Below are 55974 nucleotides of genomic sequence, written 5' to 3' on the forward strand. Positions count from 1 at the left end.
AAACAATCGAATAAAGGTCATTAAGCGGATGGCGTACGGTTACCGGGACAGCGAATTCTTTTTCATGAAGATCAAGAGCGTCTTTCCCGGTAATCCGTGAAGAACCTTATTTTTGTCCGGGATTTGCGGTGCCTGTGCGGGCCTCTTCGTCGGAACGCCGCCCGAAGGCGTCAGTCAGATCACCACAAAAACATCAGGCCGCCGCGAAACGCTTGTCCAGATAATCAATGATCACCTTGGACTCATACATCCAGGTGGTCTGGCCATTATCTTCAATGCGCAGGCACGGCACCTTGATCTTGCCGCCTTGCTCGAGCAGGGTCTGGCGATCCTGTTCGTTGTTCTTCGCATCACGCAGTGCCACCGGCACATTCAGGCGGCGCAAGGTGCGGCGGGTCTTCACGCAGAACGGGCAGGCGTGGAATTGATACAGCGTCAGGCCCTTGGCAGCCGAGTTGACCTGTGCCTGAACTTCCGCCGGACGCTGCTTCTTGCCTGGGCGGGTGATGAAGTCGATGAAGATGATCAGTTGGCCAAGGCCGACACGAAGCGCTTTTACGAACACGTTGAAAGCCTCACGGTGCGAATGAAGAAGGGCGCGCAGCTTACCTGATTTTTTGCAGGCGAAAAAAAACCGGCGATGAATGCCGGTTTTCTTCGTGCCGCGAATTACTTGATGAGGCTGAGGAATTCGCTGCGAGTGGCGGCGTTTTCACGGAACTCTCCGAGCATCACCGAGGTGATCATCGTCGAATTCTGCTTTTCCACACCGCGCATCATCATGCACATGTGCTTGGCCTCGATCACCACCGCGACGCCCAAGGCACCGGTGACCTGCTGGACCGCGTCGGCGATCTGGCGGCTGAGGTTTTCCTGGATCTGCAGGCGACGGGCGTACATGTCGACGATCCGCGCCACTTTCGACAGGCCCAGGACCTTGCCGCTCGGGATGTAGGCGACGTGAGCCTTGCCGATGAACGGCAGCAGGTGGTGTTCGCACAACGAGTACAACTCGATGTCCTTGACCAGCACCATTTCACTGTTGTCGGAGCTGAACAGGGCACCGTTGGTGACCTCTTCCAGTGTCTGTTCATAGCCGCGGCAGAGGTACTGCATGGCTTTGGCGGCACGTTTTGGCGTGTCGAGCAGGCCTTCGCGGGAAACGTCCTCGCCGAGCTGGCCGAGGATCGCCGTGTAATTCTGTTCCAGGGACATGAAACTACCTGTGGGATTTTACGCAAAGGGCAAGGGTACGGTGACGGGCACGACGCTGCAAGCGTGACGCGTCAGCTTTACTCGTCGCGACCTTCCATCATGGTACGTTTGAGCATCACATAAACCGCGCCGGCACCACCGTGTTTGGCCTGGCACGAGGTGAAGCCGAGCACCTGTGGATGCTGGCGCAGCCAGGTGTTGACGTGGCTTTTGATCATCGGCCGCTTGCCGTCCAGTCGCACGGCCTTGCCATGGGTGACGCGCACGCAGCGGATTTCGAATCTGGTGGCTTCGGCCAGGAACGCCCAGAGGGTTTCCCGGGCCTTTTCCACGCTCATGCCGTGCAGATCGAGGCTGCCTTCGAACGGAATCTGCCCGACCTTGAGCTTGCGCATCTGGCTTTCCTGCACGCCATCGCGGGCCCACATCAGCTCGTCTTCAGGGCCGACGTCGATGACGAACTGATCGGACAGCCCGTCGACGGTGGTGGATTCGGTGCGTACGGTCGCCGCTTGACGCAGCTTGGCAATCTGCGCGCGGTCAGCCTTGGGTTTGCCGGTTTCGGCGCGATCGTGCTTGATCGGCTTGACGCCTTGGATCGCGCTTTTGAACAGGGAAAAATCGTCGTCTTGCATGTCAGCCTCCGCGAAGGGCGGCCAGTTTACCCAACTCGAAGCGAATCGGGCGCGACAAAAACGCGCGCGACGCCAGGCTCAGTCGTGTTTTTTCATCAGGTGCGGGGACATGGCCAGTTCCCGCGACTGCCGCGAGCGACGACGGCAACGGCGCCATAACCAGACACCGAGGTACAGCACGAACAGGCCGATCGCCAGGATCACGGCGGCACCGGTGCGGCTGGTGTTCAATTCACCCAAGGCGGGTGCGTGGCCGAGCAGGCTGGCGGCACCGGCCATGGCGAGCAATACGCCACACATCGCCAGCAACGCTGCGAACGTCGCGCCGATTCGAAATCGCCAGTTGCTTTGGCCTTTGGGCCGCAAGCGGCGAGCGTCAAAACCATCGGATAACTTCATTCCGACCTTCCTCAATGGGTATCGGCCCTTCGACCGGGAGTTGACCGGGATGTTCCTGAGGCTAAGACAATTACGGCAAATGGGAGGCTTTTGCGGATGAGCGGCGTTCCATGCCGCTCATTGAGCGTCGATCAGATCAGTTCACGGGTCAGCGCGAGGGTGGCGAAGTTGTCGCCCATGATCGCCATTTCCGTCTGATGAACGTGTGCGGCACTGAGCACGCCGCCCTTGTAAGGCAGGTCGCGGGTGGCGCAGGCGTCTTCCACCAGGGTGCAGCGAAAGCCCAGGTTCTTGGCGGCACGCACCGTGGTGCTGACGCTGGAGTGGCTCATGAAGCCGCAGACGATCAGGTCAAGGGCGCCGAGGTCTTCCAGGCGTTGTGCCAGTTCGGTGCCGTGAAACGCGCTTGGCAGCAATTTGCCGATGACGGTTTCATCGCTCTGTGGCTCCAGGCCCGGAATGAACTCACCACCTACGCCCTGGGGGTTGAACAACCCGCCGAGCGTACCGAGGTGGCGGACATGCACGATCGGCCGGCCGGCGGCGCGGGCAGCGGCAAGCAATTGCTTGATGTTCGCGACAGCTTCATCCATGCCGCTCAGGGCCAGGGGACCGCTGAGGTATTCTTTCTGGGCATCGATGATGACCAGCGTGGCATGGCTCAGATTGGCCGCTGCATAACCGCGGCCACTGAGTTGAAACATCGTTTTTGGAACAGACATTCTGGGGCTCCTTGGAGTGGGGCTTTTGCGCCATTGTCCTCTGGCTGAGCGGTTCTGTGAATGGCTACGATCACAGGTGCCGTCGTTGCTGGCCTGTAGCCTTGTCAATAGTCGCGTTTTGTTCAATAGCCTGGCGAAAAAATGGATAACTCCTACATTTGAATCGGTGGTTTCCCGCGTCGTCGTGACGTCGTTTGACTGGTAGAATCCCCCGTCGATTTTTCTGGAGTTTGCCGTCGTGATCACTTCCCGCCTTCGCACCCTGCGTGACCATATCCGTTGGGCCGTCAGCCGCTTCCATGGGGAGGATCTGTTTTTCGGCCACGGTACCGACAATGCCTGGGACGAAGCCCGGCAATTGGTGTTGGGCGCGCTGCACCTGCCGTGGGAAATCGCCGATAGCTACCTCGACTGCAATCTGGAAGAAGACGAAGTGGTTCACCTGCAGCTTTTGCTCAAGCGCCGCATCGAAGATCGGGTGCCGACCGCTTACCTGCTGGGTGAGGCCTGGTTCTGCGGCATGTCGTTCATCGTCGATGAGCGCGTGCTGATCCCGCGTTCACCCATTGGCGAGCTGATTGAAAATCGTTTTACCCCGTGGCTGGCCAACGAGCCGGCGCGAATTCTCGACCTGTGCACCGGCTCCGGCTGCATCGGCATCGCTTGCGCCTACGAGTTCCAGCATGCCGAAGTGGTGCTGGCCGACCTGTCGTTCGAAGCGCTGGAAGTGGCCAACCAGAACATCGAGCGCCATGGCGTCGATGAGCGTGTGTACACGGTGCAGGGCGACGGCTTCGAAGGCTTGCCGGGTCAGCGTTTCGACCTGATCGTGTCGAACCCGCCCTACGTCGACGCAGAAGATTTCGCCGACATGCCGGACGAATACCAGCACGAACCGGAGCTGGGCCTGGCCTGCGGTGATGACGGTTTGAACCTGGTGCGACGCATGCTCGCCGAGGCGGCGGATCATCTGACCGAGAAGGGCTTGCTGATTGTCGAAGTGGGCAACAGCCAGGTGCACGTCGAGGCGCTGTACCCGGAAGTGGACTTCGCCTGGCTGGAGTTCGAGCGTGGCGGCCATGGTGTGTTCATGCTCAGCGCGCAGCAGTGCCGGGAGCATCAGGCGTTGTTCGTTTCCCGCATTTAAAAAGCAAAAGATCGCAGCCTGCGGCAGCTCCTACATGGAATGCGTATTCCTGTAGGAGCTGCCGCAGGCTGCGATCTTTTGATTCAACGGTGCGTAGCAATCCAGATCAGCAGCCCCGCCTGAAACACCGCAAACGCCACCAGGCAGGTGATGGTGAATCGCAGCCCGGCGTCTTCGCGTTTGTACTTGCTGACTTTCTCTTCGTGTTTCTTGAGTTTGACTTCCTGCTCGGCCAGGTTCTGCTCGGCTTGCTGGAGCATCTGCGCCGCCTCGAGAATTTCCACGACCTGCAGTTTTTCGCTGTTCCACTCGCCAGAGAGGTCGCCGACCTTGACCGCCTTGACGCTGCCTTTCAAATGCTGGGCATCGGCATACACCACGTCGAACCCATGCACGCGCAAAAAATGATCGCGACGCAAGCGGGTGTCTTCGTTCAGTGCATCCTTGTTGTTCAGGTCAAAGCCGTCGACGGTGTAGGTCGGCCAGCGCTTCTTTGCCCAGTTGATGCCCTGGGCCGCCATGTAGCGGCCAATGCCACGGTTCAGCGGTTCAATCTGCAATCCGCTTTCCGGTCCGAAATGCACGCGTTTTTCGGCGTGATCGACCCACACGTCCAGATGATTCTGCTCCTTGCGTACGCGCTGGCCGGGCAGGGTGATGCTCATGCGCATAAGGCTGTGCGCCTTGTCGTTGCGCTCGGCATAGCCTAATTCGACAAAGCGCAATGGGCGCCCGCCAGTGTTGCGGTCAGTCTGCAGCGGCGCCAGACGGAGCATCTTGTGGTGCTCGACGTGGACGTCCGCCCAGGGTAGCTCGACCGCTGGCGGTGCGTCTTTTTCAGCGCTGGTGTCGGGTGAAGTCTGGGTGTCAGTCATAACGGCGAGATCCTGTCCAAGCTCAGCTTGTCGCCAACCAATGTGTTGGCGACAAAGGCTTATCGGCCGTTTTTTTCAAGACTGGAGGTTAACTGGCGCGAAGTCCGTCAATAAAACCGAGGATTCGCGTGCCCAGTTCCGCCGCCAGGGGTAACTGCGGGTCTTTATAGGAGGCCATCTGGCGTTTGACGTCGTTGGGCACGATGCGCATGACGTGGTTCATGCCCTCGATCAGCGCCAGTTCGGCGTCCGGTTTGGCTGCCTTGAGCAGCCTTGCGTCATTGACGCCGACCTGGATGTCGTTGCTGCCCTGGATGATCAGTGCTGGCATCTTCAGCTTGGCAAATGCCGTGGCCGGGTCCTGGCGGAACAGGGAAATCAGGTAAGGCTGCACGCTCGGGCGGAAAATCGCCTGCAAGGGTGGCGGCACATTGTCGTCGGGTTTCCCGGCCTTGAGGCTGTCGAGCAATTCATTGCTGCGCAGCATCAACGGTGGTGGCAGGCGATTGCCCAGTTGCTCGCGAATGACCTGATCCACTGGCCTTGCGCTGCCCGAGACAGAAATCACCGCGTCGGCATCGATGTCCGGCGCAGCGAGGCTGGCGATCAAGGCGCCTTCGCTGTGACCCAGCACGATCAACTGGCCGAAACGCGGATCGGTCTTGAGCTTGCGGCCCCAGGCCTGAGCGTCGGCCACATAGGCGTCCACCGTCAGATTGCGTTCATCCGGGGTTGCCGCCAGGCTTGCGGCCACGCCGCGCTTGTCGTAGCGCACGCTGGCGATGTTGTGTTTGGCCAGCACCCAGGCCAGACGCTTGAGGCTGTCATTGCGCCCGCCGTCGGTGTTGTTTCCGTCACGGTCCGTAGGGCCGGAACCGGAAATGATCAGCACAACCGGCACTCGATTGTCGGATTTTGGCAGTAACAGCGAGCCGAAAAGCTCGCCGGTGCCGGTATCCAGGGTGATCGGTCGTTGCAGGACAGTCGCCTGGGCGAAGCCGGAAATCATTGTAAGGCTCAAGGCTAGAACTCGCAGCATCATCGCGCCATCATCCAGAAGATGCCGGTTGGACTCACAGGCACCCATAAGGTTCGAGGATGAACTACTTGGGTAGCCTGCGTATACTGGCGCGCATTACGTATTCAGGTTCATTTCACGGAGCGTCCTGCATGTCCGGCAATACCTACGGCAAGCTGTTCACTGTCACCACCGCGGGCGAAAGCCATGGCCCGGCGTTGGTCGCCATTGTCGATGGCTGCCCGCCGGGGCTGGAGATATCCCTTGAGGATCTGCAGCGTGACCTGGACCGCCGCAAGCCCGGCACCAGCCGCCACACGACCCAGCGCCAGGAAGCCGACGAAGTCGAAATCCTCTCCGGCGTGTTCGAAGGCCGCACCACCGGTTGCGCCATCGGCCTGTTGATCCGCAACACCGACCAGAAGTCCAAGGACTACTCGGCGATCAAGGATCTGTTCCGCCCGGCCCATGCCGACTACACCTACCACCACAAGTACGGCGAGCGTGATTATCGCGGCGGCGGCCGCAGTTCGGCCCGCGAAACCGCGATGCGCGTCGCGGCCGGTGCGATTGCGAAAAAATACCTGGCCAGCCAGGGCATCGTCATTCGCGGCTACATGAGCCAGCTGGGGCCGATTGAAATCCCGTTCAAGACCTGGGAATCGGTCGAGCAGAACGCCTTCTTCAGCCCGGACCCGGACAAGGTGCCGGAACTGGAAGCCTACATGGACCAGTTGCGCCGGGACCAGGACTCGGTCGGCGCGAAGATTACAGTGGTCGCCGAAGGCGTGATGCCGGGCCTGGGCGAGCCGATCTTCGACCGTCTCGACGCCGAACTGGCCCATGCGCTGATGAGCATCAACGCGGTCAAGGGCGTGGAAATCGGCGCCGGTTTCGCCAGTGTCGCCCAGCGTGGCACCGAGCACCGCGATGAAATGACCCCGGAAGGTTTCCTCAGCAACAATGCGGGCGGCATTCTCGGCGGTATTTCCTCCGGTCAGCCCATCGTTGCGCACCTGGCGCTGAAGCCGACATCGAGCATCACCACACCGGGCCGTTCCATCGACATCCATGGCAACCCGGTGGAAGTGATCACCAAGGGCCGTCACGATCCGTGCGTGGGTATCCGCGCCACGCCGATTGCCGAGGCGATGATGGCCATCGTGCTGATGGATCACCTGCTGCGCCACCGTGGGCAGAACGCCGATGTGCGTGTGAGCACGCCGGTGCTGGGTCAGCTGTAAATGGCTGACATCATGGTCGCAGCCGTCTGATGGCGACTGCGGCGCTCCCGTACTGGCGGCTCTCCAGTTTCTATCTGTTCTATTTTGCCTTGCTCGGTTCGACAGCGCCGTTTCTGGCGCTGTACTTCGATCACCTGGGGTTCAGCGCCGCGCGCATCGGCGAGCTGGTGGCGATACCGATGCTGATGCGCTGCGTGGCGCCGAACATCTGGGGCTGGCTGGGCGACTACACCGGTCAGCGGCTGGCCATCGTGCGCTTCGGCGCGGTGTGCACGCTGCTGACCTTTTCGCTGATTTTCGTCAGCAAGACCTACGCCTGGCTGGCGATGGTCATGGCCTTGCATGCGTTCTTCTGGCACGCGGTGTTGCCGCAGTTCGAAGTCATCACCCTGGCGCACTTGCAGGGCCAGACCTCGCGCTACAGCCAGATTCGCCTGTGGGGCTCGATCGGTTTCATCATCACCGTGGTCGCGCTGGGCCGTTTGTTCGAATGGCTGAGCCTGGACATCTACCCGGCGGCGCTGGTGCTGATCCTGGTCGGCATCGTGGTCAGCAGTCTGTGGGTGCCTAACGCGCAACCGATTCAGGGTGAACGGTTGACCGGGGAGGGATTCCTCCAGCAACTGCGCAACCCCGGTGTGTTGGCGTTTTACGGCTGCGTGGCGCTGATGCAGATGAGCCACGGGCCTTATTACACGTTCTTGACGCTGCATCTTGAGCACCTGGGTTACAGCCGGGGCGTGATCGGTATGCTCTGGGCGGTTGGCGTCGTCGCTGAAGTTTTGATGTTCTTGGCCATGAGCAAGATCCTCGCGCGGTTTTCCTTGCGCCGGGTGCTGATGGCGAGTTTTCTGCTGGCGGCGTTACGCTGGTTGCTGCTCGGGTCGTTGGCCGAATTCCTTTGGGTGCTGCTGTTTGCCCAGGTACTGCACGCGGCGACATTCGGCAGCTTTCACGCCGCTGCCATTTCATTCGTGCAACGTAGCTTCGGCGCGCGCCAGCAAGGCCAGGGCCAGGCGCTGTATGCCGCGTTGGCCGGCACCGGCGGTGCGTTGGGCGCTTTGTATTCCGGCTACAGCTGGAATGCCCTCGGCGCGGCATGGACCTTTAGTATTGCCAGTCTCGCAGCCGTCGCGGCTGCCGTTATCATTGCCACACGTATGCAAGAGGACAGGCCATGAGCCTTACCCGTGAACAACTCGCCCAGGAAATCATCGACGCCGGGCGTTTTCTGTATGGCCGCGGCTGGTCGCCGGCCACCAGCAGCAATTACTCGACCCGCCTGTCGCCGACCGAAGCCTTGCTGACCGTCTCCGGCAAGCACAAGGGGCAACTGGGCATGGACGATGTGCTGGCCACCGACCTGTCGGGCAACAGCCTGGAGCCGGGCAAGAAACCGTCCGCCGAAACCCTGCTGCACACCCAACTCTACAGCTGGCGCCCGGAGATCGGTGCGGTGCTGCACACCCACTCGGTGAACGCCACCGTGCTGTCGCGCCTGACGTCGCAAGACTTCATCGAGTTCGAAGACTACGAACTGCAAAAGGCCTTCAGCGGTGTGACGACCCACGAATCCCGGGTGCACGTGCCGATTTTCGACAACGACCAGGACATTGCGCGCCTGGCCGCCAAGGTGCAGCCTTGGCTCGACGCCCATCCCGATTGCGTCGGTTACCTGATTCGCGGCCATGGCCTGTACACCTGGGGCGCGCGCATGAGCGATGCCCTGCGGCAGATCGAGGCCTTTGAATTTTTGTTCGAGTGCGAGTTGAAGATGCGCTCGCTCTTTAAAGCATGAACCGTTAAGGAGTTGCCCAGATGAGCAGCCTGTCCGTCTATCACGTTTCCAGTCCTGAAATCCCCAACAAGGTGCTGACCCATTTCGAAGACATCGCCTCGACCCTGGCCGAGCAGGGCGTTCGTTTCGACCGCTGGCAAGCGGCGGCGAAGATCCAGCCGGGCGCCAGCCAGGAAGAAGTGATCGCCGCCTACCAGGAGCAGATCGACAAGCTGATGACCGAGCACGGTTACGTCACTGTCGACGTGATCAGCCTCAACAGCGATCACCCGCAAAAAGCCGAACTGCGTGCCAAGTTCCTCGACGAACATCGCCATGGCGAAGATGAAGTACGATTTTTCGTCGCTGGCCGTGGCCTGTTTACCCTGCACATCGACGATTACGTCTACGCGGTGCTGTGTGAGAAAAACGACCTGATCTCGGTGCCAGCCGGAACCAAGCACTGGTTCGACATGGGCGAGCATCCGCATTTCGTCGCGATCCGTCTGTTCAACAACCCGGAAGGTTGGGTAGCCAATTTCACCGGCGAAGACATCGCCAGCCAATTCCCGCGCCTGGAGGACTGAGTCGATGCCGATCAAAGCGATTCTCACCGACATCGAAGGCACCACCAGCGCGGTGAGTTTTGTGTTCGACGTGCTGTTTCCCTACGCTGCCAAACACTTGCCGGCATTTGTCCGTCAGCACGCCGAACGCGCCGATGTGGCAGAGCAACTGGCTGCCGTGCGCCGCGACGGCAACGAACCGAACGCCGACGTCGAGCGGGTCATCGAGATCCTGTTGGGCTGGATCGCTGAAGACCGCAAGGCCACGCCGTTGAAGGCGTTGCAGGGCATGGTCTGGGAACAGGGCTATCAGGCCGGGCAGTTGAAGGGGCATGTGTACCCGGACGCCGTTGACGCGCTCAAGCGCTGGCATCGGGACGGCTTTCAACTGTTTGTTTACTCGTCCGGCTCGATCCAGGCCCAGCGGTTGATCTTCGGCTGCTCGGAGGCAGGGGATCTGACGCCGCTGTTCAGCGGCTATTTCGATACCACTTCGGGCCCCAAGCGCGAGGCGCAGTCCTACGCCAACATCAGCCAGGCGATCAACCTTGAGGCGGGGCAGATCCTGTTTCTGTCGGACATCGTCGAAGAACTCGACGCGGCGCGCACGGCGGGGATGGCCACATGCGGGCTGGCCCGTGAGGGCGGAGAACTGGCAGGGCATGTCACCGTGGACAGCTTTGCGCGGATCGATCCTGCTAATTTCTAAACACCACAAAACCTGTGGGAGCGAGCAAGCCCGCTCCCACATTTTTTTTACAGTGAGTGATAGGTCGGCAGCGCAAACCGTTGCTGGCTCTGCAGCATGGAAATCTGCGGCAGTTCACTGGCTTGTTCGGCGAGGTCGCGGCGAATCGCACTGATGACCCACGTCAGTTGGTCGCCATTGTGCAACTGCTGGTAGGAAATCGAACGCTTGAACACTTTGCCTTCGCCGCCGCTGAGGGTCAGCAGGATCCCACCGTCAGGGCGGGCCTGGGTGGTGACGTCGAAGTTGGAGAACAGGGACGAAAATTTTTCCTGAATCAGGTTCATGTCTTTCAGCTCCGTTAGCTCTTGAATGGCAAGCATACGGAGAGGATTGCAGTGATTGTGCCAGCCTTGGTTTTCTATAAATTAATATATAAAACAACAAGTTAGTATCGTTGGTGATTTTTGCTTTCGTGCATTCTGCATGAACGGCTATCGTGCATCCTGCATTTTGCGCGGTCGCTCGGCGATTCGATGGAACCATTGCGTGTGCGAGGGTTCACGATTGGCCCTGTATCAACCGCGGATCAAGATCGCAGATCAAGATCGCGGATCAAGATCGCGGATACAAAACATTTCAAAAACCGCGTGTACAGCTCAAGAACCGTTGACGTATTTTCGGGCTCAGTCATCGCAGCCCGACAATAAAAAGATCGAACGGGAGCAACATGAGTCGCACGTCGAACGACACGATTACCTGGGGCATGATGCTCCGCAAGCTGCCTTCCATTGCCAAGGCCATCCCCCGGGTGGTGAAGGGCATGAAGGCCGCCAACGTCAAGGACCCGACCCAAGCGTGTGGTTTGGGCTGGAGTTTCGAGCAAGCCACGTTGCGTAACCCGGATGGCCCGGCGCTGTTGCAAGGCGACGTAACGCTCAGTTACTCCGAGGTCAACCAATGGGCCAATCGCATCGCCCATCACCTGATCGGCCAAGGCATCGGCAAGGGGGATGTGGTGGCGGTCTTCATCGAGAACCGCCCGGAACTGCTGGTGACCATACTGGCGGTGGCCAAGGTCGGCGCAATCAGTGCGCTGCTCAATACCTCCCAGACCCGCGACACCCTGGTGCACAGTGTGAATCTGGTGGCGCCGGCGGCGATCATTGTCGGTGAGGAGTTGGTCCCGGCGTACCTCGGAGTGCGTGACCGGGTGTCGATCAAGGCTGACCGAACCTGGTTCGTCGCCGATCAGGACACCTCGCGCCAACCGGGTATCGCGCCTGAAGGTTTCATCAACCTGATGACCGTCAGTCTCGACGATGGCAGCGACAACCCGGCCAGCAGCCGGCAGATTTTCTTTGATGATCCCTGCTTTTATATTTACACCTCGGGCACCACGGGGTTGCCCAAGGCGGGCGTGTTCAAGCACGGACGCTGGATGCGCAGTTCGGCGAGCTTCGGCATGATCGCCCTGGACATGCGCCCCGACGATGTCGTCTATTGCACTTTGCCGCTGTACCACGCCACGGGCCTTTGCGTGTGCTGGGGTTCGGCCGTCAGTGGTGCCAGCGGGTTCGCCATCCGCCGCAAATTCAGCGCCAGTCAGTTCTGGAACGATGCGCGCAAGTACCGGGCGACCACCATCGGTTATGTCGGTGAATTGTGCCGCTACCTGGTCGATCAACCGTCCAGCGCCGACGACAGCCGGCACGATGTGAAGAAAATGATCGGCAACGGCTTGCGGCCCGGCGCCTGGAACGAGTTCAAGACCCGCTTTGCGGTCAATCACATCTGCGAGCTGTACGCCGCCAGCGACGGCAACATCGGTTTCACCAATATTCTCAATTTCGACAACACCATCGGTTTTTCCCTGATGTCCTGGGAGCTGGTTGCGTACGACCACGACAGCGGCGCGCCGATTCGTCAGGCCAATGGCCTGATGCGCAAGGTCGCCAAGGGCGAGCAGGGGTTGTTGCTGGCAAAAATCGACGACAAGGCACCCCTGGACGGCTACACCGATCCGCAGAAAACCGCCAAGGTTGTGCTTGAGGATGTGTTCGAAAAGGGCGACCGCTACTTCAACACCGGCGACCTGTTGCGCAACATCGGCTTTGGGCATGCGCAGTTTGTCGACCGCCTGGGCGACACCTACCGCTGGAAGGGCGAAAACGTCTCGACGACGGAGGTCGAAAACATCCTCCTGCAACACCCGCTTATTTCCGAAGCCGTGGCCTATGGCGTGGAAATCCGCAACACCAATGGCCGGGCCGGGATGGCGGCGATTACCCCGGCCGAATCCCTGGCAACCCTGGATTTCAGCGAGCTGCTGGCCTTCGCCCGCGAGCAAATGCCGGCCTATGCGGTGCCGTTGTTCCTGCGGGTGAAAGTGAAAATGGAAACCACCGGGACGTTCAAATATCAGAAGACCCGACTCAAGGACGAGGCCTTCGACCCGGGTAAAACCGGCGATGATCCGATCTATGCCTGGCTGCCGGGGACGCAGACTTACGTGCAGGTCACGGAGCAGTTGTTGTCCGACATTCACGACGGCAAGTACCGCTATTGAATCTGGCTATGGCGGCCCATGAGAAAAAACAAGTGACAGTGCCGGGGGCGCTCGGGAAACTGTCGGCTTTTACGAATGACAGAAAAGGGAGTGCCCAATGTCAGACAAAAGCCGCCAGATGACCCCCGAAGAAGCCGCCGAATTCACCGAACAGGTATTCAACAAGGCACGGGAGGGCGATGCGGCGATGATGGCCGCGCTGCTGACCAAGGGTTTACCGCCGAACCTGCGTAACCACAAGGGCGATACCTTGCTGATGCTGGCCGCGTATCACGGTCACGTGGACACGGTAAAAGTCCTGCTGGAGCACAAGGCCGACCCGGAGATCCGCAACGACAACGGCCAGAGCCCGATTGCCGGCGCCGCCTTCAAGGGCGACCTGGCGGTGATCAAGGCCTTGGTCGACGGCGGCGCCCAGGTGGAAGGCTCGTCCTTCGATGGCCGCACGGCGCTGATGATGGCGGCAATGTTCAACCGCGTCGAAGTGGTCGACTACCTGATCAGCAAGGGCGCCGACCCGAAAGCCAAGGACGCCAATGGCATCACCGCGCTGGAGGCGGCTAAAACCATGGGCGCTTCCGATACCGTTGCGCAGCTTGAGAAGCTGATTGGCTGATTGCTTTAAAAGATCGCAGCCTTCGGCAGCTCCTACGGGTGTACGCCACTCAATGTAGGAGCTGCCGAAGGCTGCGATCTTTTTTGGGCATTCGAATCTATCCTTGCGGTATCCTTCGCGCCCTCAAAATTCACCTCGCTACAGGATCCTCCCCATGAAAGCCGCACTCGTCGAACTCATCAGCAAAATCAGCTCCGGGTGCATGGGCGAAGACGAAATCCTCAAGGTTGCGGACGAAGCGGCCCAGGCATACGCCGATCAGGATGCTTTTCTGAGCGCCAATCCGGACATCAACTACGACGAAACCTTCCCGATCCCGCTGGGTGAATGGGTGGTGGTTGGCAGCCTACCGGAAACGGTACTGTTCCAGGCTGACACCTACATGGACCTGTTCGCCCAGATCGTCGCCTCATTCGGCCCAGGGGTGGAGTTCAATCTCAAGCCCAAGCAACTGGCCAAGACCGAAGCCCTGACCGCGCTCAACCGCATCCAGGTGCAGATGAGTAGCATGAACAAGGAAAATGGTGGCTACACGCTGATGAATTTCAGCCAGTTGCTCGATGACGAATTGCAGGTGGTCCTGGTCTACGGCAATGACGTGCCACGGGTGCTGGAATTGTGCGCAGAAGCGGGCATCGCAGTCGCGCCATCCCTGGAAGCCCTGAAAGTGGCGATCCACGTCTGACCCAGACACTGTCAATAAAAAGGAATCCTCGCGACGAGCGTCTATCCTGAGGGGGCATATCACTCTTTGGGAGCGTCACCATGGGTTCCACGTTCAACAGCCTGGTTGCCTTGATCATTTTTGTCCTGGACATCTGGGCCATCATCAACGTCTTCAAAAGCAGTGCCGAGACCGGGATGAAAATCCTCTGGGTACTGCTGATCGCGCTGTTGCCGGTACTGGGACTGATCATCTGGGCCATCGCCGGGCCGCGGGGCAACGTCAAACTCTGAGCAGGCGACACTGAACCTGTGGGAGCGAGCCTGCTCGCGAAGAACGATTACGCGGTTCGCCGACAAACCGAGTTGCCTGCTTCGCGAGCAAGCCCGCTCCCACAGGATTGTGGCAAGTCGAACAAGTGGGGTTCGACCTGTCATGTTCCGCGACGTAGAATGCGCGCCTTTCCCGGTCAATCGAGACACTCGATTGGCCATCATGGGCGGGTAACCGTCCGTTGCCACCCGCATTCATCGGAGCACTTCCCATGAGCAACACCCCGACCAGCGACTACCTGGAAACCCTCTACGAAGGCTACGGCCAGCGTTTTCGCATGGAAAAACTGCTGCACGAAGTGCGCACCGAGCACCAGCACCTGGTGATCTTCGAAAATCCGCGCATGGGCCGCGTGATGGCGCTGGACGGCGTGATCCAGACCACCGAAGCCGACGAATTCATCTACCACGAAATGCTGACCCACGTGCCGATCCTGGCGCACGGTGCGGCCAAGCGCGTGCTGATCATCGGCGGCGGTGACGGCGGCATGTTGCGTGAAGTGGCCAAGCACCGCAGCGTCGAGCACATCACCATGGTCGAGATCGACGGCACCGTGGTCGACATGTGCAAGGAATTCCTGCCGAATCACTCCAAGGGCGCGTTCGATGATCCACGCCTGAACCTGGTGATCGACGACGGCATGCGTTTCGTCGCCACCACCACTGAAAAGTTCGACGTGATCATTTCCGACTCCACCGACCCGATCGGCCCGGGTGAAGTACTGTTCTCGGAAAACTTCTACCAGGCCTGCCACCGCTGCCTGAACGAAGGCGGCATCCTGGTGACCCAGAACGGCACGCCATTCATGCAGATCGAAGAAGTGAAGACCACCGCCGGTCGCCTGCGCAGCCTGTTCCCGGACTGGCACTTCTATCAGGCCGCCGTGCCGACCTACATCGGTGGCTCGATGACCTTCGCCTGGGGCGCCACCAATACCGCTTATCGCAAGTTGTCCCGCGAAACCCTGCAACAGCGCTTCACGGGCAGCGGCATAGTCACCCGCTACTACAATCCTGAAATCCACATCGGCGCCTTCGCCTTGCCTCAGTACGTGCTGCAGGCGGTGAACAAGCCAAGCAACGACTGATAGGCTGAAACACAAAACCTGTGGGAGCGGCGGTGCGGCGATCCGACTTGCTCGCGAAGAGGGACGGTCAGCTGAAATCAAGCTGGCTGACACACCGCTTTCGCGAGCAAGCCCGCTCCCACATGGTTTGCGCTTGGCGGGTTACAAAGGGTGTTGAGAGTGATTTTCACATCCGTCGACGTGTTTGACTCGGCGGAACAATTAGTCAGCTAACAAGGTCGAGATAGAGGTAAGCCCATCCATGGGTTTTATCGAGGAGGCACCAATGCAAAAGTGGAAAGTCACTTTCGTGGATGATCATGGCGAAACCATCGACGAAGTCTTTGAGTGCACCGAGCGCCCGGACTACGAGCGTGCTGCCAAGCTCATCAAGGCCCGGCTTCTTCCTGTCGCCGCCGAACTGGATCTGAACGATCTGGAAGGGCGGACCAATGACGCGAGCGTCAAAGAGCTCAAGTCGCAGAACAGCATTCAAATCCTCGACATTACTCCAATCTGAACGATACCTGTCGCATTCACATCCAGGCCTTGGCAGAGGCTCTATCTTGAGGCTACTCTGCAAGCGAGATCAGCGAATGAATCGCTAAGGTCTGGTCTTGTCAGCTCCATGCTTGTTTCCCGCCGGCACATCGTTTGCCGTCGCTCGCGCTGTTCGGTTGCGGGTGAGGGAGTACGGAAAGTCTATCCATCGTTTTGAGGAGGACGTTTCATGAGCACAGCCTATCAAGAAGACATCAGCAGCAGTGTGCTGCGCCGCATGAAAGAAGGCGGTTTTGACTTTTCCCGGTTTCATCCCATCGAGTTCTACGCCATTTTCCCGGACGAGGAGCGGGCACGCAGGGCGGCAGGTCATTTCCACCGTGGTGAATCCCTGGATGCGCAAGTCAGTGTGCGCGACGACGGCGCCTGGGCGCTGGAACTGTGCAAGGTCATGTATGCCACCTACGACGATATCGGCGACTTCGAACAGGGTTTCGAAGCAGTGGTCGAGCCTCTGGGCGGCATTATCGAAGGCTGGGGTGTGAAACAGGAGGTACGAGGGCGACTCGCATAACCTTATGAACAGTGACAACCAGCAATGACGGCTGACCTTCGGGTTGGCCGTTTTCATTTGTGGGCGTTGGACACCAAAAAAAAGCCGCCAGGGCAGGCGGCTAAAAGGGAAGTTCGGTGAGCTTTTCAGCGAATGCCTGGATTATCCGCATCCGTTGCCGGGCAGTGAAATCAACTCTGGCTATGCTGGTGATAGGCGACCACCACGCCTTGCAATGAAGCGGGGGCGATCAGGTTGGGGCATTTACCGCACAGGATTGGTGCGGCGCGTGCGCGTTGATTACCCAACTGATTGAAATTTAAGCGTTTATGCCGATGGCACGGGCCTTGCGAAGGTCTGGACGTCCGAGTGACAAGGAGTACGGCATGATCCGCACCTATTTTGATGAGATGTACGATGCCGGCGGCCAGGTCCGCCCGCATTATCGGGAGTTTGCCCGTTGGCTGGCCGAGACGCCTGACGAGCTTCTGGCACAACGGCGACGCGAGGCCGATCTGCTGTTTCATCGCGCCGGGATTACTTTCACGCTCTACGGTGATGAGCAAGGGACAGAGCGCCTGATTCCCTTCGACACCATCCCCCGCAGTATCCCCGCCAGCGAATGGCGGATAGTCGAGCGCGGGTGCATCCAGCGGGTCAAGGCGTTGAACATGTTCCTCGCCGACCTTTATCACGAGCAGCGCATCATCAGGGCCGGCATCATTCCGGCCGAGCAGGTGCTGGCCAACGAGCAGTACCAGTTGGCGATGCAAGGGCTGGATCTGCACCGCGATATCTATTCGCACATCTCCGGCGTCGACCTGGTACGCGACGGCGACGGCACCTACTACGTTCTTGAAGACAATCTGCGAACACCGAGCGGCGTCAGCTACATGCTCGAAGACCGCAAGATGATGATGCGCCTGTTCCCCGAGCTGTTCGCGGCGCAACGCATTGCCCCCATCGACCACTACCCGAACCTGCTGCTCGATACCCTGAAAAGCTCAAGCCCGATCGATAACCCGAGCGTGGTGGTGCTGACGCCGGGGCGCTTCAACAGTGCGTTCTTCGAGCATGCGTTCCTGGCGCGGGAAATGGGCGTGGAGCTGGTGGAAGGCGCGGACCTGTTCGTGCGTGACGACAAGGTCTACATGCGAACCACCGACGGGCCGAAAGCCGTCGACGTGATCTACCGTCGCCTCGACGATGCGTTCCTCGACCCGCTGGCATTCAACCCGGAATCGATGCTCGGCGTGCCGGGGCTGCTGTCGTCCTACCGTTCCGGCAACGTGGTGCTGGCTAATGCCATCGGCACGGGGGTGGCGGACGACAAGTCGGTGTACCCGTTCGTTACCGACATGATCCGTTTCTATCTCGATGAAGAGCCGATCCTGAAGAACGTTCCTACGTGGCAATGCCGTAATCCCTCTGAGCTTTCCCACGTGCTGGCCAACCTTCCAGAGTTGGTGGTCAAGGAAACCCAAGGCTCCGGCGGGTACGGAATGTTGGTGGGGCCGGCGGCGACGGCGGCGGAAATCGAAGCTTTCCGCGCGCGGATCATCGCCAAGCCCCATGCATATATCGCGCAACCGACGCTGTCGCTGTCGACCTGTCCGACCTTTGTCGAAAACGGCATTGCGCCACGCCATATCGACTTGCGGCCGTTTGTCCTGTCGGGTCGTGAAACCCGGGTCGTTCCCGGCGGCTTGACCCGTGTCGCCTTGCGCGAAGGCTCCCTGGTGGTCAACTCCTCTCAGGGTGGCGGAACCAAGGACACCTGGGTGGTCGAGGATTAAAGGAAGCCTGTCATGTTAAGTAGAACTGCCTCGGATCTGTATTGGATGTCACGTTATCTGGAGCGGGCGGAAAACCTCGCCCGGATGCTCGATATCAGCTATTCGCTGTCGCTGATGCCGCAGGACGGTCGCGGCGACGGTTTGCACGAACTGGCCATGCCGCTGTTGATCACCGGCACCCTGGACGATTACCTGGAGCGCCATGGCGAGCTGCATGCCGAACGACTGCTGCATTTCTTTGCCCTGGATGCGGCCAACCCGGCGAGTATCTACAGCTGCCTTGGTGCCGCACGGGCCAGCGCCCATGCGGTACGTGGGCGCATCACCGCCGACATGTGGGAAAACATCAACGCCACCTGGCTGGAAATTCGCGGCATCGCCGAACAAGGCCTAAGTCGCTACGGCATGAGCCGTTTCTGCGAGTGGATCAAGGAACGTTCCCACCTGTTCCGGGGCGCGTCCTACGGCACCATCATGCGTAACGATGCGTTTCGCTTCATTCGTCTGGGGACCTTTATCGAACGGGCGGACAACACCTTGCGCCTGCTCGATGCCCGCTACGAAATGGCCGGCGACCAGGCCGAAGCAGTCAGCGATGGCACCGCTCACGCGTATTACCAATGGAGCGCGTTGTTGCGGGCGTTGTCGTCGTTTGAGGCCTACACGGAAATCTACCGCGACGCCCCCGGCGCCCGGCATGTTGCCGAATTGCTGTTGCTGCGGGCCGATGTACCGCGATCCCTGCGCGCCTGCACCGAAGAAATCGACCAGATCCTCGCGCAATTGCCGGGGGCCAACGGTCGTCCCGCACAACGCCTGGCGGCGGAAATGGACGCACGCCTGCGCTACACCGGCATCCATGAAATTCTCGAAGAAGGCCTGCACGCCTGGCTGACCGAGTTCATCCCGCTGGTGCGCCAGTTGGGTAACGCGATTCACAGTTCTTATCTGGAGGCCGCATGAGACTTTCCATTAGCCACGAGACCACCTATCACTACGAAGACAAGGTGCGGGCGAGCATCCAGTATCTGCGCCTGACTCCCCACGACAGCGAGCGCCAGCACGTGCTCAGCTGGCAGCTCGACCTGCCGCGTCCGGTGCGGGCGCAGCTCGATCCGTTCGGCAACATCCTGCATGTGCTGACCATGGACGAGCCCCACGAGGCGATCATCATCGGCGCCCGTGGCCAGGTCGATATCGACGAATGGCGTGAGGCCGAACACGAGAGCCAGTCGGCACTGCCGTTTCTGCGCTTTACCCGTTTGACCGAAGCCGACGCCGCCCTGCGGGCGTTTGCCGAGAAGGAATGCAAGCAACGCCGCGACCGCACGGCGCTGATCGATCTGATGCACGGCCTCAACCAGCATATGACCTACACGCCGGGCTCCACGGAAGTGGATACCAGCGCGGCCCAGGCCTTTGCCGGAGGCTCCGGCGTGTGTCAGGACCACACCCACGCGTTTCTCGCCTGCACCCGCAGCCTGGGCATTCCTGCGCGGTATGTGTCGGGCTACCTGTACAGCGAAAACAGCGAACATCTGGCCAGTCACGCCTGGGCGGAAGCCTGGCTGGATGATGCCTGGTACAGCTTCGATGTGACCAACGAACTGGCCCGACCGGAGCGGCACCTGAAACTGGCGGTGGGCCTGGATTACCTGGATGCCTGCCCGGTGCGCGGGATGCGCCGGGGCGGCGGGTGTGAGCAGATGCACGCCAAGGTGCTGGTTTCACCGACGCCGGTGCCGGTGATTTCTGTGCAGCAGCAATAATCTGATGGATCACCCTTGTAGGAGCTGCCGCAGGCTGCGATCTTTTGATTTTCATAATAAAGATCAAAAGATCGCAGCCTGCGGCAGCTCCTACGAGGACGTGTGTCAGGGCTTAACCTTGCGCCCAACCATATGCTGCAAATACCCCACCAGCATCCCCAGATCCCCATCCGGCAACACCTCGGCCGGGAACCCGGGCATCTTCGCCTGCGGCCACTGACGCAAACTTTGTGGATCGCGAATGTAGCGCTTGAGGAAGTCCGCGCCGAAGTACTCGGTCGGGTTGTACGGAATATTCAGGTCCGGCCCGAATTGCGCATCCCCGGCGCCATTGAGTCGATGGCAGGCCAGGCAGTTCTTCTGGAACAACGCAAAGCCCTTGTTCACCGGATCATCCGCCTTCAATGCCGGATCGGGCAGCAGGGCAGGGAAGCGCTCGGTCACGGGCGCCAGGCGTTTGATGCTTGCCACCTGGAACGGCCATTGTTCGGGGCTGATATTGCCTGCCTGCGGATTGCTCCAGACCAGATAGAACGGTCCGGCGCCCGGCTTGCCTTCCGATAGCGGTGGCCAGGGTTTGGCTGGGTCTTCAATCGCCAGCCACGCCTGTGCACCCTGGGTTTTGAGCAACGGCGCGGCTGTCATTTCGGCGGCAAAGCCATCCAGCGCCACGGCCTGCAGGTGGTCTTCAGGCTTGATGCCGTCCAGCAGTGCGGACAGCGGCACGGCGCGGTAACTCATGTCCCGCTTGTAGGAAACGTCGTTGCTGATGTTGATGGTTTGGACCTGAGGATGCTTGAGCAATTGCTCGGTCTGCCAGGTGCGACTGTTCGCGCCCAGCTCCAGGTTCAGTTGTGCGGCATACAGGGGCGAGCCGAACAGCGTGGCCCCAAGCAGAATGAGCATTTTCAAGTGATCGCCGTCCATGTCGTGCAGGTGCCGCAAAGATTGGCACAGCCACGCTGGCCCGGGTAGCGGGCCAGTCACATTTTGAGAGTGGCAATTCAAAAACTGTGACGCCGTATCTTTTAGACGCGACTAGCCGATGACCTTGGTCAGGTTCGGCAATATCAACAACAGCGTGGTGGCGAAAAGGATGAGCCCGGCTTGACGAACTTTCGATTGTTTGAACATGGCTTGACCGCCTTTTTTGTTATTTCCTGATGCCTGCCCGCATAGCTCCATGATGGCAGCGCGTTGCACTTCCTGTAGTGACGAGCGCCTCGGCAAAACCCGACGACAACTTCGTACAAGTTCACCTTAGAGCCCGCGTTAAGCTTGGCTTAGATCCATTTCGTATGGTGTTCTTGCGATTCGCTTTTAAAAAGGCATGAGGCATATTGCCAGCTTCTTTGGCGCCCGTTGGCTAGACAGCTTGGTGTCCTGAATGGTAGCTGACTACCGTTCGTCTGAGCGTGAGCGTCAACGTCTGTGAGCGCTGCGGTCATTGAATCAAACGCGGCTCGGGCCAAGAGTGGGCACTCGGTATTTACCCACCTGCACTGCGGTTCGAGGACGTCATGACCCAAGCATTGATTTTCGACGCGTTACGCACGCCCCGTGGCAAAGGCAAGGCTGATGGCGCCTTGCACAGCGTCAAACCGGTGAACCTGGCGGCCGGTTTGCTCACCGCACTGCAGCAGCGCACGGCACTGGACACCAGTCAGGTCGATGACGTGGTGCTCGGCTGCGTGACACCGGTTGGCGATCAAGGTTCCGACATCGCCAAGACCGCCGCTCAAGTGGCCGATTGGGATGTCAGCGTGGCGGGGGTACAGATCAACCGGTTCTGTGCTTCGGGGCTGGAGGCCGTGAACCTCGGCGCGATGAAAGTGCGTTCAGGCTTCGAAGACCTGGTGGTGGTCGGTGGTGTCGAGTCGATGTCCCGGGTGCCGATGGGCAGCGATGGCGGGGCCTGGGCTCTGGACCCGGCGACCAACCTGCACAGTCACTTCACGCCACAGGGCGTGGGTGCCGACCTGATCGCCACCCTTGAAGGCTTCAGCCGTCAGGATGTCGATGCCTATGCGCTGCATTCCCAGCAGAAGGCCGCGCGGGCGCGAGCCGACGGTTCGTTCAACAAATCGCTGGTGCCGGTGCAGGACCAGAACGGCATCATCCTGCTCGATCACGATGAGTTCATCCGCGCCGATTCGACCCTGGAAGGCCTGGGCAAGCTCAAGCCGAGTTTCGAGATGATGGGGCAGATGGGCTTCGATGCCACCGCGCTGCGGGTCTACAGCCATGTCGAGCGGATCAACCATGTTCACACCCCCGGCAACAGCTCCGGGATTGTCGATGGTGCGGCGCTGATGCTCATCGGCTCCGAAGCCAAGGGGCGGGCTCTGGGCTTGCAGCCCCGGGCGCGGATTGTCGCCACGGCAGTCACCAGCACCGATCCGACCATCATGCTTACCGGCCCCGCGCCAGCGACCCGCAAGGCGTTGGCCAAGGCCGGGCTGCGGGTCGAAGACATCGATCTGTTCGAGGTCAACGAGGCGTTCGCGTCGGTGGTGTTGAAATTCATCAAGGACATGGCCGTCGATCCGGACAAGGTCAATGTCAATGGCGGTTCAATCGCCATGGGCCACCCGCTGGGCGCCACCGGTTGCGCCATTCTCGGCACGCTGCTCGATGAACTGGAAGCCCGACGCCTGCGCTATGGCCTCGCGACCCTGTGTGTCGGCGGCGGCATGGGCATTGCCACCATCATTGAACGCCTCTGAGCCCGGACTTCAAGGAATCCAGTTATGAACGAAGCTATTCGTTACGAAAAAGGCCAGGACCAGATCGTCGTCCTGACCATCGACATGCCGGGCCAGAGCGCCAATACCATGAACGCGGTGTACCGCGAGGCCATGGCGGACTGCGTTGCGCGCCTGGTGGCCGACAAAGACAGCATCGCCGGTGTGATCATCACCTCGGCCAAGAAGACGTTTTTCGCTGGCGGCGACCTCAACGAACTGATCAAGGTCGGCAAACCCCAGGCCAAGGCCTTCTACGACATGGTGCTGAACCTCAAGGGCCAGTTGCGCACCTTGGAAACCCTAGGCAAGCCCGTGGTCGCCGCGATCAATGGCGCTGCATTGGGCGGCGGCTGGGAAATCTGCCTGGCCTGTCATCACCGTGTGGCGCTGGACAACCCGTCGGTGCAACTCGGCCTGCCGGAAGTCACCCTCGGTCTGCTGCCGGGCGGCGGAGGCGTGGTGCGCATGGTGCGCATGCTCGGCCTGGAAAAAGCCCTGCCTTATCTGCTGGAAGGCAAGAAGGTGCGGCCACAACAGGCATTGCAGGCGGGGTTGATCGATGCGCTGGCAAGCGATCACGAAGACCTGTTGGCCAAGGCGCGGGAATGGATTCTGGCCAATCCGGCGGCAGTGCAGCGCTGGGACGTGAAGGGCTACCAGATTCCGGGCGGCACACCGTCAAACCCGAAAGTCGCACAGATGCTGGCGATTGCACCCTCGATCCTGCGCAGCAAAACCCAGGGCACGATGCCCGCGCCAGAGAAAATCCTCTGCGCGGCGGTCGAGGGCGCCCAGGTGGATTTCGATACGGCGCACCTGATCGAAACCCGCTACTTCACCGAACTGACCACCGGCCAGGTCTCGAAGAACCTGATCGGCACATTCTGGTTCCAGCTCAACGAAATCAATGCTGGCGGCTCGCGACCTCAAGGTTTTGCGCCTTATGTCACCCGCAAGGTCGGCGTGCTCGGTGCCGGGATGATGGGCGCCGGTATCGCGTTTGTCAGTGCATCGGCGGGGATCGAGGTGGTACTCAAGGACATCAGCCTCGCGGCGGCTGAGAAGGGCAAGGCGCATTCGGCGGCGCTGCTGGACAAGAAGGTCGCTCGCGGACAAATGAGCATCGAGCAACGCGACACCGTTCTGTCACGCATTCAAACCAGCGAAAGCGATGCCGACCTGGCCGGTTGCGACCTGATCATCGAGGCCGTGTTCGAGGATCGAGATTTGAAAGCCAAGGTCTCGTTGGCCGCGCAGAAGGTCGTCGGCGCGGACGCGGTGATCGCCTCCAATACCTCGACCTTGCCGATCAGCGGCCTGGCGTGTGCCGTGCCCGACCAGAGCAAGTTTATCGGCCTGCATTTTTTCAGCCCCGTGGAAAAAATGCCGCTGGTGGAAATCATCAAGGGCGCCAATACCAGCGACGAAACCCTGGCACGCGGCTTCGATTACGTCCTGCAAATCAGGAAAACCCCGATTGTGGTCAACGACAGCCGCGGTTTCTTCACCTCAAGGGTGTTCGGCACCTTCACCAATGAAGGCATCGCCATGCTGGGCGAGGGCGTGAGCGCGGCGATGATCGAGACTGAAGCGCGCAAGGCCGGCATGCCGGTAGGGCCGCTGGCGATCTCTGACGAAGTGTCCCTCAGCCTGATGAACCATATCCGCCTGCAAACCGCCAAGGACCTGCAAGCAGAAGGCAAACCGCTGACAGAACACCCGGCATTTTCCGTGATTGACTTGCTGCTCAATGAATTCAAGCGTCCGGGCAAGGCTGGCGGCGGAGGTTTCTACGAGTATCCGGCGGGCGGCCAGAAACACCTGTGGCCTGAATTGAAAACCCGCTTCGAGAAAGCCGACGGGCAGATTTCGCCCAAGGACGTGCGTGATCGCCTGCTGTTCGTGCAAGCCATCGAAACCGTGCGCTGTGTGGAGGAGGGGGTGTTGACCTCGACGGCGGATGCCAACGTTGGCTCGATCTTCGGCATCGGTTTCGCCGCCTGGACCGGCGGTGCGCTGCAGTTCATCAACCAGTACGGCGTGCAGGACTTTGTGGCCCGCGCCCAGTATCTGGCCACGCAGTATGGCGAGCGGTTCGCGCCACCCGCCTTGCTGCTGGAGAAGGCTGCCAAAGGGGAGGCGTTCTAAGGGGGAGATGATGCATTTCTGGGCTTGCCTTGTCACAGCGTTTCAAGGCAGGCTCTGGGGTGTGCATTATTCCCATCACGTGTCAGGTATTTTTTATGTCGTTACGCATCTGCATTCTGGAAACCGACCACCTGCGTCCGGAATTGGTTGACCAATATCAGGGCTACGGGCAGATGTTCAAACACCTGTTTTCGCAGCAACCGATTGCCGCCGAGTTCACCGTCTACAACGTGGTGCAGGGTGAATACCCAAGCGACGACCTGACGTTCGACGCCTACCTGGTGACGGGCAGCAAGGCCGACTCCTTCGGCACCGATCCGTGGATCGAAACCCTCAAGAAATATCTGCTGACCCGCTACGAGCGCGGCGACAAGTTGCTGGGCGTCTGCTTCGGTCACCAGTTGCTGGCGTTGCTGCTCGGCGGCAAGAGCGAGCGTGCGACCCAAGGCTGGGGCGTCGGTACCCACAACTACAAGTTGGCCGCCAAGGCGCCATGGATGAGCCCTGTGCGCGAAGAGCTGACGCTGCTGATCAGCCACCAGGACCAGGTCACGTCGTTGCCGGAGAACGCCACGGTCATCGCTTCCAGCGATTTCTGCCCGTTTGCCGCCTACCACATCAACGACCAGGTGCTGTGCTTCCAGGGGCATCCGGAGTTCATCCACGACTACTCCCGCGCCCTGCTTGAAATTCGCCAGCAGGCACTGGGTGAGCAGGTCTATTCCAAAGGTATCGCGAGCCTGGAACAGGAACACCATGGCACCACGGTTGCCGAGTGGATGATGCGGTTTGTCGCGCACAAGCCAGCAGCCAAAGCGTTATAAAAGCTAAAAGCTTCGCGAGCAAGCCCGCTCCCACAGTGGTTCTTTGGTGTTGCAGAGATCCAATGTGGGAGCGGGCTTGCTCGCGAATGGGTCCCCCGGTTTTCAATGTAGACACACAGCCCTACAGCCACCCCGATTTCTTGAAACTCGCCCACAACCCCAGACAACCCACCGTAATGAACCCCAGCACCCCGAAATACCCGTAGTGCCAGGTCAACTCCGGCATGTTCTGGAAGTTCATCCCGTAGATCCCCGCCACCGCCGTCGGGAAGGCCAGGATCGCCGCCCAGGCCGCAAACTTGCGTTGCACCACGCTCTGGCGCGAGGCTTCCAGCAGCACCCCGATTTCAATCGTCTGGCTGGCAATATCCGCCAGCGTCGTCAGGTCTTCCATCTGCCGCGTTACATGAATCTGCACATCGCGAAAATACGGGCGCATGTTCTTGTCGATGAACGGGAAGCTCAGTCTCTGAAGTTCCTCTCCTATCTCGATCATCGGGGCCACATAACGACGCAAGCGCAACACATCGCGGCGCAGGCCATGCAGCCTCTGGATGTCGTAGTCATTCAGCGAGCCGCACAACACATTGCCTTCCAGCTCATCGATCTCCGCGTGAATGGCTTCGCCCATCGGCTGGTAGTTTTCGATCACGAAATCGAGGATGGCATAGAGTACGAAATCTTCCCCGTGCTCAAGCAATAGCGGACGCGCCTCACAGCGTTGACGGACATGGGCGTAGGATGCCGAGTGACCGTTGCGCGCAGTAATGATGTAGCCATTGCCGGCAAAGATATGCGTCTCGATGAACTTGAGTTTGCCTTCATCCCGGATGGGCGAATACGTCACGATGAACAGCGCATCGCCGAAGGTTTCCAGTTTCGGTCGGCTGTGTTTTTCCAGGGCGTCTTCAATCGCCAGTTCGTGCAGGTTGAACTGGCGTTGCAGGTTGTAGAGTTCCTCGGCGTTCGGCTCCTCAAGGCCGATCCAGACAAAATGCCCGGGCTTTGCCGCCCAGGCGGCGCCTTCGTCAAGGGTGATATTGGTAACTCTCTTACCGGCGCTATAAACCGCAGCAGCAACAACTCTACCCATGATGGTGGTTCACTTCTTATGGCAGCTTTCAATTGGCAGCAAATGCAATGGCAGTGTGGATCAGCTTAGCCTCGCAGTGTTTGAGAGTCAGTTAAATCTGCCGAGTTCTGGGCAAAGATGCGCAGGCAAAAGAAAACCCGCACCAGGCGGGTTTTGTTTTTCAGGCGGCTTGCAGTTGCCGGTCCATCGATTCGATGCATTCACGCATCTGCTCGCGGCACTGGGCGATCAGCAGGGGCATGTCGTCCAGGCTCAAACCGGCGGTGGGGATCGCCGGCAACGAGCGAATCAGGATTTTCCCGCTGCGCCAGCGGTTCAATTGCATGTGTTTGACGTAACTGCTGACACACACCGGGACAATCGGCACCCCGGCGGCAATGGCCATCTGAAAGGCGCCTTTCTTGAAGGGCAGCAAGTCCTCACCCAGGTTGCGCGTGCCTTCCGGGAAAACCCAGATCGAGGTGTCTTTGTTTTGCAGGGTGTGGGTGGTGGTCAGCATCGACTGGCGCGCCTTGTGCGCATTGCCACGGTCGATCAGTACATTGCCGGCCAGCCAGAACAACTGCCCGAACAACGGTACCCACTTCAGGCTCTTTTTGCCGATGCACACGGTACGGCGCGGCACCACGTTGCCGAACACAAACAGGTCATAGTTGGACTGGTGATTGGCGATGATCACGCAACTGTCGGGTTTATCCATCAACGGCCCGACTTCGGCCTTCACCCGCAAACGCAAAATACACATGGCCGGCCATGCGTACAGGCGTGCGCACAGGCGGCTGTTATCCGGATTGAATGGTCGACACAGGCCGAGAATCACTCCCAGCACGCCCGCCACGATAAAGTGCAGGCCCATCAATAACATACGGAACAAAAACAGCATCTACAGGCCCCACCGGGACAAAAGGTGGCGCAGTGTACGGATGTGCACTGTATTCGGCAATTGCTCCCAGGGAGGTGGGAGGTGGCCGATGTTTGAGCTGATGTTTCCGACTATTTGGTCAGATGCGGTCTAGAGCGTTTACAGACGTTTAACACGGACATGTATGAAAAAGCCCGACACGACGGTCGGGTTTTTCGTTGCAGCAGATCCGGGCTTAACCCAAATGTTCCTGGTCCTGGATGATCGCGTTGTCCAGGGCCTCCAGAAGCGCTTTGCGCACTTTCAGTTTGGTGTTCTTGTGCGCAGTCATGTTGATCTTCTTCAACTGACGAGCCGCCGCCAATGCCGCGCCTTGCAGTTCTTCAGGCGAAACCACGACATCAAGGAAACCGGCCGCCACGGCGCCTTGTGGATTGAACATCTCGCCGTTGACCACCGAGCGCTGCAACGCCACTTTGTTCAGGCGGTCACGGGCAATCTCGATGCCCGCGTGGTGCATGGTCATGCCAATCTGCACTTCGTTCAGGCCAATGCTGAACGCGCCTTCTACGCCGATGCGATAGTCGGCCGACAACAGCAGGAACGCGCCCTTGGCCACCGCATGCCCCGGGCACGCCACGATCACCGGGAAGGGGTGCGACAGCAGGCGGCGGGCCAGGGTCGAGCCGGCGGTCACCAGTGCCACGGCTTCCCTGGGGCCGGCCGTCATCACCTTCAGGTCATAGCCGCCAGAGAGAATGCCCGGCTGGCCGGTAATGATCACCACCGCACGATCGGTCACGGCCCGATCCAGCGCAGCGTTGAACTCGGCAATCACATCCGGGGAGATGGCATTGACCTTGCCATTGCTCAGGGTCAGGGTCGCGATACCGTCTTCGAGATGGTAGGAAATCAACTCACTCATGACGCTATTCCTTTCAATTAAGTTGGGCAGACGTTACCCACCGCCGCAGGCCAGGTAAAGCGCCGTGACTGACCCGCCAGTCACCCTTTGCCCGCCCGCCAGGCGTAGCCCGCCGTGCCTGCTGCGCATTCCCCTCTATATAGAAGAGGGCACGAAGCCGGAGATTGGCCGGTTTGCCATGGCCCGGAACGACCGGAAACGCTGAATCGCGTTAACCGCATGAAAATTCTGAAAAAAATGTTTGCCATCGGAAATGCTTTCGACTACATTAGCGCGCCTCGACAGACAGAACTTGTTTGAAGAGATACGGTGAAGTGTCCGAGTGGCTTAAGGAGCACGCCTGGAAAGTGTGTATACAGGAAACTGTATCGAGAGTTCGAATCTCTCCTTCACCGCCAAATTCTGTAAACACAAACCCCCGACTTTCCTGGAGAAAGTCGGGGGTTTGTGGTTTTTGGCGTCTGAAAAAGAGCGATAGGGAAATGCTGCCGGATCATGTTCCCGTTCGTATGCCCCATCTACTCCGCAATCCGGCCCCAAATACATCATCGCGCCGATATCCAAGCCAAAACGAAGCAAGCGTAAGGTCCTTCGCAACTCACGGAGCTCTCCTACAGCCAGAGCGAGGGCGCCTCGATATGCTGCTTCCTATGCATGACACAGTTTTTGAATAGGGTTTTGCGCAAGAATGAGCATTGAAATAAAGAGCATGATCAAGGCTGCCGTGTTGATTTTTGCGGTGTGGCTTGCGCAATTTCTCGAGCACGAGACTCTGACGGCTTTAATTTTTACGACTGTATTTTCATGTGGTGGGTATTTTGCTTTTTGCAACCGCAAGAATATCAGTGCTTTTGCAAAGAAATGGCCAAGCTCCCTGGCCTACACAGCAATCGTTTTTTACATTTGTAAAATCGTAGCGGAGAAAACCATCAACGCTACCACTGGAATTGAAGTCGAAAATATCAGGTACGCCTCGACAATCGGTGGTGTCATTTTATCTGTACCCATTTCACTGCTGTTGATCAGCATTTGCATGCTCGTCTGTTGGCAGATGAAGGCGTTGTTTGGTGTGCCGATTGGCGCGTCTGCCGAAGAACGCGTTCCAGGGTTGAAGATCTTCTTCATCGGGACCCTGATGGGAGCCGGCATGCTCGCTTCATCACAAGTTGATCCTTTAATCCGGTATGCGGTTCTCGCTGACGCGTCCAAGGTCACGACCTGCGGGCCAGTGGAAAATGACGTTGTCTACATCCGAAAAAACCCGGATACCTGTTCCAGGATCCACGTGAATCTTTTTAAGGGCATCTATGACTTCAGCGATGTACCGGCGAAATCCAACTGAAAGTTCAGAGGAGGGCGGGGTGTTCATGGCGCGTGGTGTCCATGGACAGCGCATCTACGTCGACCCGAAGGCCGAGAGGGGTCATCGTCCGCTACGCATCCCACCCGGTGGCCAGCAACTCGGCCAACGATCCCGTTACCTTGCCGGCGTTTGATGCGTTGGCTGAATATCTGAACAGGAAGGAGCATCAATGATCATCACCACGACCCACGCCATCGAAGGCCGGCAAATTACCGCCTACCTGGACATTGTCAGCGCCGAGTCGGTGCAAGGGATCAACGTTGTCCGTGACGTGTTTGCCGGGATGCGCGACTTTTTCGGCGGGCGCTCCCAGACACTGGAGCGAGCATTGAAAGAAGCACGCATTCAGGCCACCGACGAGATCAAGGAGCGGGCGCTGGCGATTCAGGCGGACGCGGTGGTCGGGCTTGATTATGAGATCAGCATGCCGGCCGGCAAGGGCGGGATGGTCGTGGTGTTTGTGACCGGGACGGCGGTCAAGTTGCGGTGAAAGGTCAGAAGCCATTCGTCGGTCACGGGAAAATCAGAACGGCAGGTCTGTTAGTGACCGGCTAGTCTGAAAAACCTTGGCGATTGATATTCTTTCAGGCAAACGGCTTGCCGGTGTCGATCGCGCGTTTTGAAAGGGGTGAAGAGATGGCTGATCCATATATCGAGGACGATGGCGCAGAATTTCCGATCAACAACTCCGTGCGGTGTGGTCAGACCCAGTATGTGGCCAGTTTCGGCGAGGACCAGACTGAGATCGACAAAATCAAGACCAGGGCGTGCCGGGTACTGAAGGGCAAATTTTTACCCAAGGTGACAGCACCGGTCCGGAAGTAATCGAGCGTGAGTCAGACCCCGTCAAAGAGCGGGGTTTTTCATGCCTGAAAAGTTTTATGACATTTTTTTGAAGGGGGTGATTTTTCACAAACTTTTCACAGTGCCCTCCTTAATCTCGACTCATCCGTTAGAAAGCAACACTTGGCCCGTTTCCCCAGCGGGCTTTTTTTTGTCCGCGATAAAACCTTTTCGGTAAACGCTGTCCAACCGTCGCCAATCGCGAAGTTGGACCGGCGTGCTGGACTTTATCCGCGCAAAAGCATTCAATCTCGCCCCCCTTTTTGTATACCCCTATTTTTTGAGGTTTATGTCATGCGTTTAACACTGCCCGCTCTGGTTCTGGGGCTTCTGGTTGCTCAAGGTGCAATGGCTGGCGACGGCACTGCCGCGCTGGGCGGCGGCTTGGGCGGCGCATTGGGTAATGTGGTCGGCCAGAAGATGGGCGGCAGCACTGGCGCTGCGATTGGTGCGGGTGTCGCTGGTGCGGCGGGCAGCGCAGTTGCCGCCAAAAAAGGCCATCGCACCAGCGCTGCCATCGGTGGCGGTGTCGGCGCGGCCGGTGGTTCGGTGATCGGCAATAGCCTTGGCGGCAAGTCCGGTGCCACCATCGGTGCAGGCCTGGGCGGTGCATTGGGCGGCGGCGTAGGCAGCAACCTGGCCAATGGTCACAAGCGCCACTGATCCTGATACGGATTTGAAAAGAGCCCGGCTTGATGCCGGGCTTTTTCTTTTATGAACGTTTCTCGCAGCAGCAACTCAAATCTTCCATACCCTGGAAGAATGCGAGGCTTGCCATGAACCCGGAAACCAACGGCAAAAAAAACGGAAGCCTGAATGCTCGGCTATTGATGGTGCCTGCGATTGTTTTTGGATTGCTGGTCTCTCAGGTGGCGCTGGCGGGAGGTAATGGAGATGCCGCGGTAGGCGGTGGTCTTGGTGGGGTGTTGGGCAACGTTGTCGGTGGCCAGGTGGGCGGCAGTACGGGTGCAGCGATTGGTGCAGGTGTCGGCGGAGCGGCCGGCAGTGCGATTGCCGCGCCCAAACGCAGTCGCACCGAAGCGGCGGTAGGCGGTGGTTTGGGCGCGGCGGGTGGATCGGTGGTCGGCAACAGTCTTGGCGGCTCGACCGGATCGGCCATCGGCGCAGGCCTCGGTGGTGCAGCCGGTGGTGCGGTCGGCAATGATCTGGGGAGTGACAGCGGTCATTCCCATTCCGGTAACGGTTATAAACACTCGAACAAGCACCACAAAAAGCATCACTAGTTAAGCGAGGCATCCCATGACTGCGAAAAGCGAAGGCAAGGAAGAAAAGGGCCCGAGCGGACTGCCGTCTATCAACGATCCCGGCAATGAAGATCCGGGGTCGCTGATGGATGATGCGACGGTGCCGCTTAACGATGCTGATGATTTGGGCGATGTGGGAAATATCGAGTTTGACGATGAGGAAGAAGACGAAGATTGATCGAGCCGTGCTGGCTGATTAACCGGTTGTCCAGCTGAACGAACACGTCCGTCGCCCGTTCCTCGCCAAGTCGTGGCCTGCATTTCAGGTCACACGAGAGGTGAGCTATGAAGACTGATCGAAAAGTCCCCGACGTTGATGAAACACCGGAGTATCCGCTGCCGTCGCCTACCGACTCCTTGAGCCGCGACCAACGACCGCCGGACGATGATGATGCAGGTGTGGAGCAGGTTCCGAGCGACGATGATGACGATGATATAGAGGCCGACCCAGAAGAACGGGACGATGGCGCGGGTGAGCCAGCCATTACGAAGCGACAGTGAGCCAGCCCGGGGCCGATTGCTTCGTTAAGGCGTCGGTCCGAGGGATTCAAACCCGGTTGAAAACATTTCCCGGAGCTCCCGTGAGTCTCCGTGAAGCACGTATTTATTTGATCGTTCTGGAGAGGGCGCATCAGGCTCTCCCTCATCAACTTTTACCCCTCCTTCCTCATACGGCGCCGAGCATCCTGGCTTGTACGCCCACGGACAATTCCCGCCCAGCCCCAGTGGATCCAACCACCCCGTCGGGTTCCGGGTGTACCGATAGGGGTTCAACCCACCGGCCAGCTTGACCGGATCCTGCGTCAGATAGCGACCGATGTCGGGATGGTAGTAGCGATGGCGGTTGTAGTGCAGGCCGCTCTCTGCGTCGAAGTATTGCCCCTGGAACCGTAGCGGTTGTTCGAGTCGCTCGCCGTCGCTCACTTCGCGGAGTTTGCCGTGGGCGGTGTATTTCGTCGACCAGACGATGGCGCCATCGTAGCTGGTCAGTTCCTGCGGGGTGCCGAGATGGTCGAGTTGGTAGTAGAACGGGCGGACGTCTGCCCGGCCCTTGCCGTCGAGCAGCGCCAGCGGGCGGAAGCTGCCGGGTTCGTAAACGTAGCTGCGGTAGTGCCAGGGAGCGCTTTCGGCGATGAGCTGGTCGCCTTGCCAGAAGAGTTGCGTGGTCTGGCCGTCGACGGTTTTGCGGATGCGCCGACCGAAGGCGTCGTAGCGGTAGCTGACACTTTTACCGTCCGGGGTGTTGACGCCAATCAGGCGGTGCTGGCTGTCGTAGGTGTATTGGGTGACCTGGGGCGGCATACCGCGGCGTTCACGGATCAGGTTGCCGAAGACGTCGTAGACGTAGTGGCTGTCGCAATGGCGGTGCAGGCGGTTGCCCTGGAGCACGAACGGGCCCGGACGGCCGTGGATCAGCAGGTTGCCGGCCGGGTCATGGGTGAAATTCTCGGCGAACTGGTCGCGGGCGTGGCGTACGCCGGTCAGGCGGTCGAGCGAATCGTATTGATAGTGGCGCTGGCCCTGACGGCTGTCGGCAATCTGCAGCAGATTACCCTTGGCGCTGTAGGCATACTCGCGGTGGTACAGCGGTCGTTGCTTTTGGCTGACCGTATGGACCTGCAAGCGGCCCTGCTCGTCGTAGGCGTAATCGCTGAGCAGCAGACCCTGTTGGCGTTGCTGTTCGCGCCCGCGGACAAAGCGGTGGCTGGTCAGGCGCGTGCCATTGAGATCGATGGCAGTGAGGACGCCCCCCTTGGCGTGGTGGTAAACAAGGACACAGTCGTCCGGCAGGCGCAGCCGCTTGAGCCGGCCGCAGGCATCGTAGCCGTAATGCAGGGTGCCCCAACCCTGATGCTCGGTGATCAGCCGGCCCTGGCGGTCGTACTCGAACGCCAGCGGATGGTCCTGACCGTCATCGACGCCAACCAGTCGCCCACAGTTGTCGTGGTGGTACTCGACCTTGATCCCGTCGGGCAGGGTCTTTAGCAATAAGCGCCCGGTGCTGTCACGTTGGTACTGTGTGACGAGTTGCGAACCGTCGTCGCCGAACTCGGTTTTTTCCAGCAACCGGCCATTACCGTCATACGCATACGCGGTACGACGGCCATCGAAGCCGGTTTCCTGTCGGATCAATCCGCCGGGCGTGTAGTCCAGCCGATAGGTGTCGCCGACCTCGTTTTCGATCTCGGTGAGCAACAGTTGCGCATGGTCGTAGCCGTACTTCAGTGCGCTGCCGTCGGGATTGATCCGACGGCTGACCAAGTGCAGGTCGTCGGCGTATTCGTAACGGGTTACCCGTCCCAGTTCGTCGGTTTCGGCGGTGACCTGGCCATAGGCGTTGTAGCGATAGGCTCGGCAGGCACCGGTGGGCAGCGTGGTCCTGATCAGTCGTCCCGCGGCGTCTGACTCATAGCCGGTGACGGTACCGTGTTCGTCCTGCCGGGTAATCCGCCGGCCCAGCACATCGTAGGAAAAGGATCGCAGGGCACCGTCCGGCAAGATCTCCTCCAACAGTTGCCCCAAGGCGTTCCAGACAAACCGGTGACCGCTCTGGTCGGGGAATCGAATTGTCAGCAAGCGCCCCTGCGGGTCGTAGATATAGCGAGTGATCTGCCCGTCGGGATCGGAGACGGCAGTGATGTCACCCCGGGCATTGCGCTGACAGGTCCACGTCGCCTGACCACGGGTGAGTGTGCGCAGGAAACCGTGGCGATAGTCACAGGACATGGGCGTCTCATCGGGCGCAAGCTGCGCGACCAACCGGCCGACTTCGTCATACTGGTATTCGGTGACGGCACCGAGGGCGTCCTGCTCGGCGATCAGGTGGCCCTGATCGTCGTAGGCCTTGTGCAGCTCTGCGCCGTCGGGCCCGACCTGGCGCACCAACCGTGCGCGATCGTCATGAACGTAAATCTCTTCGCTGCCGTCGGCGTTGTTCACCGTCACGCCGCCTTGATCGTCCCAGGCGTAACGCGCCTCCATCTGCATAAACGAGGCCCAATGATGGATGCAGCGGACTGCTTTGCCGGAGCGTTCCCACGCCCAGAAGAAGCTCGCACCGCCGGCCAGTTGCCGTTGCAGGATGACGTGCCGTTCGTCGTAGTCATAGCGTTCGCTTTCACCTGCGGCGTTGGTTGCCTCGATCAAGCGCTGGCGGGCGTCGTAGCGGTAACTGACCAGGGTCTGTTCGGTGCGCCAGGTGTTCACCTCGGGGTCGCCGCGCTGAAGCACCTGGTAGTCGACGGCCACCAGGTGCTTGAGGTCGTAACGCAGCAATAAGGCGCGGTCGGCGCCGTTGTCCAGGCGCTGGATCCGGTCACAGCGGTCCCGTTGCACCGTCAGGCGGTTGCCGTAGGCGTCGCTGATCGCGCTGAGCCGGCCGTCATGAAAGTGGTAGAACCGCGCGCGGTCGCCGGCCAGGGCGAGGATCAGTTCGTCCGGCTTCCCCCCGAGGTAAATCGTCGCCCGCGACAGGCTGTTGTGGATCACCGGGCGCACCGTCGTTGGTCGTGGAAACGGCGTGCGACGGTTTTCGGGGTCGATCCACAGCACTTGCTCGCCGTGGAGTTCCAGGTGCTGGGACAGCGAATTGCTCCAGCCAAAACCGAGGCCGTTGTCGATTTCGACGGCACTGGTGCGGTAGAGGCGGGTGAAATCGAAGGGTAGGATCCCGTCGAGGGTGCCGTCGGTCAGGGGCAGCAGTCCTTCGCCGGTAACCATCGACACTGTGCCGTTGTGGGTGGCAGTGCGCTCGATGGTGTCGGCGCTGTCGCCGTTGGGGTTTTTCGCCTGTCTGGAGGCGTCCTCGTGGCGTTCATGCCTGCCGGAGCCAAGTGTCAGGGAGCCGCTGGCGGGGCATGCCAATACCTCTTGGGGATCGAACATCTGCTGTCTTTCGCTTGGCGGAGTGTGGAGCGCGAAACTCTGCGGGGGATCGGCAAGGAAAGAAGTCGGGAAAGGTGGCGCTTGCTGTAGGGCGATTCGCTTAATCGCGGAGGACCATTGGGCGTCGAACGGGATTTGATCATTGCCCTGGACCGGCGGCGCTCGCTATGCTGCTGAATCCTTTAATCCATAGGGCATCGGCCGTACCTGAGCTGCCCCGGATGCCTTAGAAAACGGATCAGATGCGATGAATGCACCACTGAAAGCATTCGGCCCGATCAGGGCCGTGATTTTCGATATGGACGGTCTGTTGCTGGATACAGAGGGCATCTACACCGAAGTCACGTCCATCATTGCCGCGCGTTACGGCCGGACGTTCGACTGGAGCATCAAACAGAACATCATTGGCCGGGGCGCGGGCGATCTGGCGCGCTATGTGGTTCAAGCGCTGGACTTGCCGATCACGGCGCAAGAGTTCCTGGTGATGCGCGAGCCGCTGATGCGCGAGCGTTTTCCTACAGCACAGGCAATGCCCGGCGCACAGGAGCTGGTACGGCATTTGAAAGCCAACAATATTCCCATTGCCGTGGGCACCAGTTCCTCGAGCCAGTCGTTTGGCCAGAAAACTACCTTGCATCGCGACTGGTTCGCCTTGTTCGACTTCATTGTCACCGCCGATGACCCCGAGGTAGGCGCGGCCAAACCGGCACCGGATATTTTCCTGACGGCGGCGCGGCGCCTGGGTGTTGCACCGCAAGATTGCCTGGTATTCGAGGATTCGCCCTTTGGTGTCACTGCGGCGAAAGCGGCGGGGATGACGGCGATTGCGATTCCGGATGCGGCAATGGCCGACGTCAGGTACGCACATGCCGATGGCATTCTTCGTACGCTGAAGGCGTTTGTGCCGGATGCATTTGGTTTGCCGGCGCTTGAATGGGCCTAGCTAAAAAAAGACGGGTCGACACTGGCAAATGTGGGAGCGGGCTTGCTCGCGAAGGCGGTGTGCCAGGCAATATTGATGTCGTCTGATTCACCGCTTTCGCGAGCAAGTCGGATCGCCGCACCGCCGCTCCCACATTGGGTTTGCGTTTAACGCTTCAGGCGCCGAAACCACCGTCGATGGTCAGGCTGGCCCCGGTGATGTAACCGGCTTCAGGGCTGACGAGGTAGGCGACGAAGCTGGCAATCTCTTCGGCCTTGCCGTAACGGCCCACGGCCATCAACGGGATCAGGCTTTCCGCAAAGTCACCCTCGGCCGGGTTCATGTCGGTGTCGACCGGGCCCGGTTGGACGTTATTGATGGTGATACCTTGCGGGCCGAGATCACGGGCCAGGCCTTTGGTCAGGCCGACCAGTGCCGATTTGCTCATGGCGTACGGGCCGCCACCGGCGAAGGGCATGCGGTCGGCGTTGGTGCTGCCGATGTTGATGATGCGACCACCCTCGGTCATGTGCCGGGCGGCGGCCTGGGTGGCGATGAACACGCTGCGCACGTTGATGGCCAGGGTCTGGTCGAAGTCTTCGAGTTTGAACTCGGCCAGTGGTGCTACCGCCAGTACGCCGGCATTGTTGACCAGGATATCCAGGCGACCGAAGGCTTCTACCGTGGCGGACACGGCACCGCGGATGGCGTCGGCGTCGGCGCTGTCGGCCTTGATGGCCAGGGCCTTGCCGCCCTTGGTGGTGATGCTGTCTTGCAGTTCTTCGGCCTTGGCCGTGGAACTGACATAAGTGAAGGCAACGGTCGCGCCTTCAGCGGCCAGGCGCTTGACGATGGCGGCGCCGATACCGCGGGAACCACCTTGAATCAATGCCACTTTGCCGCTGAGGTTCTGAGTAGTCATGTCGATCTCCAAATCCCGAGGCGAGATGTCCCGGTTGATGGAGCCTAGTATCGATTCAGGATTACCTGCTGTGTAGACCATAATTGCGATAGTCTGTATAAACCAAAAGTTTATAGTGGCGCCTATGGAAACCTTCAGCAGTATCGAATGCTTTGTGCGCAGTGCCGAGGTCGGCAGCTTTGCTGAAGCGGCGCGTCGCTTGAGCCTGACACCGGCGGCGGTGGGCAAGAGCGTTGCCAAACTCGAGGCGCGCCTGGGTGTCAGATTGTTCCAGCGCAGTACTCGCAGCCTGACCCTGACGGAAGCCGGTCAGTTGTTTCTTGGTGAAGTCAGCGGCAGCCTGCACACGATCCAGAATGCCGTGGCCAATCTCGCCAGCGCCGGAGGGCAGCCGGCGGGCACCCTGAAAGTCAGCATGGGGACGGTATTCGGCTGCCTGTACATTGTGCCGATGCTCGGCGAGTTTCTGCGACGATTCCCGGCGATCAACCCGGACTGGCACTTCGACAATCGCCAGGTCGATCTGATCGGGCAGGGTTTCGACGCGGCAATCGGCGGTGGCTTCGAATTACCCCAGGGCGTGGTTGCACGCCGACTGAGTCCGGCGCATCGGGTGTTGGTGGCTACGCAGGACTACCTGGCGACACATGCGGCGATCAGCGAGCCAGATGACCTCAAGCACCATGACGGGATTCTGATTCGTTCGCCGCAAACCGGTCGAGTGCGCTCCTGGCAGTTGACCCATCGCAATCAGCAACACAGTCCGTTGACGCTCAAGGCGCGGATGACCATGAGCGATTCCGAGGCCGCCTGCGCCACGGCCGCGCAGGGTCTGGGCATTGCGCTGGTGAGCATGCCGTTTGCCGCGGGCTATCTGGAGTCGGGCAGGTTGCAGCGGGTGTTGCCGGACTGGTACATCGACGACGGCTACACCTCCATCTATTACGCCGAACACAAACTGCTGCCCGGCAAGACCCGGGCGTTTGTCGAATTCGTCATTGAGCAGTTTGCCGAGCGGGGGTTGGGGCAGAGGTTTAGTGCTGTTTGAGCCAGTCTTGAAACCGGGGAGCGGCCATCGCGAGCAGGCTCGCTCCCACAGAGGGGGATTTCACAAGGCTTGGGATCAGGCTTTTGACTTGCTGATGATATTCCCCGCATGCAGCCCGCATTCCTTCTGCGTCGCTTCCTCCCACCACCAGCGGCCTTCGCGCTCATGCTGGTTCGGCAGTACCGGGCGGGTGCAGGGTTCGCAGCCGATGCTGATGAAACCGCGTTCGTGCAGGCTGTTGTACGGCAGTTCCAGCATGCGGATGTAGCCCCAGATCTCTTCGCTGGTCATTTGTGCCAGCGGGTTGAACTTGTACAGGGTGCGTTCCGGTGTGGAGAACGCGGTGTCGATTTCCATCACCGCGACGGCGCTGCGAGTACCGGGGCTCTGATCCCGACGCTGGCCGGTGGCCCAGGCCGTCACGCCGGACAGCTTGCGGCGCAGCGGTTCGATCTTGCGGATGCCGCAGCATTCACCATGGCCATCCTTATAGAAACTGAACAGGCCTTTCTCCTTCACGAAGGGTTCAAGTTTCGTGTAGTCCGGCGACACCAGTTCGATGTCGATCTTGTAGTGCTCGCGCACCTGATCGATGAAGCGGTAGGTCTCGGGGTGCAGGCGGCCGGTGTCGAGGCTGAACACCTTGACGTTCTTGTTCAGCTTCCAGGCCATGTCCACCAGCACCACATCCTCGGCGCCGCTGAAAGATATCCACAGGTCATCGCCGAACTCGGCAAATGCGAGTTTCAGAATGTCCTGGGCGGACTTGTTGGCATAGGTCGTGGCGAGTTCCACGACGTCGAACGTTGGGCTCATCAGGGCGGCTTCCTACAGGTCAGTGGCGCTGGGCGCTCTATATGGGGTCGATGGTAACAAAAAGCTGCGCGGGCCGGGGCATCCTCTGCGTTGCGCAGGCAGGCCCGAGTCGCTAGAGTTCGGCAATCTTTTTGCTCGCTCGACTCAATAATCAATACAAATGGGAGTGTCTTGTGGAAATTGCCTGTCTGGATCTTGAAGGTGTGCTGGTTCCGGAAATCTGGATCGCCTTCGCCGAAAAAACCGGGATCGAATCCCTCAGGGCCACCACCCGGGACATTCCCGACTACGACGTGCTGATGAAGCAGCGCCTGCGGATTCTCGACGAGCACGGTCTGAAGCTCTCCGACATCCAGGAAGTGATCGCCACGCTCAAGCCGCTGGACGGCGCCATCGAGTTCGTCGACTGGCTGCGCGAGCGCTTCCAGGTGGTGATCCTGTCGGACACCTTCTATGAGTTCTCCCAGCCGCTGATGCGCCAACTGGGCTTCCCGACCTTGCTCTGCCATCGCCTGATTACTGACGACACCGGGCGAGTCACTGACTATCAACTGCGTCAAAAAGATCCCAAGCGTCAGTCGGTCCTGGCCTTCAAGAGCCTCTACTACCGGGTTATCGCGGCGGGGGATTCCTACAACGACACCACCATGCTGGGCGAGGCCGATGCCGGGATTCTGTTCCATGCGCCGGACAACGTGATTGCACAGTTCCCGCAGTTCCCGGCGGTGCATACGTTCGAAGCGCTGAAGCAGGAGTTCATCAAGGCTTCGAATCGCTTGTAGGAGCTGCCGCAGGCTGCGATCTTTTGATCTTGATCTTAAAAAATCGAAAGATCGCAGCCTCGTTTCACTCGACAGCTCCTACAGGGGTAGGGTTTCAGAGGTTCTGCAGAGTTTCGAGCAACACCTTCACCTTGGTGATCGACTCCTGATACTCAGCCTGCCACTCTGAGTCCGCGACAATCCCGCCACCGCCCCAGCAACACACCTGCCCGTCCTTGACCAGCAAACTGCGGATGGCGATGGAGCTGTCCATCTCGCCGCGCACATCGAGATACAACAACGAACCGCAATACAGTCCGCGCCGGGTCGGCTCAAGTTCGTCGATGATCTGCATGGCGCGAATCTTTGGCGCGCCGGTAATCGAGCCGCCAGGGAAGCTGCCGGCGATCAGGTCCAGAGCGTCGCGCTCATCCGCCAGTTCACCGGTGACGCTGCTCACCAGGTGATGCACGTTCGGATAGCTTTCCAGGCTGAACAGTTCCGGCACCCGTACCGAGCCGGTGCGGCAGGTGCGACCGAGGTCATTGCGCAGCAGATCGACAATCATCAGGTTTTCCGCGCGGTCCTTGGGGCTGGCCAGCAATTCGGCGGCGTTCGCGGCATCTTGCCCGGGCGTCAGGCCCCGCGGGCGAGTGCCCTTGATCGGGCGGGTTTCCACGTGGCCCTGGCTGATTTTGACGAAGCGCTCCGGCGACAGGCTGAGTACGGCATTGCCATCAGGCAAGCTCTGGAAGCCGGAAAACGGCGTCGGGCAAGCAGCGCGCAGCGCGCAGTAAGCGGCCCACGAATCACCCTGGCAGGGTGCGCGAAACCGTTGGGCGAAATTGACCTGGTAACAGTCGCCGGCCTGAATGTACTGCTGGATGTGCTCGATGGCCTGTTGATACTCATCGGCGCTCAAGTCGGCAGTCATCGGGGTGAGCAGTTTGAAGGGCGCGACCTCTTGCGGTGCAGGCTGGTTGAACAGCTCGATCAGGCGCTGACACTCGCTGTCGGGCAGGGTCGGGTGGAACACCAATTGACTGGTCAGCGACAGGTGGTCGCTGATCAATGCCCAGCCGTACAAACCGAAACGCGCGTCAGGCAGTTGCAGGTCGTCACGGGCCTGGCTCGGCAGGCGCTCCAGATGTCGGCCGAAGTCGTAACTCAGGTAGCCGATCAATCCACCGGCAAACGGCAACTCGTAAGGTGCTGGCAGAGTGGCTTCGCCCAGGCGTGTCAGGTTATCGCGCAGGCGTTGCAGGAAAGCGTCGCCACTTTCGTCGGGCGATACCGTCAGTTGTTCCAGTGGCCAGGCGCTGAGCAGGTCATAGCGACCGCGGTCGGCGCTGGGGCGGCCACTGTCGAGCAGGACGGCGCCAGGGGCATGGCGAATCGCCGCGAAATATTCGGCGGGGTTGGCGCGATAGGGCAGCGGGTGTACGGAGCAGGTCAACATGGGCGGGGGAAGTCAGCCATCGAGGCGGGGTGGCGATTGTAGACCTCTGTAGGATTTGGTCCTAGAGGGATGTCGGAAAGAGGCATATTGGTAACGGCCGAAATGTAACTCTGTGGCGAGGGAGCTTGCTCCCTCGCCACAGGGATCAGCCTTCGACCGCGGGAATATGCCCAAACATCTCCTGCACAAACGCCACGCGTTCTTCGACCGTTTCGGTCACGCCACGGGCCTTCAGGTCTTCCAGCCGCGCCTCGACCGCATGCGTACGCAGCGTCAGGCCGCAGTCATTGGCAATCTGGATATTCAGCCCCGGCCGGGCGTTGAGCTCCAGAATCAGCGGGCCTTTTTCCTGGTCCAGGACCATGTCGACACCGATGTAGCCCAGGCCGCACAACTCATGGCAGCCAGCGGCGAGTTTCATGAAACCGTCCCAGTAGGGCAGTTGCACGCCATCTACTGCGTTCGTGGTGTCCGGGTGTTTGTTGATGATGTTGTTCAGCCAGGTGCCGCGCAGGGTCAGGCCGGTGGCCAGGTCCACGCCGACACCGATGGCGCCCTGGTGCAGGTTGGCCTTGCCGTTGGACTGGCGCGTCGGCAGGCGCAACATGGCCATCACCGGGTAGCCCATCAACACAATGATGCGGATGTCCGGCACGCCTTCATAGCTGATGCTCTTGAAGATCTGATCCGGAATCACCCGGTATTCGATCAGCGCCCGGTCGCGGTGACCGCCCAGGGAGTACAGGCCGGTCAGGATGCTGGAAACCTGGTGCTCGATTTCCTCATGGCTGATGATCCGGCCGGACACCGTGCGATAACGCCCTTCAAAGCGGTCGGCGATCACCAGGATGCCATCACCGCCAGCGCCCTGGGCCGGCTTGATCACGAAGTCACTGCGTGCGCCGATGATCTCTTCGAGATTGTCGATTTCCTTCTCGGTGGAAATCACCCCATAGAGTTCCGGCACATGAATGCCGGCGGCGATGGCGCGTTCCTTGGTGATGATCTTGTCATCGACGATCGGGTACAGGCTGCGCTTGTTGTACTTGAGCACGTAGTCTGCGTTGCGCCGATTGATCCCCATGATGCCCCGGGCTTCCAGGGCCTTCCAGGTCTTCCAGAGGCCGAACATCAGGCGTCAGCCTTTTTCAGGAAGGCCTTGAAACGCACGAGTTCAGTCAGGCGATAACCGCGATAACGACCCATGGCCAGCATGAAGCCCACCAGGATCAGCAGGATCGCCGGGAAAGTGAACACGAAGTACACCAGTTCCGGCACGGTCATGATCAGGTGCGCCAGGGATGCGGCGAACAGGGTGCCGATCGCCACTTTCATGGCATGGCCACCGCCGCGTTCTTCCCAGGTGATCGACAGGCGTTCGATGGTCATGGTCAGGATCACCATCGGGAACAGCGCCACCGACAAGCCGCGTTCCAGGCCGAGTTTATGGCTGAACAGGCTGATGGCCGCAATCAGCACCACCACGAACGTCAGCACCACCGACAACCTGGGCAGCATTTGCAGTTTCAGGTGTTCGAGGTAGGAGCGCAGCGACAGGCCCAGCGCCGTGATGATGGTAAACAGCATGATACCGAAGCCGAGCTGGGTTTCGCGGAAGGCCAGGGCGATCAGCACCGGGGTGAAGGTGCCCAGGGTCTGGATGCCGATCAGGTTGCGCAGGATCAGGATCACCAGCACGCCGATCGGGATCATCACCATGATCATGAAGGTCTGCTGGGTTTGCAGTGGCAGGCCGTACAGCGAGTACTCGAGGAAGTTGGCGTCGGTGTTTTCGTCGGTCAGCTTGGCCAGGCGAATGGCGTTCATTTCGCTGTTGTTCAGGCTGAAGGTCACGTTGGCTTTCTTGCCGCCATCGACGGTGATCAGGTTTTCGTCGCCGCTCCACCACAGCAGGCGGTCGGTCGGCAGGCCCTGTTCACCGGTTTCCGGGTTGAAGTACAGCCAGTCGGTGCCGTTGAAGCTGCGCAGCCACAGTTCCGGCATTTGCGGCTGGTCGGCCACCAGGCGGATGGTGTGGACCTTCTCGATTGGCACGTGGGCGATGGACAGCAGCAACTCGACGATTTTTGCCTTGTGCGCAGCGGAAGGATCACCGGCCAGCAGCAGTTTCACGTTGTCGTCGTTGGGGTTGTTGACGCGCTTGATGGCTTCGCCGACGAAGGTTTCGACGTCGGCCGAGTGCTGGCGAATCGGTGCGAGCAGGGCTTCGGCGGCGATTTTTTCCGGGCCTTCGATGGTCATGCTGTCGCGAAAGGTCGGGCCTTTGATCTTGGCTTTTTCACCGGAATAACGCTTGGTCAGCACCAGGCGGTAATACAGCGTCTGGTTGCCTTTGGCCCGGCGTGCCGACCAGGTGACCTTGCGGTTGCCATCGACCCGGTTCACCGCCACGCCGTAGTTGTTGGAGATGAAGCTCTCGTTGAGGCTCACGAAGTCGCGGCTCAGCGGAGGCACGAACATCTGGATCTTGACCGGGTCCTTGGCGCTGGCGACGAACTCGACCTTGGCGTCGATGTTCCACAGGTCGTCGGTGGCGTCTTCGGTCACCGGGATGCCCAGCACGAAGATCTGATAGGCCGTAACTGAAATGCCCAGCACCACCAGGATGGCGATCAGCAGTTTCAGGTGAAGGGTAAGAGAGCGCATTTGAATTACTCGGCGGTATGAGCGTCGGTGGTGCAGGCAGGTTTGCCGGCAGCATATTTAAGGCTGGGGTCGACCAGTGCATCGAAGCGCTTGAGCGCTTCGGAGCCAATCAGTAGCGGGTATTGGAAAGCGCTGCGGTCGGTCAGGTTCACTTCGATGCTGCGCAGGGCCGAGCCCATGCAGATATCCAGTTCGATCACCGGGCGGGCGGTGTACTTCTTGCCTTCCTCCGGGTCGTAGTCGCCGGCCCGGCGCTTGATCTTGCTGACACGGGCCAGCGGGCGTTCGATCGGGTGCGAATGGGCGGCGTCGATGGCCAGGTAAAAGCGCACCCATGATTCGCCATTGCGTTTGAAACGTTTGATGTCCCGGGCGCTCAGGGAAGCGGTTTTCGCCCCGGTGTCGAGTTTGGCCGCCACTTCCAGGTCGATGCCATTGAGCGATGCGTACTCATTGAGGCCATACACGGTCTTTTCCCCGCCCATTGCGAAGCCGGGCAGGCAAAGTAAATAAAGGAAGCTTGGGAAGGGCTTGAGTCTCATAAATCCTGGTGCGCAGCGGTCCGACTTGATTCAAGGCCCTGGCATCGCTGCGCAAGCTCCCTCGTATGCCTGGCAGGGTTTTATGACAGGCAGTGCAGATGTGACAAACAAATGCGGGCGGCATTCTAGCACGGTGGTTTGGTGGCGCCAGCGCTGGCCGGTGGCTATAAATAGACGGGTTGCTTCGTTGTGGTGCAACCGGTTATCAGAAGATTGTCGACAATATCTATTTATCCTTTGACTGATTCGCCTGTATTCGTTAGTTTTTACGGCATTGGCTTTCAAGGTGTCGACAATATGCTGGATCAACTCGATCCCCCGGTTTCTACGCAAGACGATACGGAGACGCTTTCCGAGAACGTCTTCCGACGCATTCAGGCGGCTATCGTCAAAGGCGATATCGCGCCGGGCAGCAAAATTTCCGAACCGGAACTGGCGCGTACCTACGGCATCAGCCGTGGCCCGTTGCGCGAGGCCATCCACCGTCTGGAAGGCCAGCGCCTGCTGGTTCGCGTGCCGCATGTCGGCGCACGGGTGGTGTCGCTCAACCACGCCGAACTGATTGAGCTATACGAAATCCGCGAATCCCTGGAAGGCATGGCCTGCCGCCTGGCCGCCGAGCGCATGAGTCTCGAAGAAATCGACGAACTGCGTCGGGTCCTGGAAACCCACGAGCGCGATGAGGCGTTTCAGGCCGGGAGAGGCTACTACCAGCAGGAAGGCGATTTCGACTTCCACTACCGGATTATCCAGGGCAGCGGTAACCGCACCCTGACGCAAATGCTCTGCGGCGAACTGTATCAACTGGTGCGTATGTACCGCATGAAGTTTTCCAGCACGCCCAATCGCCCACACCAGGCGTTCGCCGAGCACCACCGAATTCTCGACGCCATCGCCGACCGTGACGGTGAACTGGCCGAGTTGTTGATGCGCCGTCACATCGGCGCCTCCAAACGCAACATCGCCCGTCATTACCAGGACGGCGCCAACCCGACAGCCAAACGAGGTGAGTCATGAGTTTGAACAAGAGCACTCCAGGCCAGCGTTTCCGCGATGCGGTCGCCAGCGAGCATCCATTGCAAGTGGTCGGCGCGATCAACGCCAACCACGCGCTGCTGGCCAAGCGCGCCGGTTTCAAGGCGATCTACCTGTCGGGTGGCGGGGTGGCTGCCGGCTCCCTCGGCCTGCCGGACCTGGGCATCACCGGTCTGGATGACGTGCTGACCGACGTGCGCCGCATCACCGACGTCTGCGACCTGCCGCTGCTGGTGGACGTGGACACCGGTTTCGGTTCCTCGGCCTTCAACGTGGCCCGTACCGTGAAGTCGATGATCAAGTTCGGCGCGGCGGCGATTCACATCGAGGACCAGGTCGGCGCCAAGCGTTGCGGCCACCGTCCTAATAAAGAGATCGTGACCCAGCAGGAAATGGTCGATCGCATCAAGGCGGCGGTCGATGCCCGTACCGACGACAGCTTCGTGATCATGGCCCGTACCGACGCCCTGGCGGTGGAAGGCCTGGAATCTGCCCTGGATCGCGCCGCTGCCTGCATCGAAGCCGGCGCCGACATGATTTTCCCGGAAGCCATCACCGAACTGGACATGTACAAGCTGTTCGCCAGCCGCGTGAAAGCGCCAATCCTGGCCAACATCACCGAATTCGGCGCGACGCCGCTGTACACCACTGAGCAACTCGCCGCTGTCGACGTGTCGCTGGTGCTGTACCCGCTGTCGGCCTTCCGCGCCATGAACAAGGCCGCGGAAAACGTCTACACCGCGCTGCGCCGCGATGGCACGCAGGCGAATGTCATCGACACCATGCAGACGCGCATGGAGCTTTACGATCGCATCGATTACCACACCTTCGAGCAGAAGCTCGATGCGTTGTTCGCCGCGAAGAAGTAAGTCGAATAACTCCCTAATAAATTCAAGAAACTGGAGGCAGAAATGGCCGAAGCAAAAGTACTCAGTGGCGCCGGGCTCCGTGGCCAGGTTGCCGGGCAAACCGCACTGTCCACCGTGGGCCAGTCGGGTGCCGGTCTGACCTATCGTGGTTATGACGTTCGTGAACTGGCGGCTGACGCACAGTTCGAAGAAGTGGCCTACCTGCTGCTGTACGGCGAACTGCCGAGCAAGGCGCAACTGAACGCCTACATCACCAAGCTGAGCAAGCTGCGTGACCTGCCGCAGGCGCTCAAGGAAGTGCTGGAGCGCATCCCCGCCGACGCCCACCCGATGGACGTGATGCGCACCGGTTGCTCGTTCCTGGGCAACCTGGAGCCGGAGAACGACTTCTCCGAGCAACACGACAAGACTGACCGCCTGCTGGCCGCGTTCCCGGCGATCATGACCTACTGGTACCGCTTCAGCCACGAAGGCAAGCGCATCGATTGCGTGAGCGACGAGCAGTCCATCGGCGGCCACTTCCTGCACCTGCTGCACGGCAAGAAGCCGAGTGAACTGCACGTCAAGGTGATGAACGTTTCACTGATCCTCTACGCAGAGCACGAATTCAACGCGTCGACCTTCACCGCGCGTGTTTGCGCATCGACCCTGTCCGATCTTTACTCTTGCATCACCGCGGCCATCGGCTCGCTGCGCGGTCCGCTGCACGGCGGCGCCAACGAAGCGGCGATGGAAATGATCGAGCGCTTCTCGTCGCCGGAAGACGCGATCAAGGGCACCCTCGGCATGCTCGAGCGCAAGGACAAGATCATGGGCTTCGGCCACGCGATCTATAAGGACAACGATCCGCGCAACGAAGTGATCAAGGGCTGGTCGAAAAAACTCGCTGACGAAGTGGGCGACAAGGTGTTGTTCCCGGTGTCCGAGGCCATCGACAAGACCATGTGGGAGCAGAAGAAACTGTTCCCGAACGCCGACTTCTACCATGCCTCGGCGTACCACTTCATGGGCATCCCGACCAAGTTGTTCACACCGATCTTCGTCTGCTCGCGCCTGACCGGCTGGGCCGCACACGTGTACGAACAACGAGCCAACAACCGCATCATCCGTCCAAGCGCCGAGTACACCGGCGTTGAACAGCGCAAGTTCGTACCAATCGAACAACGCTGAATGGTGGGAATGCCTGCACAGGTCACTGAATGAACCGGTGACCCTGTAGGAGCTGCCGCAGGCTGCGATCTTTTGATATTGCTTTTTGAAGATCAAAAGATCGCAGCCTGCGGCAGCTCCTACAGGCGATCGAAGTCAGCTCAGGAACTGTGCCAGGCCCACCTTTTGAAACTACCGTGACCCGAGTCCTGACCGATGAACACTGAATTCCGCAAATCGCTGCCCGGCAGCCACCTGGATTACTTCGACGTCCGCGCGGCAGTCGAGGCGATCCAGCCTGGCGCCTACGACACCCTGCCGTACACCTCCCGTGTGCTGGCGGAAAACCTTGTGCGTCGCTGCGACCCGGCCACGCTCACCGAATCCCTGAAGCAATTCATCGAGCGCAAGCGCGACCTCGACTTCCCGTGGTTCCCGGCCCGCGTGGTGTGCCACGACATTCTCGGCCAGACCGCTTTGGTCGACCTTGCCGGCCTGCGTGACGCCATCGCCCTGCAAGGCGGCGATCCTGCGCAAGTCAACCCGGTGGTGCCGACCCAACTGATCGTCGACCACTCCCTGGCCGTCGAGCGCGGTGGCTTCGATCCGGAAGCGTTCGAGAAGAACCGCGCCATCGAAGACCGTCGAAACGAAGACCGTTTCCACTTCATCAACTGGACCAAGAAGGCGTTCAAGAACGTCGACGTGATCCCGCCAGGCAACGGCATCATGCACCAGATCAACCTGGAGAAAATGTCTCCGGTGATCCAGGTGCGCGACGGCGTGGCGTTCCCTGACACCTGCGTCGGCACCGACAGCCACACCCCGCACGTCGATGCGCTGGGCGTGATCGCCATTGGTGTCGGTGGCCTGGAAGCCGAAAGCGTGATGCTCGGCCGCGCCTCGTGGATGCGTCTGCCAGAAAGCGTTGGCGTCGAGCTGACCGGCAAGCTGCAACCGGGCATCACCGCCACCGACATGGTGCTGGCGTTGACCGAATTCCTGCGCAAGCAAAAAGTGGTTGGCGCATGGCTGGAGTTCTTCGGCGAAGGCGCGTCAAGGTTGACCCTTGGCGACCGCGCGACCATCTCCAACATGGCTCCGGAATACGGCGCCACCGCGGCGATGTTCTACATCGACCAGCAGACCATCGACTACCTCAAGCTCACCGGCCGTGAAGACGAGCAGGTGCAGTTGGTCGAGAACTACGCCAAGACCACAGGCCTGTGGGCCGACAGCCTGAAGGGCGCGCAATACGAGCGCGGCCTGACCTTCGACCTGTCCTCGGTGGTGCGCAACATGGCTGGCCCAAGCAACCCGCACGCCCGTGTCGCGGTTTCGGATCTGGCGGCCAAAGGCATCTCCGGCCAATGGGAAGACGTGCCTGGCCAGATGCCGGATGGCGCGGTGATCATTGCCGCCATCACCAGCTGCACCAACACCAGCAACCCGCGCAACGTGATCGCCGCCGGCCTGCTGGCGCGCAACGCCAACAAGCTCGGCCTGACCCGCAAGCCATGGGTCAAATCGTCCCTGGCACCGGGTTCGAAAACCGTCGCGCTGTACCTCGACGAAGCCGGCCTGACCGATGAGCTGGACAAGCTCGGCTTCGGCGTCGTGGCCTTTGCCTGCACCACCTGCAACGGCATGTCCGGCGCACTGGACCCGGTGATCCAGCAAGAGATCATCGACCGCGACCTGTACGCCACTGCCGTGTTGTCCGGCAACCGTAACTTCGACGGCCGGATTCATCCGTACGCCAAGCAAGCGTTCCTCGCTTCGCCGCCACTGGTGGTCGCTTACGCCATCGCCGGCACCATCCGTTTCGACATCGAAAAAGACGTGCTGGGCGTGGTCGACGGCAAGGAAATCCGCCTGAAAGACATCTGGCCGAGCGACGAAGAAATCGACTCGGTGGTGAAGGCCTCGGTCAAACCTGAGCAGTTCCGCCAGGTCTACATCCCGATGTTCGCCATCCACGAAGACACCGGCCCGAAAGTCGCGCCGCTGTACGACTGGCGTGAAATGAGCACCTACATCCGCCGTCCGCCGTACTGGGAAGGCGCGCTGGCCGGCGCTCGTCCGCTCAAGGGCATGCGCCCGCTGGCGGTACTGCCGGACAACATCACCACCGATCACCTGTCGCCATCCAACGCCATCATGCTCGACAGCGCCGCCGGCGAATACCTGGCGAAAATGGGCCTGCCGGAAGAGGACTTCAACTCTTACGCGACTCACCGTGGTGACCACCTGACCGCGCAGCGTGCGACCTTCGCCAACCCGAAACTGTTCAACGAAATGGTTCAGGAAGACGGCAAGGTCAAGCAAGGTTCGCTGGCCCGCGTCGAGCCGGAAGGCAAAGTGATGCGCATGTGGGAAGCCATCGAGACCTACATGGATCGCAAGCAGCCGCTGATCATCATTGCCGGTGCCGACTACGGTCAGGGTTCGTCCCGCGACTGGGCAGCAAAAGGCGTGCGTCTGGCCGGTGTCGAAGCGATTGCCGCCGAAGGCTTCGAGCGCATTCACCGCACCAACCTGGTGGGCATGGGCGTGTTGCCGCTGGAGTTCAAACCAGGCACCAACCGCCATACCCTGGCGATTGATGGCAGTGAAACCTACGACGTCATCGGTGAGCGCACCCCGCGTGCCGAGCTGACGCTGGTGATCCATCGCAAGAACGGCGAGCGCGTCGATGTGCCGGTGACCTGCCGCCTCGACACCGCCGAAGAAGTGTCGATCTACGAGGCCGGCGGCGTGTTGCAACGCTTCGCCCAGGACTTCCTCGAAGAATCGGCGGTTGCCGTCTAAAACGCTGCACAGGCATGGGACTTTGAGTCCCATGTCTGTTTCTGGATTAGGAGTAACGAGCACCATGGCTCACGCACCGCAGATCAAAATTCCCGCCACCTACATGCGCGGCGGCACCAGCAAAGGCGTGTTTTTCAGTCTCAAGGATTTGCCTGAAGCGGCCCAGGTTCCAGGCCCGGCCCGCGATGCCTTGTTGCTGCGCGTGATCGGCAGCCCCGATCCGTACGACAAGCAAATCGACGGCATGGGCGGCGCGACCTCCAGCACCAGCAAAACCGTGATCCTGTCGAAAAGCACCCAGGCTGATCACGACGTCGATTACCTGTTCGGCCAGGTTTCCATCGACAAGCCTTTCGTGGACTGGAGTGGCAACTGCGGCAACCTGACCGCGGCAGTCGGTTCGTTCGCCGTCAGCAACGGTCTGGTCGATGCCAGCCGCATCCCGCACAACGGCGTGGCCGTGGTTCGCGTGTGGCAGGCCAACATCAGCAAGACCATCATCGCCCACGTGCCGATCACCAACGGCGAAGTGCAGGAAACCGGTGACTTCGAACTCGACGGCGTAACCTTTCCGGCCGCCGAAGTACAGGTTGAATTCCTCGATCCGGCAGCGGATGAAGAGGGCGGTGGCGGTTCGATGTTCCCGACCGGCAACCTCGTGGATGACCTCGAAGTACCTGGCGTCGGCACCTTCAAGGCGACCCTGATCAACGCCGGCATCCCGACGATTTTCGTCAATGCCGAAGACATCGGCTACAAAGGCACTGAGCTGCAAGGCGCCATCAACGGCGATCCGAAAGCCCTGCTGATGTTCGAAACCATCCGCGCTTACGGCGCGCTGCGCATGGGCCTGATCTCGAACGTCGACGAAGCGGCCAAGCGGCAGCACACGCCGAAGGTGGCCTTCGTCGCCAAACCAGCGGATTACGTATCGTCCAGTGGCAAAGCCATTGCGGCGGGTGATGTCGACCTGCTGGTGCGTGCGCTGTCGATGGGCAAGTTGCACCACGCGATGATGGGGACTGCGGCGGTGGCAATCGGCACGGCGGCAGCGATCACCGGCACGCTGGTTAACCTCGCGGCAGGCGGTATCGAACGCAACGCGGTGCGCTTCGGCCATCCGTCCGGCACTTTGCGCGTCGGCGCCGAGGCCAGCCAGGTCAATGGCGAATGGACCGTGAACAAGGCGATCATGAGCCGCAGTGCGCGGGTGTTGATGGAAGGGTACGTTCGTGTACCGGGTGATTCTTTCTAACCAACACAAACCCTGTAGGAGCTGCCGAAGGCTGCGATCTTTTGATCTTGATTCTAAAAAACAAAGTCAAAAGATCGCAGCCTTCGGCAGCTCCTACAGTTGATCTGATTTCAAAACAAGAAAGCAGTGATACACCGAGATTCCTGAGCCGAGGTCCCATCAACGACCCACTTCATAGAGTGAATCGAACATGAGTGCCAACGTCGACCTGAACAACCGCCCCGACTACGACAAGGTCCTGCAGGACATTGCCGATTACGTCCTCAACTACAGGATCGAGTCAATTGAGGCGCTGGATACCGCGCGCAACTGCCTGATCGATACCTTGGGTTGCGGCCTGCTGGCCCTGCGTTTTCCCGAGTGCACCAAGCATTTGGGGCCAGTGGTAGAAGGCACTGTCGTGCCGTTTGGCGCCCGGGTGCCTGGGACCAGTTATCGACTCGATCCGGTGAAGGCGGCGTGGGACATCGGCTGCATCGTGCGCTGGCTCGACTACAACGACACATGGCTCGCGGCGGAGTGGGGGCATCCGTCGGACAACCTCGGCGGTATTCTCGCGGTAGCCGACCATTTATCACAAAAGCACCTGGCGAATGGCGTAGCACCGCTGACCATGCGTACAGTGCTTGAAGCGATGATCATGGCCCACGAGATTCAAGGCGTGATTGCCCTGGAAAACTCGTTCAACCGTGTCGGCCTCGATCACGTCATTCTGGTGAAAGTGGCCTCGGCCGCAGTCACCGCCAAGCTGATGGGGGCCAATCGCGAGCAGTTGTTGTCGGCGTTGTCTCACGCCTTTGCTGACGGTCAGGCATTGCGCACGTATCGGCATGCACCGAATGCCGGTTCGCGTAAATCCTGGGCGGCGGGGGATGCGTCCAGTCGTGGCGTGCGTTTGGCGGACATGGCGATGCGCGGCGAAATGGGTATACCCGGTGTGTTGAGTGCCAGGCAGTGGGGGTTTTACGACGTATTGTTCAGCCACAACAACAATGATCTGGCGCTCAAGCCTGAAGACAAACGTGCGTTCAGTTTCTCGCGACCGTACGGCAGTTATGTGATGGAAAACGTGTTGTTCAAGATCAGTTTTCCGGCCGAGTTCCATGCACAAACGGCCTGTGAGGCGGCGGTGATCCTGCACCCGCAGGTGCGCAATCGCCTGCATGAAATCGACAGGATCGTCATCACCACTCACGAGTCAGCGATTCGCATTATTTCCAAGGTCGGCCCACTGGCCAATGCTGCTGATCGCGATCACTGCATCCAGTACATGACTGCTGTACCGCTGGCTTTCGGCAATCTGGTTGCCGAGTACTACGAAGATGATTTTCACAAGGCGCATCCGATCATCGATGTGCTGCGCGACAAAATGGTGATTGTTGAGGAGTCGCGGTTCACCCGTGAGTATCTGGAGCCCGATAAACGCTCCATTGCCAACGCGGTGCAGGTGTTTTTCAAGGACGGTTCGAGCACGGAAAACGTCGTCGTGGAATACCCGATTGGGCATCGTCGGCGTCGGGCTGAAGGTATTCCGTTGCTGGAGGAGAAATTCAGGGCGAACTTGCTGACACGATTCGCGGGGCAGCGCAGCGAGGAGATTTTCGCGCTGTGCAAGGATCAGCAGAGGCTTGAAGCGACAGCGGTGAACCGGTTTGTGGATTTGTTTGTGATCTAGGAGACCGCGTTATCGTTCTTCGCGAGCAAGCCCGCTCCCACAGGGGATCTGCTGTGAACACAAAATTTGTGTATGACAGAAATCCAATGTGGGAGCGGGCTTGCTCGCGAAAGCAGTAGATCAGGCGCCGGAGAGCTACTTGAACCGCCGCTCCACACCTTTCTCCACGAGAATCTTCGCGGAGATTTCTTCCACGGAAAAATGCGTGGAGTTGATGTGCGGGATGTTTGCGCGGCGGAACAGGTTCTCGACCTCACGCACTTCGAACTCGCACTGGGCGTAGCTCGAATAGCGGCTGTTGGGCTTGCGCTCGTTGCGGATCGCGGTGAGGCGGTCGGGGTCGATGGTCAGGCCGAACAGCTTGTGCTGGTGGGCGCGCAGGGCGGAAGGCAGTTGCAGGCGTTCCATGTCGTCTTCGGTCAGCGGGTAGTTGGCTGCGCGGATGCCGAACTGCATCGCCATGTACAGGCACGTCGGCGTCTTACCGCATCGCGACACGCCCACTAGTATCAGGTCGGCCTTATCGTAATAGTGCGTGCGGGCGCCGTCGTCGTTATCGAGGGCGAAGTTAACGGCCTCGATACGCTCCATGTAATTGGTGTTGGCGCCGATGGAGTGGGACTTGCCCACGGTGTAGGAAGAATGCTCGGTCAGTTCCTGTTCAAGCGGCGCCAGGAACGTCGAGAAAATGTCGATCATGAAACCATTCGAGGTTGCGAGAATCTCACGAATGTCCTGATTGACGATGGTGTCGAAGATAATCGGACGGAAGCCGTCGGTTTCGGCGGCTTTGTTGATTTGTTGTACCATGGCCCGCGCTTTGTCCACGTTGTCGATGTACGGCCGCGTGACTTTGCTGAAGGTAATGTTTTCGAACTGCGCCAGAAGGCTTTGACCCAGGGTTTCGGCAGTAATGCCGGTACCATCGGAGATAAAGAAAGCAGATCGTTTCATTTGCACCTTGGGCCTTAAGCTAGTGACGAATCTTGGATATGATAGGCGCGATTTGCCGGCCGCCATTGGCCCGCATTCTCACTTATTTTCCAGGTCCAGGCCATATAACCGGCAAATGCTCACTTAAGCAGCCGGTTTCTGAGCTTTTCCAACACAGTTAGTGGAGAGATCACCTTGGTAGAGTACGTAGTTTCCCTCGATAAGCTCGGCGTCCATGATGTAGAGCATGTGGGGGGCAAGAACGCATCCCTGGGCGAGATGATCAGCAACCTTGCAGGTGCCGGTGTATCGGTGCCCGGCGGCTTCGCCACAACCGCTCAGGCTTATCGTGATTTCCTGGAACTGAGCGGCCTGAATCAGCAGATTCACGATGCGCTCGATGCCCTGGACGTCGATGACGTGAATGCCCTGGCCAAGACCGGTGCCCAGATCCGCAAATGGATCATGGAAGCCGAGTTCCCTGAAAAATTGAATGCCGAAATCCGTACCGCGTTCGCCACGCTGTCCGCCGGCAACCCTGAGATGGCCGTGGCCGTGCGTTCTTCCGCCACCGCCGAAGACTTGCCGGACGCATCCTTTGCCGGCCAGCAGGAAACCTTCCTGAACATCCGTGGTGTCGAAAACGTCATTCGCGCCGCCAAAGAGGTGTTCGCCTCGCTGTTTAACGACCGTGCCATTTCCTATCGCGTGCATCAGGGCTTCGACCACAAGCTGGTGGCCCTGTCCGCTGGCGTGCAGCGCATGGTCCGCTCCGAAACCGGCACCGCCGGCGTGATGTTCACCCTCGATACCGAATCGGGCTTCCGTGACGTGGTGTTCATCACCGGCGCCTACGGCCTGGGTGAAACCGTCGTACAAGGCGCGGTGAACCCGGATGAGTTCTACGTCCACAAGGGCACGCTGGCTGCCGGTCGTCCGGCCATCCTGCGCCGCAACCTGGGCAGCAAGGCCATCAAGATGATCTACGGCGACGAGGCCAAG

At 59.9% G+C, this 55974-nt stretch carries 57 protein-coding genes, 1 tRNA gene and 1 pseudogene (1 of these 59 only partly in view); 39 read left to right on the forward strand and 20 right to left on the reverse strand.

The window, feature by feature from the left end; translation table 11 throughout:
- On the forward strand, positions 1-100 hold a 100-nt coding region (locus ACM6G4_RS22560; protein WP_414914779.1), incomplete at its 5' end, for a transposase.
- A gap of 93 nt (positions 101-193) precedes the next feature.
- On the opposite strand, the gene ACM6G4_RS22565 is transcribed toward ACM6G4_RS22560, so the two are convergent.
- From ACM6G4_RS22565 to ACM6G4_RS22585, 5 genes are all read right to left on the reverse strand, one after another.
- Entirely contained in the window at positions 194-565 is a 372-nt protein-coding gene (locus ACM6G4_RS22565) for a glutathione S-transferase N-terminal domain-containing protein (protein WP_056721816.1), read from the reverse strand.
- A 104-nt stretch (positions 566-669) separates the two neighbouring features.
- Positions 670-1215 (reverse strand): GTP cyclohydrolase I FolE, encoded by a 546-nt coding sequence (gene folE, locus ACM6G4_RS22570; protein ID WP_007988130.1) that lies wholly within the window; start codon positions 1213-1215, stop codon positions 670-672.
- 77 nt (positions 1216-1292) lie between these two features.
- Positions 1293-1850 (reverse strand): Smr/MutS family protein, encoded by a 558-nt coding sequence (locus ACM6G4_RS22575; protein ID WP_056721819.1) that lies wholly within the window; start codon positions 1848-1850, stop codon positions 1293-1295.
- Positions 1851-1928: 78 nt separating this feature from the next.
- Positions 1929-2249 (reverse strand): hypothetical protein, encoded by a 321-nt coding sequence (locus ACM6G4_RS22580; RefSeq protein ID WP_008048404.1) that lies wholly within the window; start codon positions 2247-2249, stop codon positions 1929-1931.
- Between the two features lie 131 nt (positions 2250-2380).
- Positions 2381-2971: a cysteine hydrolase family protein gene (locus tag ACM6G4_RS22585; RefSeq protein WP_056721821.1), complete on the reverse strand. Its 591-nt coding sequence runs from the start codon at positions 2969-2971 to the stop codon at positions 2381-2383.
- A gap of 238 nt (positions 2972-3209) precedes the next feature.
- Between ACM6G4_RS22585 and prmB the strand changes: the two genes are divergently transcribed.
- Positions 3210-4118 (forward strand): 50S ribosomal protein L3 N(5)-glutamine methyltransferase, encoded by a 909-nt coding sequence (gene prmB, locus ACM6G4_RS22590; protein ID WP_056721823.1) that lies wholly within the window; start codon positions 3210-3212, stop codon positions 4116-4118.
- Positions 4119-4201: 83 nt separating this feature from the next.
- Here the strand turns inward: prmB and ACM6G4_RS22595 are convergent, their stop codons facing one another.
- Both ACM6G4_RS22595 and ACM6G4_RS22600 read right to left on the reverse strand, forming a co-directional pair.
- Positions 4202-4993 (reverse strand): hypothetical protein, encoded by a 792-nt coding sequence (locus tag ACM6G4_RS22595; RefSeq protein ID WP_056721825.1) that lies wholly within the window; start codon positions 4991-4993, stop codon positions 4202-4204.
- A gap of 88 nt (positions 4994-5081) precedes the next feature.
- Positions 5082-6080, reverse strand: coding sequence for an alpha/beta hydrolase (locus tag ACM6G4_RS22600; RefSeq protein ID WP_056721827.1), 999 nt, complete (start codon positions 6078-6080; stop codon positions 5082-5084).
- Positions 6081-6163: 83 nt separating this feature from the next.
- Here ACM6G4_RS22600 and aroC point away from each other — a divergent pair, with 83 nt between their 5' ends.
- From aroC to mtnC, 5 genes are read left to right on the forward strand one after another with little or no spacing between them, the layout of a single operon-like run.
- Positions 6164-7255 (forward strand): chorismate synthase, encoded by a 1092-nt coding sequence (aroC, locus tag ACM6G4_RS22605; RefSeq protein WP_007974902.1) that lies wholly within the window; start codon positions 6164-6166, stop codon positions 7253-7255.
- 29 nt (positions 7256-7284) lie between these two features.
- Positions 7285-8436 carry an MFS transporter gene (locus ACM6G4_RS22610; protein ID WP_414914661.1) on the forward strand — a complete coding sequence of 384 codons (1152 nt, stop codon included), beginning with the start codon at positions 7285-7287 and terminating at the stop codon, positions 8434-8436.
- Entirely contained in the window at positions 8433-9053 is a 621-nt protein-coding gene (locus tag ACM6G4_RS22615; protein ID WP_414914662.1) for a methylthioribulose 1-phosphate dehydratase, read from the forward strand. The genes ACM6G4_RS22610 and ACM6G4_RS22615 overlap by 4 nt, the downstream gene beginning before the upstream one ends.
- 20 nt (positions 9054-9073) lie before the next feature.
- A complete protein-coding gene (locus tag ACM6G4_RS22620) occupies positions 9074-9619 on the forward strand; it encodes a 1,2-dihydroxy-3-keto-5-methylthiopentene dioxygenase (RefSeq protein ID WP_056721834.1) in 546 nt (181 codons plus the stop codon).
- Between the two features lie 4 nt (positions 9620-9623).
- Complete coding sequence (gene mtnC / locus ACM6G4_RS22625; RefSeq protein ID WP_414914663.1) at positions 9624-10307, forward strand: acireductone synthase; 684 nt, start codon at positions 9624-9626, stop codon at positions 10305-10307.
- A gap of 47 nt (positions 10308-10354) precedes the next feature.
- Here the strand turns inward: mtnC and ACM6G4_RS22630 are convergent, their stop codons facing one another.
- On the reverse strand, positions 10355-10633 hold the full coding sequence (locus ACM6G4_RS22630; RefSeq protein WP_414914664.1) for a DUF3509 domain-containing protein: 279 nt from the start codon (positions 10631-10633) through the stop codon (positions 10355-10357).
- 383 nt (positions 10634-11016) lie between these two features.
- Here ACM6G4_RS22630 and ACM6G4_RS22635 point away from each other — a divergent pair, with 383 nt between their 5' ends.
- From ACM6G4_RS22635 to ACM6G4_RS22680, 10 genes are all read left to right on the forward strand, one after another.
- On the forward strand, positions 11017-12855 hold the full coding sequence (locus ACM6G4_RS22635) for a long-chain-acyl-CoA synthetase (protein ID WP_409078460.1): 1839 nt from the start codon (positions 11017-11019) through the stop codon (positions 12853-12855).
- Positions 12856-12952: 97 nt separating this feature from the next.
- On the forward strand, positions 12953-13471 hold the full coding sequence (locus ACM6G4_RS22640) for an ankyrin repeat domain-containing protein (protein ID WP_223459068.1): 519 nt from the start codon (positions 12953-12955) through the stop codon (positions 13469-13471).
- A gap of 154 nt (positions 13472-13625) precedes the next feature.
- Positions 13626-14156, forward strand: coding sequence for a hypothetical protein (locus ACM6G4_RS22645; protein ID WP_414914665.1), 531 nt, complete (start codon positions 13626-13628; stop codon positions 14154-14156).
- A gap of 80 nt (positions 14157-14236) precedes the next feature.
- A complete protein-coding gene (locus ACM6G4_RS22650; protein WP_046042941.1) occupies positions 14237-14428 on the forward strand; it encodes a PLD nuclease N-terminal domain-containing protein in 192 nt (63 codons plus the stop codon).
- A 251-nt stretch (positions 14429-14679) separates the two neighbouring features.
- Positions 14680-15555 carry a polyamine aminopropyltransferase gene (gene speE / locus ACM6G4_RS22655; RefSeq protein WP_056721843.1) on the forward strand — a complete coding sequence of 292 codons (876 nt, stop codon included), beginning with the start codon at positions 14680-14682 and terminating at the stop codon, positions 15553-15555.
- 265 nt (positions 15556-15820) lie between these two features.
- On the forward strand, positions 15821-16054 hold the full coding sequence (locus tag ACM6G4_RS22660; RefSeq protein WP_056721845.1) for a hypothetical protein: 234 nt from the start codon (positions 15821-15823) through the stop codon (positions 16052-16054).
- Positions 16055-16264: 210 nt separating this feature from the next.
- Positions 16265-16609 (forward strand): ribonuclease E inhibitor RraB, encoded by a 345-nt coding sequence (locus ACM6G4_RS22665; RefSeq protein ID WP_007971898.1) that lies wholly within the window; start codon positions 16265-16267, stop codon positions 16607-16609.
- Positions 16610-16974: 365 nt separating this feature from the next.
- Complete coding sequence (locus tag ACM6G4_RS22670; RefSeq protein WP_056721849.1) at positions 16975-18384, forward strand: circularly permuted type 2 ATP-grasp protein; 1410 nt, start codon at positions 16975-16977, stop codon at positions 18382-18384.
- A 12-nt stretch (positions 18385-18396) separates the two neighbouring features.
- A complete protein-coding gene (locus tag ACM6G4_RS22675; protein WP_007971901.1) occupies positions 18397-19347 on the forward strand; it encodes an alpha-E domain-containing protein in 951 nt (316 codons plus the stop codon).
- A complete protein-coding gene (locus tag ACM6G4_RS22680; RefSeq protein ID WP_056721851.1) occupies positions 19344-20153 on the forward strand; it encodes a transglutaminase family protein in 810 nt (269 codons plus the stop codon). Before ACM6G4_RS22675 ends, ACM6G4_RS22680 begins: the two co-directional genes overlap by 4 nt.
- Before the next feature lie 105 nt (positions 20154-20258).
- Here ACM6G4_RS22680 and ACM6G4_RS22685 read toward each other — a convergent pair whose 3' ends face one another.
- Entirely contained in the window at positions 20259-21080 is an 822-nt protein-coding gene (locus ACM6G4_RS22685) for a c-type cytochrome (RefSeq protein ID WP_056721853.1), read from the reverse strand.
- A 593-nt stretch (positions 21081-21673) separates the two neighbouring features.
- Here ACM6G4_RS22685 and ACM6G4_RS22690 point away from each other — a divergent pair.
- From ACM6G4_RS22690 to ACM6G4_RS22700, 3 genes are all read left to right on the forward strand, one after another.
- On the forward strand, positions 21674-22879 hold the full coding sequence (locus ACM6G4_RS22690; RefSeq protein ID WP_414914666.1) for an acetyl-CoA C-acetyltransferase: 1206 nt from the start codon (positions 21674-21676) through the stop codon (positions 22877-22879).
- 24 nt (positions 22880-22903) lie between these two features.
- A complete protein-coding gene (locus ACM6G4_RS22695; RefSeq protein WP_414914667.1) occupies positions 22904-25048 on the forward strand; it encodes a 3-hydroxyacyl-CoA dehydrogenase NAD-binding domain-containing protein in 2145 nt (714 codons plus the stop codon).
- 95 nt (positions 25049-25143) lie between these two features.
- The gene (locus tag ACM6G4_RS22700; RefSeq protein WP_414914668.1) at positions 25144-25872 is read left to right on the forward strand and encodes an amidotransferase; all 729 of its coding nucleotides are present in this window, start codon (positions 25144-25146) and stop codon (positions 25870-25872) included.
- Between the two features lie 121 nt (positions 25873-25993).
- On the opposite strand, the gene ACM6G4_RS22705 is transcribed toward ACM6G4_RS22700, so the two are convergent.
- From ACM6G4_RS22705 to ACM6G4_RS22715, 3 genes are all read right to left on the reverse strand, one after another.
- Entirely contained in the window at positions 25994-26965 is a 972-nt protein-coding gene (locus ACM6G4_RS22705; RefSeq protein ID WP_056721861.1) for a magnesium and cobalt transport protein CorA, read from the reverse strand.
- 160 nt (positions 26966-27125) lie between these two features.
- Complete coding sequence (locus tag ACM6G4_RS22710) at positions 27126-27848, reverse strand: 1-acylglycerol-3-phosphate O-acyltransferase (RefSeq protein ID WP_414914669.1); 723 nt, start codon at positions 27846-27848, stop codon at positions 27126-27128.
- Between the two features lie 214 nt (positions 27849-28062).
- Positions 28063-28752, reverse strand: a complete 690-nt coding sequence (locus ACM6G4_RS22715; RefSeq protein ID WP_008048453.1) for a crotonase/enoyl-CoA hydratase family protein — start codon at positions 28750-28752, stop codon at positions 28063-28065.
- 308 nt (positions 28753-29060) lie between these two features.
- On the opposite strand from ACM6G4_RS22715, the gene ACM6G4_RS22720 reads away from it, so the two are divergent.
- The 9 genes and pseudogenes from ACM6G4_RS22720 to ACM6G4_RS22760 all read left to right on the forward strand — a co-directional run bounded on the left by ACM6G4_RS22720 (position 29061) and on the right by ACM6G4_RS22760 (position 32724).
- A tRNA-Ser gene (locus ACM6G4_RS22720) sits at positions 29061-29150 on the forward strand.
- Positions 29151-29440: 290 nt separating this feature from the next.
- Positions 29441-30094: a hypothetical protein gene (locus tag ACM6G4_RS22725; RefSeq protein WP_156385704.1), complete on the forward strand. Its 654-nt coding sequence runs from the start codon at positions 29441-29443 to the stop codon at positions 30092-30094.
- Between the two features lie 16 nt (positions 30095-30110).
- Positions 30111-30288 (forward strand): annotated as a pseudogene (locus ACM6G4_RS22730) (6-aminohexanoate hydrolase); the annotation flags it as partial.
- Positions 30285-30605 carry a YbjQ family protein gene (locus ACM6G4_RS22735; protein WP_414914670.1) on the forward strand — a complete coding sequence of 107 codons (321 nt, stop codon included), beginning with the start codon at positions 30285-30287 and terminating at the stop codon, positions 30603-30605. The pseudogene ACM6G4_RS22730 and the gene ACM6G4_RS22735, both read left to right, overlap by 4 nt.
- Before the next feature lie 146 nt (positions 30606-30751).
- A complete protein-coding gene (locus ACM6G4_RS22740; protein WP_056722301.1) occupies positions 30752-30940 on the forward strand; it encodes a hypothetical protein in 189 nt (62 codons plus the stop codon).
- A gap of 312 nt (positions 30941-31252) precedes the next feature.
- Positions 31253-31621, forward strand: a complete 369-nt coding sequence (locus ACM6G4_RS22745; protein ID WP_007988063.1) for a hypothetical protein — start codon at positions 31253-31255, stop codon at positions 31619-31621.
- A 113-nt stretch (positions 31622-31734) separates the two neighbouring features.
- Positions 31735-32202, forward strand: coding sequence for a YMGG-like glycine zipper-containing protein (locus ACM6G4_RS22750; protein ID WP_082562897.1), 468 nt, complete (start codon positions 31735-31737; stop codon positions 32200-32202).
- Positions 32203-32218: 16 nt separating this feature from the next.
- Complete coding sequence (locus tag ACM6G4_RS22755; RefSeq protein ID WP_056721871.1) at positions 32219-32401, forward strand: hypothetical protein; 183 nt, start codon at positions 32219-32221, stop codon at positions 32399-32401.
- A gap of 107 nt (positions 32402-32508) precedes the next feature.
- Positions 32509-32724 (forward strand): hypothetical protein, encoded by a 216-nt coding sequence (locus tag ACM6G4_RS22760; RefSeq protein WP_056721873.1) that lies wholly within the window; start codon positions 32509-32511, stop codon positions 32722-32724.
- A 24-nt stretch (positions 32725-32748) separates the two neighbouring features.
- Here ACM6G4_RS22760 and ACM6G4_RS22765 read toward each other — a convergent pair whose 3' ends face one another.
- Complete coding sequence (locus ACM6G4_RS22765) at positions 32749-35943, reverse strand: RHS repeat-associated core domain-containing protein (protein ID WP_414914780.1); 3195 nt, start codon at positions 35941-35943, stop codon at positions 32749-32751.
- Between the two features lie 412 nt (positions 35944-36355).
- On the opposite strand from ACM6G4_RS22765, the gene ACM6G4_RS22770 reads away from it, so the two are divergent.
- Positions 36356-37051, forward strand: coding sequence for an HAD-IA family hydrolase (locus tag ACM6G4_RS22770; protein WP_414914671.1), 696 nt, complete (start codon positions 36356-36358; stop codon positions 37049-37051).
- A gap of 154 nt (positions 37052-37205) precedes the next feature.
- Here the strand turns inward: ACM6G4_RS22770 and ACM6G4_RS22775 are convergent, their stop codons facing one another.
- Entirely contained in the window at positions 37206-37952 is a 747-nt protein-coding gene (locus tag ACM6G4_RS22775; protein ID WP_056721876.1) for a 3-oxoacyl-ACP reductase family protein, read from the reverse strand.
- A 124-nt stretch (positions 37953-38076) separates the two neighbouring features.
- Between ACM6G4_RS22775 and ACM6G4_RS22780 the strand changes: the two genes are divergently transcribed.
- Positions 38077-39000 carry a LysR substrate-binding domain-containing protein gene (locus ACM6G4_RS22780; RefSeq protein ID WP_414914672.1) on the forward strand — a complete coding sequence of 308 codons (924 nt, stop codon included), beginning with the start codon at positions 38077-38079 and terminating at the stop codon, positions 38998-39000.
- A gap of 75 nt (positions 39001-39075) precedes the next feature.
- Here ACM6G4_RS22780 and ACM6G4_RS22785 read toward each other — a convergent pair whose 3' ends face one another.
- A complete protein-coding gene (locus ACM6G4_RS22785; protein ID WP_057715715.1) occupies positions 39076-39816 on the reverse strand; it encodes a phosphoadenylyl-sulfate reductase in 741 nt (246 codons plus the stop codon).
- 173 nt (positions 39817-39989) lie between these two features.
- On the opposite strand from ACM6G4_RS22785, the gene thrH reads away from it, so the two are divergent.
- Positions 39990-40598: a bifunctional phosphoserine phosphatase/homoserine phosphotransferase ThrH gene (gene thrH, locus ACM6G4_RS22790; RefSeq protein WP_056721882.1), complete on the forward strand. Its 609-nt coding sequence runs from the start codon at positions 39990-39992 to the stop codon at positions 40596-40598.
- Positions 40599-40692: 94 nt separating this feature from the next.
- On the opposite strand, the gene pabB is transcribed toward thrH, so the two are convergent.
- The 4 genes from pabB to ACM6G4_RS22810 form a co-directional block, all read right to left on the reverse strand.
- Positions 40693-42036, reverse strand: a complete 1344-nt coding sequence (gene pabB / locus ACM6G4_RS22795; protein WP_414914673.1) for an aminodeoxychorismate synthase component I — start codon at positions 42034-42036, stop codon at positions 40693-40695.
- 145 nt (positions 42037-42181) lie between these two features.
- Positions 42182-43168: an alpha-L-glutamate ligase-like protein gene (locus tag ACM6G4_RS22800; protein ID WP_056721886.1), complete on the reverse strand. Its 987-nt coding sequence runs from the start codon at positions 43166-43168 to the stop codon at positions 42182-42184.
- Positions 43168-44703 (reverse strand): inactive transglutaminase family protein, encoded by a 1536-nt coding sequence (locus tag ACM6G4_RS22805; RefSeq protein WP_056721888.1) that lies wholly within the window; start codon positions 44701-44703, stop codon positions 43168-43170. Before ACM6G4_RS22805 ends, ACM6G4_RS22800 begins: the two co-directional genes overlap by 1 nt.
- Before the next feature lie 5 nt (positions 44704-44708).
- The gene (locus tag ACM6G4_RS22810) at positions 44709-45245 is read right to left on the reverse strand and encodes an ATP-dependent zinc protease (protein WP_414914674.1); all 537 of its coding nucleotides are present in this window, start codon (positions 45243-45245) and stop codon (positions 44709-44711) included.
- Positions 45246-45542: 297 nt separating this feature from the next.
- On the opposite strand from ACM6G4_RS22810, the gene ACM6G4_RS22815 reads away from it, so the two are divergent.
- The 6 genes from ACM6G4_RS22815 (at position 45543) to prpD (ending at position 54039) form a co-directional block, all read left to right on the forward strand.
- On the forward strand, positions 45543-46262 hold the full coding sequence (locus ACM6G4_RS22815; protein WP_056721891.1) for a GntR family transcriptional regulator: 720 nt from the start codon (positions 45543-45545) through the stop codon (positions 46260-46262).
- Positions 46259-47149, forward strand: a complete 891-nt coding sequence (gene prpB, locus ACM6G4_RS22820) for a methylisocitrate lyase (RefSeq protein ID WP_007971535.1) — start codon at positions 46259-46261, stop codon at positions 47147-47149. The genes ACM6G4_RS22815 and prpB overlap by 4 nt, the downstream gene beginning before the upstream one ends.
- Before the next feature lie 42 nt (positions 47150-47191).
- Positions 47192-48319 (forward strand): 2-methylcitrate synthase, encoded by a 1128-nt coding sequence (prpC, locus tag ACM6G4_RS22825; protein ID WP_320402378.1) that lies wholly within the window; start codon positions 47192-47194, stop codon positions 48317-48319.
- Positions 48320-48514: 195 nt separating this feature from the next.
- On the forward strand, positions 48515-51109 hold the full coding sequence (gene acnD / locus ACM6G4_RS22830) for a Fe/S-dependent 2-methylisocitrate dehydratase AcnD (RefSeq protein WP_414914675.1): 2595 nt from the start codon (positions 48515-48517) through the stop codon (positions 51107-51109).
- Between the two features lie 64 nt (positions 51110-51173).
- Positions 51174-52364: a 2-methylaconitate cis-trans isomerase PrpF gene (gene prpF / locus ACM6G4_RS22835; RefSeq protein ID WP_414914676.1), complete on the forward strand. Its 1191-nt coding sequence runs from the start codon at positions 51174-51176 to the stop codon at positions 52362-52364.
- Between the two features lie 190 nt (positions 52365-52554).
- Positions 52555-54039 carry a 2-methylcitrate dehydratase gene (prpD, locus tag ACM6G4_RS22840; protein ID WP_056721898.1) on the forward strand — a complete coding sequence of 495 codons (1485 nt, stop codon included), beginning with the start codon at positions 52555-52557 and terminating at the stop codon, positions 54037-54039.
- A gap of 135 nt (positions 54040-54174) precedes the next feature.
- Here the strand turns inward: prpD and ACM6G4_RS22845 are convergent, their stop codons facing one another.
- The gene (locus tag ACM6G4_RS22845) at positions 54175-54993 is read right to left on the reverse strand and encodes a pyruvate, water dikinase regulatory protein (protein ID WP_056721900.1); all 819 of its coding nucleotides are present in this window, start codon (positions 54991-54993) and stop codon (positions 54175-54177) included.
- A gap of 174 nt (positions 54994-55167) precedes the next feature.
- On the opposite strand from ACM6G4_RS22845, the gene ppsA reads away from it, so the two are divergent.
- Positions 55168-55974 carry the 5' end (the start) of a phosphoenolpyruvate synthase gene (gene ppsA, locus ACM6G4_RS22850; protein ID WP_223542330.1) on the forward strand. Its footprint extends 1569 nt past the window's final position, so 807 of the gene's 2376 nt are visible here — the first part of the coding sequence; the start codon lies at positions 55168-55170; the stop codon falls past the right edge of the window.

It is taken from the genome of Pseudomonas sp. IT-P258 (assembly GCF_949767825.1).
Classification (GTDB): Bacteria; Pseudomonadota; Gammaproteobacteria; order Pseudomonadales; family Pseudomonadaceae; genus Aquipseudomonas; species Aquipseudomonas monachiensis.

Coding starts and splice junctions, on each gene's coding strand:
- speE (WP_056721843.1), top strand. CDS start 14,680: ATGAGCAACACCCCGACCAGCGACTACCTGGAAACCCTCTACGAAGGC.
- prpD (WP_056721898.1), top strand. CDS start 52,555: ATGAGTGCCAACGTCGACCTGAACAACCGCCCCGACTACGACAAGGTC.
- ACM6G4_RS22610 (WP_414914661.1), top strand. CDS start 7,285: ATGGCGACTGCGGCGCTCCCGTACTGGCGGCTCTCCAGTTTCTATCTG.
- ACM6G4_RS22810 (WP_414914674.1), bottom strand. CDS start 45,245: ATGAGACTCAAGCCCTTCCCAAGCTTCCTTTATTTACTTTGCCTGCCC.
- ACM6G4_RS22845 (WP_056721900.1), bottom strand. CDS start 54,993: ATGAAACGATCTGCTTTCTTTATCTCCGATGGTACCGGCATTACTGCC.
- ACM6G4_RS22650 (WP_046042941.1), top strand. CDS start 14,237: ATGGGTTCCACGTTCAACAGCCTGGTTGCCTTGATCATTTTTGTCCTG.
- ACM6G4_RS22785 (WP_057715715.1), bottom strand. CDS start 39,816: ATGAGCCCAACGTTCGACGTCGTGGAACTCGCCACGACCTATGCCAAC.
- ACM6G4_RS22740 (WP_056722301.1), top strand. CDS start 30,752: ATGGCTGATCCATATATCGAGGACGATGGCGCAGAATTTCCGATCAAC.
- ACM6G4_RS22715 (WP_008048453.1), bottom strand. CDS start 28,752: ATGAGTGAGTTGATTTCCTACCATCTCGAAGACGGTATCGCGACCCTG.
- folE (WP_007988130.1), bottom strand. CDS start 1,215: ATGTCCCTGGAACAGAATTACACGGCGATCCTCGGCCAGCTCGGCGAG.
- ACM6G4_RS22815 (WP_056721891.1), top strand. CDS start 45,543: ATGCTGGATCAACTCGATCCCCCGGTTTCTACGCAAGACGATACGGAG.
- ACM6G4_RS22745 (WP_007988063.1), top strand. CDS start 31,253: ATGCGTTTAACACTGCCCGCTCTGGTTCTGGGGCTTCTGGTTGCTCAA.
- ACM6G4_RS22600 (WP_056721827.1), bottom strand. CDS start 6,080: ATGGGTGCCTGTGAGTCCAACCGGCATCTTCTGGATGATGGCGCGATG.
- prpB (WP_007971535.1), top strand. CDS start 46,259: ATGAGTTTGAACAAGAGCACTCCAGGCCAGCGTTTCCGCGATGCGGTC.
- aroC (WP_007974902.1), top strand. CDS start 6,164: ATGTCCGGCAATACCTACGGCAAGCTGTTCACTGTCACCACCGCGGGC.
- ACM6G4_RS22575 (WP_056721819.1), bottom strand. CDS start 1,850: ATGCAAGACGACGATTTTTCCCTGTTCAAAAGCGCGATCCAAGGCGTC.
- ACM6G4_RS22765 (WP_414914780.1), bottom strand. CDS start 35,943: ATGGTTACCGGCGAAGGACTGCTGCCCCTGACCGACGGCACCCTCGAC.
- prpC (WP_320402378.1), top strand. CDS start 47,192: ATGGCCGAAGCAAAAGTACTCAGTGGCGCCGGGCTCCGTGGCCAGGTT.
- ACM6G4_RS22645 (WP_414914665.1), top strand. CDS start 13,626: ATGAAAGCCGCACTCGTCGAACTCATCAGCAAAATCAGCTCCGGGTGC.
- ACM6G4_RS22780 (WP_414914672.1), top strand. CDS start 38,077: ATGGAAACCTTCAGCAGTATCGAATGCTTTGTGCGCAGTGCCGAGGTC.
- ACM6G4_RS22665 (WP_007971898.1), top strand. CDS start 16,265: ATGAGCACAGCCTATCAAGAAGACATCAGCAGCAGTGTGCTGCGCCGC.
- ACM6G4_RS22620 (WP_056721834.1), top strand. CDS start 9,074: ATGAGCAGCCTGTCCGTCTATCACGTTTCCAGTCCTGAAATCCCCAAC.
- ACM6G4_RS22805 (WP_056721888.1), bottom strand. CDS start 44,703: ATGCGCTCTCTTACCCTTCACCTGAAACTGCTGATCGCCATCCTGGTG.
- ACM6G4_RS22595 (WP_056721825.1), bottom strand. CDS start 4,993: ATGACTGACACCCAGACTTCACCCGACACCAGCGCTGAAAAAGACGCA.
- ACM6G4_RS22615 (WP_414914662.1), top strand. CDS start 8,433: ATGAGCCTTACCCGTGAACAACTCGCCCAGGAAATCATCGACGCCGGG.
- ACM6G4_RS22700 (WP_414914668.1), top strand. CDS start 25,144: ATGTCGTTACGCATCTGCATTCTGGAAACCGACCACCTGCGTCCGGAA.
- ACM6G4_RS22760 (WP_056721873.1), top strand. CDS start 32,509: ATGAAGACTGATCGAAAAGTCCCCGACGTTGATGAAACACCGGAGTAT.
- ACM6G4_RS22685 (WP_056721853.1), bottom strand. CDS start 21,080: ATGGACGGCGATCACTTGAAAATGCTCATTCTGCTTGGGGCCACGCTG.
- ACM6G4_RS22680 (WP_056721851.1), top strand. CDS start 19,344: ATGAGACTTTCCATTAGCCACGAGACCACCTATCACTACGAAGACAAG.
- ACM6G4_RS22630 (WP_414914664.1), bottom strand. CDS start 10,633: ATGAACCTGATTCAGGAAAAATTTTCGTCCCTGTTCTCCAACTTCGAC.
- ACM6G4_RS22755 (WP_056721871.1), top strand. CDS start 32,219: ATGACTGCGAAAAGCGAAGGCAAGGAAGAAAAGGGCCCGAGCGGACTG.
- ACM6G4_RS22725 (WP_156385704.1), top strand. CDS start 29,441: ATGAGCATTGAAATAAAGAGCATGATCAAGGCTGCCGTGTTGATTTTT.
- ACM6G4_RS22770 (WP_414914671.1), top strand. CDS start 36,356: ATGAATGCACCACTGAAAGCATTCGGCCCGATCAGGGCCGTGATTTTC.
- ACM6G4_RS22670 (WP_056721849.1), top strand. CDS start 16,975: ATGATCCGCACCTATTTTGATGAGATGTACGATGCCGGCGGCCAGGTC.
- mtnC (WP_414914663.1), top strand. CDS start 9,624: ATGCCGATCAAAGCGATTCTCACCGACATCGAAGGCACCACCAGCGCG.
- ACM6G4_RS22635 (WP_409078460.1), top strand. CDS start 11,017: ATGAGTCGCACGTCGAACGACACGATTACCTGGGGCATGATGCTCCGC.
- ACM6G4_RS22690 (WP_414914666.1), top strand. CDS start 21,674: ATGACCCAAGCATTGATTTTCGACGCGTTACGCACGCCCCGTGGCAAA.
- pabB (WP_414914673.1), bottom strand. CDS start 42,036: ATGTTGACCTGCTCCGTACACCCGCTGCCCTATCGCGCCAACCCCGCC.
- ACM6G4_RS22710 (WP_414914669.1), bottom strand. CDS start 27,848: ATGCTGTTTTTGTTCCGTATGTTATTGATGGGCCTGCACTTTATCGTG.
- prpF (WP_414914676.1), top strand. CDS start 51,174: ATGGCTCACGCACCGCAGATCAAAATTCCCGCCACCTACATGCGCGGC.
- ACM6G4_RS22695 (WP_414914667.1), top strand. CDS start 22,904: ATGAACGAAGCTATTCGTTACGAAAAAGGCCAGGACCAGATCGTCGTC.
- ACM6G4_RS22705 (WP_056721861.1), bottom strand. CDS start 26,965: ATGGGTAGAGTTGTTGCTGCTGCGGTTTATAGCGCCGGTAAGAGAGTT.
- acnD (WP_414914675.1), top strand. CDS start 48,515: ATGAACACTGAATTCCGCAAATCGCTGCCCGGCAGCCACCTGGATTAC.
- ACM6G4_RS22675 (WP_007971901.1), top strand. CDS start 18,397: ATGTTAAGTAGAACTGCCTCGGATCTGTATTGGATGTCACGTTATCTG.
- ACM6G4_RS22580 (WP_008048404.1), bottom strand. CDS start 2,249: ATGAAGTTATCCGATGGTTTTGACGCTCGCCGCTTGCGGCCCAAAGGC.
- ACM6G4_RS22800 (WP_056721886.1), bottom strand. CDS start 43,168: ATGTTCGGCCTCTGGAAGACCTGGAAGGCCCTGGAAGCCCGGGGCATC.
- ACM6G4_RS22585 (WP_056721821.1), bottom strand. CDS start 2,971: ATGTCTGTTCCAAAAACGATGTTTCAACTCAGTGGCCGCGGTTATGCA.
- ACM6G4_RS22660 (WP_056721845.1), top strand. CDS start 15,821: ATGCAAAAGTGGAAAGTCACTTTCGTGGATGATCATGGCGAAACCATC.
- ACM6G4_RS22735 (WP_414914670.1), top strand. CDS start 30,285: ATGATCATCACCACGACCCACGCCATCGAAGGCCGGCAAATTACCGCC.
- ACM6G4_RS22750 (WP_082562897.1), top strand. CDS start 31,735: ATGAACCCGGAAACCAACGGCAAAAAAAACGGAAGCCTGAATGCTCGG.
- ACM6G4_RS22640 (WP_223459068.1), top strand. CDS start 12,953: ATGTCAGACAAAAGCCGCCAGATGACCCCCGAAGAAGCCGCCGAATTC.
- ACM6G4_RS22775 (WP_056721876.1), bottom strand. CDS start 37,952: ATGACTACTCAGAACCTCAGCGGCAAAGTGGCATTGATTCAAGGTGGT.